48 protein-coding genes and 1 riboswitch (2 of these 49 running past the window's edge) are annotated in these 57,048 nt (G+C 65.6%); of the genes, 24 read left to right on the top strand and 24 right to left on the bottom strand.

Features of this window, described 5'->3' with window-relative positions; genetic code table 11:
* The 9 genes from lgt to AZ34_RS13005 all read left to right on the top strand — a co-directional run.
* Nucleotides 1–250, top strand: the end of a protein-coding gene (gene lgt, locus AZ34_RS13045; protein WP_035608739.1) for a prolipoprotein diacylglyceryl transferase. 599 nt of this gene lie to the left of the window's left edge; the window shows 250 of its 849 coding nt (coding positions 600–849); its start codon lies off the left edge, out of view; it ends in the stop codon at nt 248–250.
* Nucleotides 251–431: 181 nt separating this feature from the next.
* The gene (locus tag AZ34_RS13040) at nt 432–1,097 is read left to right on the top strand and encodes a GntR family transcriptional regulator (RefSeq protein ID WP_035611716.1); all 666 of its coding nucleotides are present in this window, start codon (nt 432–434) and stop codon (nt 1,095–1,097) included.
* The gene (locus AZ34_RS13035; protein ID WP_035608737.1) at nt 1,094–2,584 is read left to right on the top strand and encodes a malonyl-CoA decarboxylase; all 1,491 of its coding nucleotides are present in this window, start codon (nt 1,094–1,096) and stop codon (nt 2,582–2,584) included. Before AZ34_RS13040 ends, AZ34_RS13035 begins: the two co-directional genes overlap by 4 nt.
* Nucleotides 2,585–2,624: 40 nt before the next feature.
* Nucleotides 2,625–3,626, top strand: a complete 1,002-nt coding sequence (locus AZ34_RS13030; RefSeq protein WP_035608734.1) for a Bug family tripartite tricarboxylate transporter substrate binding protein — start codon at nt 2,625–2,627, stop codon at nt 3,624–3,626.
* Nucleotides 3,626–4,402, top strand: a complete 777-nt coding sequence (locus AZ34_RS13025) for an enoyl-CoA hydratase/isomerase family protein (protein WP_035608731.1) — start codon at nt 3,626–3,628, stop codon at nt 4,400–4,402. The genes AZ34_RS13030 and AZ34_RS13025 overlap by 1 nt, the downstream gene beginning before the upstream one ends.
* Nucleotides 4,403–4,429: 27 nt before the next feature.
* On the top strand, nt 4,430–6,010 hold the full coding sequence (locus AZ34_RS13020) for a malonate--CoA ligase (RefSeq protein WP_035608729.1): 1,581 nt from the start codon (nt 4,430–4,432) through the stop codon (nt 6,008–6,010).
* A gap of 391 nt (nt 6,011–6,401) precedes the next feature.
* Complete coding sequence (locus tag AZ34_RS13015; RefSeq protein WP_081767212.1) at nt 6,402–7,367, top strand: hypothetical protein; 966 nt, start codon at nt 6,402–6,404, stop codon at nt 7,365–7,367.
* Nucleotides 7,368–7,571: 204 nt separating this feature from the next.
* Nucleotides 7,572–8,072 carry a hemerythrin domain-containing protein gene (locus AZ34_RS13010; protein ID WP_051509809.1) on the top strand — a complete coding sequence of 167 codons (501 nt, stop codon included), beginning with the start codon at nt 7,572–7,574 and terminating at the stop codon, nt 8,070–8,072.
* Nucleotides 8,073–8,086: 14 nt separating this feature from the next.
* Entirely contained in the window at nt 8,087–10,192 is a 2,106-nt protein-coding gene (locus AZ34_RS13005) for a catalase (protein WP_081767211.1), read from the top strand.
* 113 nt (nt 10,193–10,305) lie between these two features.
* Here the strand turns inward: AZ34_RS13005 and AZ34_RS13000 are convergent, their stop codons facing one another.
* Together AZ34_RS13000 and AZ34_RS12995 are read right to left on the bottom strand one after the other, a co-directional pair.
* Nucleotides 10,306–10,749, bottom strand: a complete 444-nt coding sequence (locus AZ34_RS13000; protein ID WP_035608726.1) for a universal stress protein — start codon at nt 10,747–10,749, stop codon at nt 10,306–10,308.
* A gap of 119 nt (nt 10,750–10,868) precedes the next feature.
* The gene (locus tag AZ34_RS12995; protein ID WP_155831814.1) at nt 10,869–13,694 is read right to left on the bottom strand and encodes a DNA internalization-related competence protein ComEC/Rec2; all 2,826 of its coding nucleotides are present in this window, start codon (nt 13,692–13,694) and stop codon (nt 10,869–10,871) included.
* Nucleotides 13,695–13,792: 98 nt separating this feature from the next.
* Between AZ34_RS12995 and AZ34_RS12990 the strand changes: the two genes are divergently transcribed.
* Both AZ34_RS12990 and AZ34_RS12985 read left to right on the top strand, forming a co-directional pair.
* Nucleotides 13,793–15,151, top strand: a complete 1,359-nt coding sequence (locus AZ34_RS12990; RefSeq protein ID WP_155831813.1) for a sensor domain-containing diguanylate cyclase — start codon at nt 13,793–13,795, stop codon at nt 15,149–15,151.
* Between the two features lie 4 nt (nt 15,152–15,155).
* Nucleotides 15,156–16,373 carry a winged helix-turn-helix domain-containing protein gene (locus AZ34_RS12985; RefSeq protein WP_035608713.1) on the top strand — a complete coding sequence of 406 codons (1,218 nt, stop codon included), beginning with the start codon at nt 15,156–15,158 and terminating at the stop codon, nt 16,371–16,373.
* Nucleotides 16,374–16,455: 82 nt separating this feature from the next.
* Here AZ34_RS12985 and AZ34_RS12980 read toward each other — a convergent pair whose 3' ends face one another.
* Both AZ34_RS12980 and AZ34_RS12975 read right to left on the bottom strand, forming a co-directional pair.
* Nucleotides 16,456–17,274, bottom strand: coding sequence for a TOBE domain-containing protein (locus AZ34_RS12980; protein WP_035608710.1), 819 nt, complete (start codon nt 17,272–17,274; stop codon nt 16,456–16,458).
* Between the two features lie 42 nt (nt 17,275–17,316).
* The gene (locus AZ34_RS12975) at nt 17,317–17,934 is read right to left on the bottom strand and encodes a hypothetical protein (protein WP_035608706.1); all 618 of its coding nucleotides are present in this window, start codon (nt 17,932–17,934) and stop codon (nt 17,317–17,319) included.
* 245 nt (nt 17,935–18,179) lie between these two features.
* Here AZ34_RS12975 and modA point away from each other — a divergent pair, with 245 nt between their 5' ends.
* From modA to modC, 3 genes are read left to right on the top strand one after another with little or no spacing between them, the layout of a single operon-like run.
* Entirely contained in the window at nt 18,180–18,950 is a 771-nt protein-coding gene (modA, locus tag AZ34_RS12970; protein ID WP_051509807.1) for a molybdate ABC transporter substrate-binding protein, read from the top strand.
* Between the two features lie 9 nt (nt 18,951–18,959).
* Entirely contained in the window at nt 18,960–19,643 is a 684-nt protein-coding gene (gene modB / locus AZ34_RS12965) for a molybdate ABC transporter permease subunit (RefSeq protein ID WP_035608703.1), read from the top strand.
* Between the two features lie 41 nt (nt 19,644–19,684).
* Entirely contained in the window at nt 19,685–20,800 is a 1,116-nt protein-coding gene (gene modC / locus AZ34_RS12960; RefSeq protein WP_035611703.1) for a molybdenum ABC transporter ATP-binding protein, read from the top strand.
* 31 nt (nt 20,801–20,831) lie between these two features.
* Here the strand turns inward: modC and AZ34_RS12955 are convergent, their stop codons facing one another.
* Complete coding sequence (locus AZ34_RS12955) at nt 20,832–21,755, bottom strand: 2-dehydropantoate 2-reductase (RefSeq protein WP_035608700.1); 924 nt, start codon at nt 21,753–21,755, stop codon at nt 20,832–20,834.
* A gap of 89 nt (nt 21,756–21,844) precedes the next feature.
* Nucleotides 21,845–22,017: riboswitch (yybP-ykoY riboswitch) on the top strand.
* Between the two features lie 9 nt (nt 22,018–22,026).
* On the opposite strand from AZ34_RS12955, the gene AZ34_RS12950 reads away from it, so the two are divergent.
* Entirely contained in the window at nt 22,027–22,611 is a 585-nt protein-coding gene (locus AZ34_RS12950; protein ID WP_035608694.1) for a TMEM165/GDT1 family protein, read from the top strand.
* A 163-nt stretch (nt 22,612–22,774) separates the two neighbouring features.
* Here AZ34_RS12950 and AZ34_RS12945 read toward each other — a convergent pair whose 3' ends face one another.
* The 6 genes from AZ34_RS12945 to AZ34_RS12920 all read right to left on the bottom strand — a co-directional run bounded on the left by AZ34_RS12945 (nt 22,775) and on the right by AZ34_RS12920 (nt 30,882).
* The gene (locus AZ34_RS12945) at nt 22,775–24,295 is read right to left on the bottom strand and encodes a DNA polymerase (protein WP_197026553.1); all 1,521 of its coding nucleotides are present in this window, start codon (nt 24,293–24,295) and stop codon (nt 22,775–22,777) included.
* A 22-nt stretch (nt 24,296–24,317) separates the two neighbouring features.
* Nucleotides 24,318–25,979, bottom strand: a complete 1,662-nt coding sequence (locus tag AZ34_RS18015) for an RNA-directed DNA polymerase (RefSeq protein ID WP_197026552.1) — start codon at nt 25,977–25,979, stop codon at nt 24,318–24,320.
* A gap of 285 nt (nt 25,980–26,264) precedes the next feature.
* On the bottom strand, nt 26,265–27,389 hold the full coding sequence (locus AZ34_RS12935) for a DNA alkylation repair protein (RefSeq protein WP_035608687.1): 1,125 nt from the start codon (nt 27,387–27,389) through the stop codon (nt 26,265–26,267).
* Between the two features lie 51 nt (nt 27,390–27,440).
* On the bottom strand, nt 27,441–27,836 hold the full coding sequence (locus tag AZ34_RS12930) for a DUF1398 domain-containing protein (protein ID WP_035608685.1): 396 nt from the start codon (nt 27,834–27,836) through the stop codon (nt 27,441–27,443).
* Nucleotides 27,837–27,958: 122 nt separating this feature from the next.
* Nucleotides 27,959–28,444: a MarR family winged helix-turn-helix transcriptional regulator gene (locus tag AZ34_RS12925; RefSeq protein WP_035608682.1), complete on the bottom strand. Its 486-nt coding sequence runs from the start codon at nt 28,442–28,444 to the stop codon at nt 27,959–27,961.
* Nucleotides 28,445–28,557: 113 nt separating this feature from the next.
* The gene (locus tag AZ34_RS12920; protein ID WP_197026551.1) at nt 28,558–30,882 is read right to left on the bottom strand and encodes a putative bifunctional diguanylate cyclase/phosphodiesterase; all 2,325 of its coding nucleotides are present in this window, start codon (nt 30,880–30,882) and stop codon (nt 28,558–28,560) included.
* A gap of 171 nt (nt 30,883–31,053) precedes the next feature.
* On the opposite strand from AZ34_RS12920, the gene AZ34_RS12915 reads away from it, so the two are divergent.
* The 6 genes from AZ34_RS12915 (at nt 31,054) to AZ34_RS12890 (ending at nt 38,227) form a co-directional block, all read left to right on the top strand.
* Nucleotides 31,054–31,878 carry an EAL domain-containing protein gene (locus tag AZ34_RS12915; RefSeq protein WP_081767209.1) on the top strand — a complete coding sequence of 275 codons (825 nt, stop codon included), beginning with the start codon at nt 31,054–31,056 and terminating at the stop codon, nt 31,876–31,878.
* Nucleotides 31,879–32,114: 236 nt separating this feature from the next.
* Nucleotides 32,115–32,597 carry an NAD(P)H-dependent oxidoreductase subunit E gene (locus AZ34_RS12910; RefSeq protein WP_051509803.1) on the top strand — a complete coding sequence of 161 codons (483 nt, stop codon included), beginning with the start codon at nt 32,115–32,117 and terminating at the stop codon, nt 32,595–32,597.
* The gene (locus tag AZ34_RS12905; RefSeq protein WP_035608678.1) at nt 32,594–34,174 is read left to right on the top strand and encodes a formate dehydrogenase beta subunit; all 1,581 of its coding nucleotides are present in this window, start codon (nt 32,594–32,596) and stop codon (nt 34,172–34,174) included. The genes AZ34_RS12910 and AZ34_RS12905 overlap by 4 nt, the downstream gene beginning before the upstream one ends.
* Before the next feature lie 34 nt (nt 34,175–34,208).
* Nucleotides 34,209–37,094, top strand: coding sequence for a formate dehydrogenase subunit alpha (gene fdhF / locus AZ34_RS12900; RefSeq protein WP_035611697.1), 2,886 nt, complete (start codon nt 34,209–34,211; stop codon nt 37,092–37,094).
* 20 nt (nt 37,095–37,114) lie between these two features.
* On the top strand, nt 37,115–37,996 hold the full coding sequence (gene fdhD, locus AZ34_RS12895) for a formate dehydrogenase accessory sulfurtransferase FdhD (protein ID WP_035611695.1): 882 nt from the start codon (nt 37,115–37,117) through the stop codon (nt 37,994–37,996).
* Nucleotides 37,997–38,005: 9 nt separating this feature from the next.
* Nucleotides 38,006–38,227: a formate dehydrogenase subunit delta gene (locus AZ34_RS12890; protein WP_035608677.1), complete on the top strand. Its 222-nt coding sequence runs from the start codon at nt 38,006–38,008 to the stop codon at nt 38,225–38,227.
* A gap of 96 nt (nt 38,228–38,323) precedes the next feature.
* Here the strand turns inward: AZ34_RS12890 and AZ34_RS12885 are convergent, their stop codons facing one another.
* Nucleotides 38,324–39,583, bottom strand: coding sequence for an Hsp70 family protein (locus AZ34_RS12885; protein ID WP_035608675.1), 1,260 nt, complete (start codon nt 39,581–39,583; stop codon nt 38,324–38,326).
* 239 nt (nt 39,584–39,822) lie between these two features.
* On the opposite strand from AZ34_RS12885, the gene gstA reads away from it, so the two are divergent.
* Both gstA and AZ34_RS12875 read left to right on the top strand, forming a co-directional pair.
* Complete coding sequence (gene gstA, locus AZ34_RS12880; RefSeq protein WP_035608673.1) at nt 39,823–40,428, top strand: glutathione transferase GstA; 606 nt, start codon at nt 39,823–39,825, stop codon at nt 40,426–40,428.
* An 85-nt stretch (nt 40,429–40,513) separates the two neighbouring features.
* Entirely contained in the window at nt 40,514–41,755 is a 1,242-nt protein-coding gene (locus AZ34_RS12875; protein WP_035608671.1) for a Bcr/CflA family efflux MFS transporter, read from the top strand.
* Nucleotides 41,756–41,801: 46 nt separating this feature from the next.
* Here the strand turns inward: AZ34_RS12875 and AZ34_RS12870 are convergent, their stop codons facing one another.
* The 12 genes from AZ34_RS12870 to AZ34_RS12815 form a co-directional block, all read right to left on the bottom strand.
* Entirely contained in the window at nt 41,802–42,452 is a 651-nt protein-coding gene (locus AZ34_RS12870; RefSeq protein WP_035608669.1) for a hypothetical protein, read from the bottom strand.
* A 48-nt stretch (nt 42,453–42,500) separates the two neighbouring features.
* Entirely contained in the window at nt 42,501–43,187 is a 687-nt protein-coding gene (locus AZ34_RS12865) for a Rieske 2Fe-2S domain-containing protein (protein ID WP_035608664.1), read from the bottom strand.
* A complete protein-coding gene (cobA, locus tag AZ34_RS12860; protein WP_197026550.1) occupies nt 43,184–44,065 on the bottom strand; it encodes a uroporphyrinogen-III C-methyltransferase in 882 nt (293 codons plus the stop codon). Before cobA ends, AZ34_RS12865 begins: the two co-directional genes overlap by 4 nt.
* 11 nt (nt 44,066–44,076) lie before the next feature.
* Complete coding sequence (crcB, locus tag AZ34_RS12855; RefSeq protein ID WP_035608662.1) at nt 44,077–44,478, bottom strand: fluoride efflux transporter CrcB; 402 nt, start codon at nt 44,476–44,478, stop codon at nt 44,077–44,079.
* Between the two features lie 43 nt (nt 44,479–44,521).
* A complete protein-coding gene (locus tag AZ34_RS12850; RefSeq protein ID WP_035608661.1) occupies nt 44,522–45,289 on the bottom strand; it encodes a type IV pili methyl-accepting chemotaxis transducer N-terminal domain-containing protein in 768 nt (255 codons plus the stop codon).
* A gap of 40 nt (nt 45,290–45,329) precedes the next feature.
* On the bottom strand, nt 45,330–48,185 hold the full coding sequence (locus AZ34_RS12845) for a nitrate reductase (RefSeq protein WP_035608658.1): 2,856 nt from the start codon (nt 48,183–48,185) through the stop codon (nt 45,330–45,332).
* 125 nt (nt 48,186–48,310) lie between these two features.
* A complete protein-coding gene (gene nirD, locus AZ34_RS12840; RefSeq protein WP_051509800.1) occupies nt 48,311–48,697 on the bottom strand; it encodes a nitrite reductase small subunit NirD in 387 nt (128 codons plus the stop codon).
* A gap of 40 nt (nt 48,698–48,737) precedes the next feature.
* On the bottom strand, nt 48,738–51,209 hold the full coding sequence (gene nirB / locus AZ34_RS12835) for a nitrite reductase large subunit NirB (protein ID WP_419670215.1): 2,472 nt from the start codon (nt 51,207–51,209) through the stop codon (nt 48,738–48,740).
* 35 nt (nt 51,210–51,244) lie between these two features.
* Nucleotides 51,245–52,099, bottom strand: a complete 855-nt coding sequence (locus AZ34_RS12830) for an ABC transporter ATP-binding protein (RefSeq protein WP_035608655.1) — start codon at nt 52,097–52,099, stop codon at nt 51,245–51,247.
* A gap of 28 nt (nt 52,100–52,127) precedes the next feature.
* Nucleotides 52,128–52,991, bottom strand: a complete 864-nt coding sequence (gene ntrB, locus AZ34_RS12825) for a nitrate ABC transporter permease (protein ID WP_035608654.1) — start codon at nt 52,989–52,991, stop codon at nt 52,128–52,130.
* Nucleotides 52,992–53,020: 29 nt separating this feature from the next.
* Nucleotides 53,021–54,328, bottom strand: a complete 1,308-nt coding sequence (locus AZ34_RS12820; RefSeq protein ID WP_035608653.1) for a CmpA/NrtA family ABC transporter substrate-binding protein — start codon at nt 54,326–54,328, stop codon at nt 53,021–53,023.
* A 380-nt stretch (nt 54,329–54,708) separates the two neighbouring features.
* The gene (locus AZ34_RS12815) at nt 54,709–55,938 is read right to left on the bottom strand and encodes a nitrate regulatory protein (RefSeq protein ID WP_035608651.1); all 1,230 of its coding nucleotides are present in this window, start codon (nt 55,936–55,938) and stop codon (nt 54,709–54,711) included.
* 233 nt (nt 55,939–56,171) lie between these two features.
* Here AZ34_RS12815 and AZ34_RS12810 point away from each other — a divergent pair, with 233 nt between their 5' ends.
* Nucleotides 56,172–57,048, top strand: the 5' portion of a protein-coding gene (locus AZ34_RS12810; RefSeq protein ID WP_051509799.1) for a sensor histidine kinase. The gene runs 530 nt beyond the window's last position; only the first 877 of its 1,407 coding nucleotides appear in the window; it begins with the start codon at nt 56,172–56,174; the stop codon falls past the right edge of the window.

The raw sequence follows: 57,048 nt of genomic DNA, 5'->3' as shown, positions 1-57,048 counted from the left end.
AGGCCTGCTGCTGTTCGTGCTGCTCTGGCTCTACGCGCGCGGACCGCGCAAGACCGGGCAGGTGAGTGGGGCCTTCCTGTTCGGCTACGGCGTCTTGCGCTTTGTCGCGGAGTATTTCCGTGAGCCCGACGATTTCCTGGGTCTGCTGGCTCTGGGCATGAGCATGGGCCAGTGGCTTTGCCTGCCCATGATCATCGGTGGCTTGGCCTTGTGGGTCTGGGCTGGGCGTCAGCCAGTTCAGGGGCGTTGAACATCCCGGGATGAGCCAGTCCCGGTGCGGACCGGGCTCAGGGTTCGCACCGATTCATAATTACCCATAATTATCGGAAATTACAGCTCGGTGACTGTCAGCCACTTCCGCTTCGGGTGGGCGACCCTCACCAGCGTCTGACAACACCTTGCTCAACCTGTCCGCTCCGACCGATACCCTCATGCGCGTTGTCCACAACTCCTTGCACGTGCAGGTTGCTGACACCCTGCGCCAGGAGATCTTTGCCGGCACGCTGGCGCCGGGCAGCTTCGTGGACGAGGTGGCGTTGTGCGAGCGGCTGGAGATTTCACGCACGCCGCTGCGCGAGGCGCTGAAGGTCCTGACAGCCGAAGGGCTGGTGCGGCACGAGCCGCGCCGCGGTTGTTTCGTCAACGAAGTCACCGAACGCGACCTCGACGAAATCTTTCCCGTCATCGCCCTGCTGGAAGGCCGTTGCGCGCATGAAGCCGCGCTGCGTGCGAGCGACGCCGACCTGATGGCCCTGGAGGGCCTGCACGACAAGCTGCGCAAAGCCGCGCGCGACAAGCGCATCGTCGACTACTACGACGCCAATTACGCCATCCACGAGGCCATCATCACCCTGGCCGACAACCGCTGGCTGGCCCAGGTCATCGCTGGCCTGCGCAAGATTCTCAAGCTCGCGCGCTTGCAGCAGTTGCACGCCCCGGGCCGACTGGAGCAGAGCCTGAGCGAACACCTGGCCGTGTTCGCCGCGCTCAAGGCGCGCGATGCCGAAGGCGCCGACGCGGCCATGCGCACCCATCTGACGCGCCAGCGCGAGGCGCTGCGCGAGCTCGCCCGTCAACAGAACCGGAAACTGGCATGAACACGACCAGCTGGATCAGCCGTCAGGTGACACGCCTGCTGCCGGTGGCGCGCCAGGAGCGCTTGCCCTCGGGTCAGGCCGGGGCAGTGGCCATGCGCACCGGGGGTGGTCCGGCCCGGGCGGAGACAACGCAGACTGAACGGTCCACGCGCGAGCGCCTTGCGGCCAGCCTGCGTCACAAAACCGAGGCCATGTCGCCGCGCATGCTGCGCCTCACGCTGGAGGAGTTGCGGGCCACCATCGACCCGCAGATCAGCGAGGTCGAGGGTGGGCGCCGGGCCCAGGTGCTGATCCAGCGTTACACGCGGGCGACGGTCGAGCGCAGGCGCGACATGTGGCTGCTGATGAGCGAGATGTTCACGGCCGATCCCGAGAAGGTCAAGTCGGCGCAGGCCAAGTTCGCCGCCGCCGTGGGCACGCCCGACGAGGCCGCCGCCGAGGTTCAGTACCGGCGCGCCACGGTGTCGCCGCGCCGCCGCCTGCTGCAGCGCTTCAGCGTGCTGCCCGAAGGCATCCGGTTTCTGGTGGACCTGCGCGCCGAGATGCAGCCGCATCTGAAGCAGGACAAGCGGCTGGAAGCCCTGGACGTGGAGATGGAGTACATGTTCTCCACCTGGTTCGACGTGGGCTTTCTGGAGCTGCGCCGCATCAGTTGGGATTCCCCGGCTTCACTGGTGGAAAAGCTGATCAAGTACGAGGCCGTGCACGACATCCGCAGCTGGGACGACGTGAAGAACCGGCTCGATTCAGACCGCCGCTGCTACGGCTTCTTCCACCCGCGCCTGCCCGATGAACCGCTGATCTTCGTCGAGGTCGCGCTGATTGACCACATGGCCGAGAGCATCACGCCTCTGCTCGATGAAAAGGCCGCCGCCGCAGACCTGGACAAGGCGACCTGGGCCATCTTCTATTCCATCAGCAACACGCAAAATGGCTTGCGCGGCGTGAGCTTCGGCGACTCGCTGATCAAGCGCGTGGTCGAGACCTTGAGTTCGGAGTTCCCCCGCCTCAAGCATTTTTCAACCCTCTCGCCGATACCAGGATTGCGCAAATGGCTGGGTCAGAACGCCCAACGCCTGCTTGCACTCACGCCCGAGAAGGAGCAGGCGGAGCTGGGTCGCGCCGCCGGTTTCGAGCCACCAACTGCGGCCCATCTGCTGCGGACCCTGGACCATGTGGCGACGCTGGACGCGCGCTCGCCGCTGCGGCGCTGGCTGCTGCAGTGCGCCGCCCAGTACCTGGGGCGCGAGCTTGTCGATGGCAAGCCCGTGGACCCGGTGGCACGTTTCCATCTGGGCAATGGCGCGCGCGTCGAACGACTCAACTGGATGGGGGACCCCTCGGCCAAGGGCTTGCAGCAATCCTACGGCCTCATGGTCAACTATTTGTACGATCTCAAGCGACTCGATCGCAACCGGTCCCAACTGGCCGAGGGCAAGGTTGCCGTGGCCGGGGCCATCGACGAACTGCAGTTCCGTGTGCAGTGATCCACCGCGTGGATCTTCATTTCAACAAAAGGAGACAAGCATGAACAACAACACCCTTCGGGGTTTGAACCGACGCAGCGTGCTGCGTTACGCCGCCGTAGGCCTGGCCGCCAGTCCCTTGCTGGGTCAGGCCCAGTCCAAGAACTGGCCGAGCAAGCCGGTCACCATGGTCGTGCCCTTTCCCGCCGGCGGCGGCACCGATGCCTTCGCGCGGCCCCTGTCGGCGGCCTTCAGCAAGGTCACGAACCAACAGCTCATCATCGACAACCGGGGCGGCGCGGGTGGCACCCTGGGCGCCAGCATCGCGGCCAAGGCCGCGCCGGATGGCTACACCCTGTTCATGGGCGCGGTGCACCACGCCATCGCGCCTTCCATGTACCCCAAGCTGGACTACGACATCGAGAAGGATTTCGTGCCCCTGGTGCTGGTGGCCACCGTGCCCCAGGTGCTGGTGGTCAACCCGCAGAAGGTGCCCGAGAACGACTTCAAGTCCTTCCTGGCGACCGTGCTCAAGAGCCCTGACAAGTTCAACTACGCCTCGGCCGGCAGCGGCACCTCGCACCACCTGGCGGGCGAGCTGTTCAAGCAGCAGACCGGCGCAGCCATCACGCACATTCCTTACCGTGGCGCCGGCCCCGCCTTGCAGGACCTGATCGCGGGCAACGTGGACATGATGTTCGACGGCCTGGGCTCCTCGGCCACCCACATCCAGAGCGGGCGCGTCAAGGCCCTGATGGTGTCGGGCGCCAAGCGCAATGCGGCCTTCCCGGATGTGCCTTGCGCGGCCGAGGTGGGCTTGCCCGACTACACGGTGCAGACCTGGTACGGCATCTGGGGAAGCAAGGGCATGCCTGCGGCGGCGCAGGCGCGCGCGGTGGAGGCCATTCGCGCTGCGGGGGCCACGCCCGAGGCGCAGGCGGTCTGGGCCAAGCAAGGCGCGGAATTCAGCCCGTTCACGCAGCGGCAGTTCGGTCAGTTCGTGAACGCCGAGGTCAAGCGCTGGGCGCAGGTGGTCAAGCTGTCGGGGGCCAAGCTGGAGTAATGGGCGGTCGTGTTTCCCTGACGCGCCAGGGCGCCATCGCCCTGGTCACGCTGGACCATCCCGGCAAGTTCAACGCCATGTCGCGCGCGATGTGGCGTGAACTGCGCGCGGTTTTCACGGGCTTGCAGGCCGAGGCCGTGGAAACCGCACCGCGCTGCGTGATTCTGCGGGGCGAGGGCGGCCATTTCTGCGCAGGAGGCGACATCTCCGAGTACCCGGGATTCCGCTTCGACGAAACCAGCCTGTCGGCCTTCCACGAAGACGAGGTCTGGGGCGGTCTGCGGGCCGTGCTTGACTGCGACTTGCCGGTGGTCGCCCAGATCGAGGGCAACTGCATGGGCGCCGGCGTGGAAATCGCCAGCGCCTGCGACATCCGCGTGGCGGGGGTGTCGGCCCGTTTCGGCGCGCCGATTGCCAAGCTGGGTTTTCCGATGGCGCCGCGCGAGGCGGCCCTGGTGGCCCGCGCTGCGGGCGAGGCCACGGCGCGCGAAATGCTGCTCGAGGCCGCCGTGCTCGACGCCGTAGAGATGAAAGCACGCGGTTTCCTGCAGCGTGTGTTGGCGGACGAATTCCTGGCGGACCACGCCCTGCAGAGCGCCTTGCGCATCGCCAATCTGGCACCCCAGGCCGCGCGCTTGAACAAGCAGACCTTGCGTGCGCTAGGTCAGGGGCAAGCTGCCGCCACCCTGGTGGCGGGTGCCTATGCTTATGCCGCCAGCGCGGAGCACCGCGAGGGCATCGCCGCCTTCACCGAGAAACGTAAGCCGGATTTCTGATTCCCGACCCACCGACCCCTTCCGACCATGAGCCTCGACACCAACCTCTACAGCGCGCTGCGCGCCGCCTTTCCCGCCGACCTGGATCTCCCCGCCATCGAGACCGATGGCGGCCTGGTCTATTCCTGGCGTGACCTGGACCGCGCCAGCGCCATGCTGGCCAATCTGCTGGCCTCGCTGACATTGCCGCCTGGCTCGCGCATCGCCGTGCAGGTGGAGAAATCCGTCGAAGCCCTGGCGCTGTACCTCGCCACCCTGCGCGCGGGCCATGTCTACCTGCCGCTCAACACCGCCTACCAGAGCGGCGAGATGGCCTACTTCATCGGCAACGCCGAACCTGCCGTGGTGGTTTGCACGCCGGGCAATTTCGGCTGGGTCAGCAAGCTGGCCTTCCAGGCCGGCGTGTCCCATGTCTACACCCTGGGCGAGGACCGCACGGGTTCCCTGCTGGAACGCGCCGTGCACCACAGCGACCAGCATCGGCCGGTGGCGCGTACCCAGGACGACTTGGCCGCCATCCTCTACACCAGCGGCACCACCGGCCGCAGCAAGGGCGCCATGCTCACGCACGGCAACCTGCTGTCCAACGCCCGCGTGCTGAAGGACTACTGGGGCTGGCGGACTCCCGCAGGGCCGCAAGGCCAGGGCGACGTGCTCGTCCACGCCTTGCCCATCTTCCATGTGCATGGCCTGTTCGTCGCCGTGCATGGCGCGCTGTTCAGCGGCAGCAAGATGCTGTGGTACAGCCGCTTCGACCCGAAGAAGATCATCGCCCGTCTGCCCGAGGCCACGGTGTTCATGGGCGTGCCCACGCTGTACGTGCGCATGCTGGCAGAACCCACCTTGACTCGGGAGGCGGTGCGCAACATGCGCCTCTTCGTCAGCGGTTCCGCGCCCCTGTTGATCGAGACCTTCAAGGACTGGCAGGAGCGCACGGGCCACACCATCCTGGAGCGCTACGGCATGAGCGAGACCGTGATGCTGACTTCCAACCCCTACTCCCCCGACGCGCGCTATCAAAATCAGAGCGAACGGCGCGGCGGCACCGTGGGCTTTCCCCTGCCGGGCGTCGAGCTGCGCGTGTGCGGCGACGACGGCGTGGCGCTGCCCGCCGGGGAGATCGGTGGCATCCAGGTGCGTGGCCCGGGTGTGTTCAAGGGCTACTGGCGCATGCCCGAGAAGACGGCGGAAGAGTTCACGCGGGATGCCCAGGGCAAGTCGTGGTTCAAGACCGGCGACGTGGGCAAGGTGGATGAGCGGGGCTACGTCACCATCGTCGGCCGTGCCAAGGACCTGATCATCAGCGGCGGCTACAACGTCTACCCGGCCGAGGTCGAGAGTTATCTGAACGACCTGCCCGGCGTGATGGAAAGCGCTGTGGTTGGCGTGCCGCATCCGGATTTCGGGGAGGTCGGCGTTGCCGTGGTGACGGCAAAGCCAGGTGCGACGCTGTCTGCCGAGGACCTGATCGTCACCCTCAAGACCAAACTGGCCGGCTACAAGATACCCAAGCGTTGTTTCGTCGTGCCCGAGTTGCCGCGCAACGCCATGGGCAAGGTGCAGAAGAACGTGCTGCGGGAGCAGCACAAAGGCCTGTTCATCGCCTAGTCCTGGCGCGAAGCGAGCGCCGTCTTGCACTGCGCTTGATGAACTGATCGCGCGCACGCACTGTTCCAAAGTGCGTGGCCTCTTTCAAGATCCCATAGCCTCGCTTTCCGCCCCGCCGGCAGGCCTGCCGTGGACATGAGCTCCGATGCGGCCAAACCCATCCGCTCGCCGTCGATTTTTTCGAGGCGTCAGGCCTGGGTGCATCGCGGGCCATGGAGGCGCGGCAGCGCGGCAACGCGCTCGCATGCAGTCCACCTTATTTGCAGCCACATGCCGCGGAACGTGCGTTTTCCCACATACAGATGCGTGCCGTGGCACTAAGGTCCGGTTTCGTCGTCGTGCGGACCACCGTTCTCATGTCGCTTTCTGCAATTCAAGGATCGGACTTTCCATGGCCACTTCCACAGCGCTTCCGGGCGAAAAATATCCCTACGTCCGCGACAAAAGCGGCGACGACCCGGTTGATCGCCTGCAGGCCTGCAGCGCCATTTCCTGGGGCGCCATCGTGGCCGGGGGGGCTGCGGCAGCGGCGTTGTCGCTCATTCTTCTGATCCTCGGCGTGGGCCTGGGTCTGTCCTCCGTTTCGCCCTGGTCCGGAGCGGGCATTCAAGCCGACACTTTTGGTGTGTCGACCATTGTCTGGCTGACCTTGACGCAGTTGCTGGCATCTGCACTCGGCGGCTACCTGGCTGGTCGCCTGCGTGTCCGCTGGACCGGCGTGCACCGGGACGAGGTCTATTTCCGTGACACCGCGCACGGATTCCTGTCCTGGGCCGTGGCATCGCTGGCGACCGCCGCATTGCTCACGTCCACCATTGCTTCGATTCTGGGCAGTGGTGCGCAAACGGCCGCGTCCGCCGTCGGTGGTGCCAGCGCCATGGCGGTGGAGGCGACCGTGGGCGCACGGGGTCCAGCCGATGCGGGTGAGGCCTCGCTGCGCTATTTCATCGACACCCTGTTCCGGCGTGATCTGGCCGCATCCACGGCAAGCACCGCCGAATCACCCGCACCGGACGCTGGTGCGCGTGCCAGCAATTCCGAACTGGGGGAGGCGGCGCGCATCTTCATGAACGCGAGCCGCACACAGCCCCTGCCACCGGAAGATCTGCGCTACCTGGCCCAGATGGTCGCCCAACGCACGGGGCTGTCGCAAGCGGAAGCGGAAAAACGCGTGAGCACCAGCTACGCCCAGGCCCAGTCACGCCTGAACGAGGTCGAGATTGCAGCCCGAGAGGCGACGGACCAGGCGCGCAAGGTGTCCGCCTATGCCGCGTTGTGGTTGTTCGGGACCTTGCTGATCGGTGCATTTGCCGCCAGCTGGGCCGCGACCCTGGGCGGCTGGCAGCGCGACAACTGACGCCCCCGGAACACTTCTTCAACCAGGAGATCCCATGCGCTCGCTGCTCTTGTTCTTCCTCGGGATTCCGATCCCCATCATCATTTTGATTGCCCTGTTCGTGCGCTGAACCTGCGCTGAACCGATCGTCTGACAGAGCGGGTCCCTGTACCCACAGGCCCGCTCTTCCACCCCAACACCGATTCATTGTTCCAAGGATCTCCCATGATTGCTTCCAAGAAAACGACCGCACCCTCACGCACGCCAGCCCAGGCCGGGACCGGCTCTCAGGACGCCATCGCCCTGCTGAGGGCGGACCACGCGGAGGTCAGCGCCTTGTTCGCGGACTATGAAAAGCCGCACACCAATTTGCAGAAGAAGGCCCTGGTGTCCCGCATCTGCGCTGCCCTCAACGTGCACACGCAGATCGAAGAGGAACTCTTCTACCCCGCCATCAAGAATGCCTTGAAGGACAAGCTGCTCGTGCCGGAGGCCGTGGTCGAGCACACCGGGATCAAGCGCCTGATCGGCGAAATAGAAGGCGCGGAACCCGATGGCGAGATGTTCGATGCCAAGGTCAAGGTGCTGTCGGAGTACGTGAAGCACCATGTCAAGGAAGAGCAGGGCGACATGTTTCCAAAGGTGCGCGGCATGGACATCGACATGCAGAAGCTGGGAGCCCAGATGCACACGCGCAAGGCTCAACTGCTGGCTGCGGCGGGCTGAGCCAGGGCACTGCCATGACCAACACCACCAAGTCCTCTGCATCTCCTTCCCGCAAGCCGGAGGCCACGGCGGACCCCGCAGCGCACACCGTCCTCGTGACCAACCAGGGGGTGCCGATCGGCGACAACCAGAACTCGCTCAAGGCGGGGCTGCGCGGGCCGGTCCTGCTGGAAGACTTCATCCTGCGCGAAAAAATCACGCACTTTGACCATGAGCGCATTCCTGAGCGCATCGTCCATGCGCGGGGCTCCGCCGCCCACGGCTATTTCGAGGCGTACAAGGCCTTGCCCGATCTCACGCGAGCCGCCCCGTTCCGGGAGGCCGGAAAGATCACGCCGGTGTTCGCGCGCTTTTCCACCGTGGCCGGGGAGCGAGGCTCCGCGGACACGGCCCGCGATGTGCGGGGCTTCGCGGTCAAGTTCTACACCGACGAAGGCAACTGGGACCTGGTGGGCAACAACATCCCGGTGTTCTTCATCCAGGACGCCATGAAGTTCCCTGACCTGATTCATGCCGTCAAGCCCGAGCCCCACCATGGCATGCCCCAGGCGGCGTCGGCGCACGATACCTTCTGGGACTTTGCCTCCCTGAGCCCGGAGACCACGCACACCCTGATGTGGGTCATGTCCGACCGCGGCATTCCGCGCAGCCTGCGCATGATGCAGGGCTTTGGCGTGCACACCTTCAGGCTGGTGAACGCGCTGGGGAAGTCGCATTTCGTCAAGTTCCACTGGAAGCCTCTGCTGGGTACCCATGCCCTGGTGTGGGACGAGGCGGTCGTCCTCGCTGGCGCCGACTCGGACTTCCATCGCCGCGACCTGTGGGAAGCGATCGAGGCCGGAGAATTTCCGGAATGGGAGCTGGGCCTGCAGGTGTTCACCGAGGCCCAGGCGGAAGCTTTCAGCTTTGATGTGCTCGACGCGACCAAATTGATCCCCGAAGAGTTGGTGCCGGTCACGCCGGTGGGGCGCATGGTGCTCAATCGCAACCCCGACAACTTTTTCGCGGAGACGGAGCAAGTGGCGTTCTGCGCCGCGCACGTCATTCCCGGCATCGATTTCAGCAACGATCCGCTGCTCGCGGGGCGCATTCACTCCTACATCGACACGCAGATCTCGCGCCTGGGTGGTGTGAACTTCCATGAGCTGCCCATCAACGCGCCCAAGGTGCCCATCCACAACAACCAGCGCGACGGCCTGCACCGCATGGCGGTACCCACGGGCCGGGTTGCTTACGAGCCCAACTCGCTGGGTGGAGGCTGTCCGTTCCAGGCGGGTGCCGCCGGCTTTGCATCGTTTCCGCAAGCCGTGCAGGACGACAAGGTGCGCGGCAAGCCCGAGAAGTTCTCCGATCACTACAGTCAGGCCACCTTGTTCTGGGACAGCCAGACACCACTGGAGCAGGCCCACATCGCCGCCGGCTTCCGTTTCGAACTGAGCAAGCTCACGGTTCCGGCCATCCAGGAGCGCATGGTGGCGTCGCTGGTGAACGTGTCACGCGATCTGGCTGGCACGGTGGCCCAGGGGCTGGGCATGAAACTGCCTGCCGCGCTGGCGCGCGCGCTCCCTCGCGCGCCCAAGCCGGAGGTGGCCCATTCCCCGGCGCTGTCGCTCACGGCATTGCCGGGGGACGGCGGCATACGCACGCGCAAGGTGGCGATCCTGGTGGCCGATGGTGTGCTCGGTACTTCTGTCGCCACGGTGGTGCAGGCCCTGAAAGCCGCCGATGCCGTGCCCTGCATCATCGCCAAGCGCTTGGGCGAGGTCGCCACATCCGACGACACCGCATTGCAGGCCACGGGGACCTACGAAAACAGCTCGCCCGCGTTGTTCGATGCCCTGGTCCTGGCCGATGGTGAAACCGGGGTGGCGGCAATGAGCCAGACTCAGGCGGTTCAGGACTTCATCCACTCCCACCACAACCATGGAAAGACATTGCTGGTGCTGGGGCTGGCCGAAGTCCTGCTGGAACAGGCGGGCATCCGCATGTTTCTGCCGGGTGGTGCTCCCGATCCGGGCGTGATCCTGTCCGCCCCTCACAGCGTGGCGCAGGAGACGGCGAACTTCATCCACGCGATGGGGAAACACCGGCACACCGAACGCCTGCTGGCGCTGCTCTAGCCCTGGCCACCATCAGCTCGGTCTTGCCCTGTCATTCACTGCGGGGCAAGACCGTATCTGCGCGAGCAGGAAGGCGGGAATGTTCTGGGGGCCGCCGCGGCCCCCCATCGCGCTCAGCGCAAGACCAGTACCGGCACCGCCGAGTGCGTCAGCACCTGCTGCGTCTCGCTGCCCAGCAGCAGGCGCTTGAGGCCCTTGCGGCCGTGCGAGGCCATCACGATCAGGCTGACCTTGTGCTTCTTCGCGGAGGCGATGATGGCTTCGCTGACCAGTTCGGCCTTGACGACTTGGCCCTTGGCCGTCACCCCCTTGGCGCTGGCGGATTTCACCACCGCGTCCACCACGCCCTGCGCCTGCGCCGCCCATTGCTTCTCGATCTTGGCAATGTCGGTGGCCGGCAGCATCAACCCACCTTCGTAATACGACTGGGGATAACGCGGCACGACCTTGAGCGCGACCAGTTCCGCGCCGCTGAGCTTGGCCAGGCCGATCGCGTGCGTCACGGCTTTTTTCGACAGGGTGCTGCCGTCGGTGGCAACGAGGATGCGCTGGTACATGAGAGCTCCTTTCGAGGGTGTGTCGGACAACGACCCGGCCATTGTGGGTCGTATTGGCCGGTTTGGGGGCATCGTCGGCCATTTTCCAGCTCGTCGATTTGATCTGCCGCAAACTTTTTTCAGAAGCGGTGCTGCCAGTAGCGCGGATCGGCCACCCGTTCGCAACGCAGCTGTCTGGGTTGGTCGGAGCGCCAGTGGGCCGCGCCGCAGCGTGGGCTGTCGTAAACGGTGATGCCGCGCGCGCCATAACGCGTCAGCACCTCCGGCGCCGGATGGCCGTAGCGGTTGCGGTAGCCCGCCTGGACCAGGGCGATGCGCGGGGCCACGGCGTCGAGGAAGACCTCGGAACTGGAAGTCTTGCTGCCATGGTGCGGCACGAGCAGCAGGTCCGCCGCCAGCCAGTCCGGCTCTTGAGCCGCTTGGGCCGCGAGCCGCAGCTCCTGCATGCGTTCGATGTCACCGACCAGCAAGGCCGTCTGCGGTCTCGCGCCTGATCCGGTCGTGGCGGCGCGCACGCGCAGCACGCAGGACAGGGTGTTGGCGCGGGGCGTGCGTCCGGCGATCAAGCCATAGTCCACTGCGCGCGGATGCAGGATGTCGAAACGCACGCCATCCCATTCCCAGGATTGACCCGCCTCGCAGCGCAGCGCCTGGCGTCCGGCGCGCAGCTCGTGCCCGGGGTCGAGGGAACTGAGCAGCACCGCCCGTGGATGCGCCGCCATCACGGCGGGCGCGCCGCCAGCGTGGTCCGCGTCGCGGTGGCTCAGCAGCAGCGCGTCCAGGTGCACGCCCAGGCCGCGCAGCAAGGGCACGAGCACGCGCTCGCCTGCGTCGCTTTCGCTGGTGTAGCGCGGCCCCGCGTCATAGAGCAGGGCGTGGCGCGCGGTGCGCACCAGCACGGCCTGGCCTTGGCCCACGTCTGCGGCCAGCAGCTCGAACTGGCCGGGCGCGGGCGTGGGCGGCTGCCACAGCAGCACCGGCAGCAACAGCGGCACCCCCGCGAGGCGCAGGCTCCAGGGCAAGCGCAGCACCAGCAAGAGGCCGCCCGCCGCCGCAGCCAGCGCGCCCCAGATCGGCGCCCGGGGTGCGCTGTAGGTCGCCAGCGGCCATAGCGCCAAGCTGGCCAGCCAGCTGTTGAGCCCTTGCACCGCCCAGGCTGCGGCGTCCCACAGCAGCGCAGTGTGGACGGCCAGTGCTTCGGCCGCCACGCCCAGACTGCCCAGCAGCGCCAGCGGCGTCACGACCAGCGTCACCCAGGGAATGGCGACCAGGTTGGCCAGCAGGCTCACCAGCGACATCTGGCCGAAGAACAGCAGGGTCAGTGGCGCCAGCGCCAGCGTGACCACGCCTTGCTCGCGCACCAGGCGCCACAAGGATCGCAAGACGCGTGCGCCCAGCGCCATCAACTTGTGGCCGCCCGATGCGCCAGCGTCCCGCGTGGACCGTGCAAGCGCGTCGTCCGGGCGACCGTTGGCGAACAACACGCCCACGGCCACGAAGCTCAGCCAGAAGCCCGCTTGCAGCCAGGCCCAGGGGCTGACGGCCAGCACGATGGCCGCCGCCGCCAGCCAGAGCTGAGGCCAGGGCCAGCGCCTGCCGCTCAGGCGCAGCAGCGTGACCACGGCCAGCATCAGCACGGTGCGCTGCGCCGGCACGCCCCAGCCGCTGAAGAGCGCGTAGGCGGTCGCCAGCAGCAGGCCCCCCAGCAGACCGGCTTGCGAGGCGGGCCAGCGCAGGCACAACTGCGTGCCCAGCAGGGGCGTATGACGCCACAGCGCACCCACCACGCCGGCGGCCAGCCAGGCGAACAGGGTGATGTGCAGGCCGGAAATGCTCATCAGGTGCGCCACGCCGGTCGCGCGGAACACGTCCCAGTCGGCACGGGTGATGGCCTGCTGGTCGCCGGTGACCAGCGCAGCCACGACGCCGTAGGCATTGCGTCGGTTCATGGCCTCGGCGCGGTCCTGCGTTGGTTCCGATGCGAAGTCCGTGGCCGGGAGCAGGGCAGTCATTTCGCTGGGCCGTGTCGCCGGGGGCTCGAACTCGGCCGGGGTTCGGGCGGCGGCGGTGGCCGGGCGACTCAGCGGCAGCACCGGTGTGTAGGCCGGCGCGCGCCGCACGATGGCGTCACGCACCTGCTGGCGCGCCTGTTCGATGCCCTGGGGACTGCTCCACCAGGCCGGGCTGGGGGTCAGCAGGGCCGGTACCGGGTCGCGGCGCGTCGTGCGCACGTAGCCGCTGGCTTGCAGGCCTTGTTCCCACATCCACAGCTCGTAGTCGAAACCGTGCGGATTGCGCGCGCCGTGCACCGCGCGCAGTCGCGTGTTGAAGCGCCAACGTTCGCCCGCCTGCAGATCGGGGGCCTGGATGAAGGGTTCCAGCAGGGCGCCGTTGTCGTCGCGCCAGGCGCCGTACCAGCTCAGCATCAGCCGCTCGGGCACGCGCAGGGTTGGAGGCAGGGGGACGGCGCGGCCTGCTTCAAACAGCTGGGCCGATTCGACCTCGAACAGAAAGCGCGTGCCGTTGTCCGTGCGTTGCGGCATTGCGGCGATGCGGCCCGTGAGCGTCAGGTCGCGGCCTTCCAGCGCCGGGCTCAACGCCTGCTCCTGCAAGCGCAGGGCACGCAGCCCAGTGCTGGCGTAGGCCAGCAAGGCGGCGGCGAGCAGGGCCAGCAGGGGCGCGGCGAAGGGCGGGACGGTCCCGGCCCGGGGCGGGGCTGGCGTGGCGACGGCGGGGAGCGTTCTCAGGCTGCGCAGGCTGGCCGTCAGTAAGGCCAGGCCAGAGACCGCCAGCAGGACGTAGCTGACCCAGGGCCACAGCGTGCCTTGCTGCAGTTGCGCGGCGATGCCCGCCAGCCAGCCCAGCAGCGAGGGCGTGAGCAGGCGGGCCGGGTGGGCTGCAGCGGTGCGTGGGGTGTTCGTGGGCGTGGCTGCGGACATGGACATGGGCCGATGCTAAGGCAGGCCGGCCCCGGGTCCGCGCAGTCGTACTTCTTGATGCACCTTGACATCTGCCCCGCATGGTGTCGCTGTACCATCTTGGGATGAAAGAGCTAGGAACGGGTGGCGAGCCCGGCGAGGGTGCCGGCAAAGTGGCCGGCGCGTCGGGCTCGCCGCTGGACCTGCTGCGCGGCGAGAACATGCGCCTGCGCGAGCAACTCGACAGCGCGCAGGAGCAGCTGTCCGGCCTGCGCACGCAGTTCGACCGCCTGCTGAGTGAAGCCCGCCTCAACCAGGCCAAGTTGCGCCGTTTTGACCAGATCGAGCGCCAGTTGATCGCCGCGCCGTCCTTGACCGCGCTGGTGCAGGCCCTGCTGGTGGATTTTGGCGCGCTGTTCGAACTCGACGCCGTTACCCTGGCCCTGGTGGACCCCGAATACGAAGCAGCACGCGTGCTCAGCGAAGGGTGGAGCGAGGCCACGCAGGCCGCGCTCGACGAGGACGAGGCCGGCGCCGACGCGGACCCAACTACCGACACGCGCTCCACCGCCCCGGCGCAGGGCTCGGAGCCTGCCACGCATACCACCACCCGCACCGACTGGTTCGCCCGCCTGCTGCTCCTGGGCAGTGGACAACTGCTCAAGCAAATCTACGCGCGGGGCTGGCGCCCCCTGCTGGGTTCCCCCGAGCCCGCCCAGGCCGCCTTGTTCCAGGGGGTGGCGGTGCGGGGCTTGGGCAGCACGGCCTTGCTGCCCTTGCTGCACCGCGGCGAATGCATCGGCAGCCTGAACCTGGGCAGCCGTGACGCGGCCCGTTTCTCGGCGGGCAACAGCACCGACTTCCTGGAGCGCCTGGCCGCCCTGGCGGCCATTTGCCTGGACAACGCCCTGGTGGCCGAACGCCTGAAGCTGGTGGGCCTGACGGACGCGCTGACCGGCGTGCACAACCGGCGCTACTTCGAATCGCGTTGCCTGGAGGAAGTCAAGGCCGCCCAACGCAGCGGTCAGCCCCTGGTCTGCCTGCTGCTCGACGTGGACCACTTCAAGCGCATCAACGACAACCACGGGCACCCGGCGGGCGACGCCGTGCTGCGCCAGGTCGGGCAGATCATCCGTGGCCAGTTGCGCGGCAACGATGTGGTCGCGCGTTACGGCGGCGAAGAGTTCGTGCTGCTGCTGCCCGACACCCCGCTCGACGGCGGGGTGGAGACGGCGGACCGCATCCGCCTGGCGATCGCCGCCGCCCCCATGCAGGTTCAAACGGACGACGCCCAGCCCCTGCACATCACGGTCTCGCTGGGCGTGGCCCAGTTGCAGACCGAGGCGCGCGACCTAAGCTCGCAGGGGGCCGCGCCCGCTCGCTCCAGCGCCGTGGACAGCATGAAGCTGCTCGTGCGCGACGCCGACCAGGCCTTGTACGCCGCCAAGCAGGCCGGTCGTAACCGCGTGCAGGCGGCGCGGTGATGCCGTGACGCTGCATCTCTCGCTGGCCGCTGCCCGCGCGCTCCACCTGGCCGCCCAGGGCCTGCTGACGCCGCCCCGCAAGAAGGCGGTGAAGGCGGATGTGCTGGCCGCCATCGAGCGCATGGCCTTGCTGCAGATCGACACCATCCAGGTGGTGGCGCGCAGTCCCTACCTGGTGCTGTTCAGCCGCCTGGGGCCCTACGATCCGGCTTGGCTGGAGCAGACCCTGGCCGAGGGCGCCATTTACGAGTACTGGGCGCACGAAGCCTGCTTCGTGCCGACCCGCGACTACGGCCTGCTGCGCCACCGCATGCTCGATCCTTCCGGCATGGGCTGGAAGTTCTCCGTGCGCTGGATGGAGACGCACCACAAGGACATCGAAGCCCTGCTGGCGCACATTCGCGCGCAGGGGCCGGTGCGCTCGGCCGACTTCGAACGCAAGGGCGCGGCCAAGGGCACGGGCTGGTGGGATTGGAAGCCCGAGAAACGGCACCTGGAAGTGTTGTTCACGACCGGCCGCCTGATGGTGGCCGAGCGCCGCAACTTCCAGCGCGTGTACGACCTGGCTGAGCGCGTGCTGCCCGATTGGGACGATCGCCGTGACCTGCCCACGCCCGAGGCGGCGCAAGCGGCCATGGTGCGACGCTCCTGCCAGGCCTTGGGCCTGGTCAAGGCGGGCTGGGTGGCTGACTATTACCGGCTCAAGCGGGGTAAGTACGACGCGGCCTTGCACGCCCTGGCCGACGAGGGGGAATTGACGCCGGTGCGCATCGAAGGCTGGAAGCACGATGCCTTTGTGCACGCCGATCTGGTGCCCCTGCTGGCGCAGGCCGAGGCCGGTGACTTGGTCTCGACCGTGTCCACCTTGCTGTCACCCTTCGATCCCGTGGTGTGGGACCGCAAACGGGCAGTGGAGCTGTTCGACTTTGATTACCGCCTGGAGTGCTACACCCCGGCCGAGAAACGCAAGTACGGCTACTTCGTGCTGCCCATCCTGAGCCGAGGCAAGCTGGTGGGGCGTCTGGACGCCAAGGCGCATCGCAAGCAAGGCGTGTTCGAGGTCAAGGCCTTGTACCTGGAGCCAGGCATGCGGACCAGCCAGCGGCTGATCGGCGACATCGGTGTGGCGCTGCGGCGCTGCGCCCAGTGGCACGGCACGCCGACGATCACCGTGGGTGATGCACCGGTGGGCATCGCGGCGGCCTTGAGCGGGGCGGCGTGAGCAGGGTAAGCGCTGATCGCCAACCGCGTTAGCGCCTTTCGGTCGCCTCTGCGTGACAACTCAGCCAGCGCTCGGCAAGCGTCTAGTCAGTGGCGGCGATCACCACGGCTGACTCGTCCAGGCCGATGGTCGCCGTTTGGCCCGCCCGCAGGCCGTGGCCGGCCGCCGCGAAGCCCACGATGTGCGGGCCGGAAGCCCCAGACTTGGCGGACAGGCGCAGGCTGACTTCACCCCCCGCTGCAGCCCGCGAGGCGCGTGTCACCACGCCGGCCCACACATTGGTGGCGTCCAACGCGTCGGCTCGTGCGCGCGCGGGCTGGCCCGTCACACGCACCGCCGTGGCCTTGCACAGCGCCAGCACCGGCAGCCCCGGGCGCAGGCCCAGCAACTGGGCGCTTTCACGGGTGATGCGCGCGTGCAGGGCCAGCGGCGCCTCGCCCTCGCGCGCCAGCAGCAGTTGCACCCGCACCTGGCCTTGCACGGGGCGCAGGGTGCCGACCGTGCAGGCGAACTGGTTGCGCATGCTGGTGCGCAACGCGGAAGCCGCGCGGCTGGACGCCGCACCCGTGGCGGCGCCGTCACCCGCCTTGCTGTCCAGACTCGCCAGGGCCTGCTGGCGCGCGCGCGCCAGCGCATCGGCGGCCTGCAGCACGCGCTGGCCCGCGGCGGTCAGCGCAGCGCCGCCGCCGCCGCTGCCCCCCACGACTTTCTCGACCAGGGGCAGACCCGCGAGGTTGCCCAGCGTTTCCAGCGCCTGCCAGGCGGCCTTGTAGCTCACGCCCGCGCCGCGTGCGGCCTCCGAAATCGATCCGACCTGGCCGATGCGGCGCAGGATGTCGATGCGCTTGTCGCTGGCCTCGAAGCCCAGCACCTCGGCCAGCGGCAGTGCGTTTTTTTTCATGCTCGAATCGAGGTCAACCGGGTCCGTGGTGATGTGGCCTGATTAGCGCTTCTTTCGTGGATCCGTCTTGCTCCAGTTCAGAACACCTTTTTCAAGCGTCAAACCACTCGTTTGCTCGAATGCAGCCTTGGCTACTGGCGTCATTTCCGCGAAATCGTCCTTGACCGTGCTTTCATATTCCAGGTCGCCAACATTGATCTTGAAGTTCATGGCCCTCTTGAAGGCATTCGTCTTGTTCTTGGTGACGATGGTTTCCACCTTGCCAAGATAAATGGCTTTGCCGGCAGGGGCGGTGAATGAGGCCTCGGTGTAGCGTGAGAAATTCAGTTCAACGCCCACGGTCACATTGCCTGTGGTTTTGGAGCCCGCCAGCCAATATTCTTTGAGCCGGTAATTGCCCGCTGGAACCATGACACCCTGTGTTCCGGTGACGTACAGCTCGAATTTTTTACCGTTCTCGTTTTCAAAAAGGAAGATGTTGCTGACGGGAATGTTGGAGGTGGAGACGTTGTTTGAAGCGGAAATGACGACGTAGCTCTGCTCGCCTTTTGCAAATTTTTCCTTGTCAAACTCTGGGTTGACGGGGGGCCGGAAGAGACCACAACCGGAAAGAATGAAGGAGATGGTCGCGAGCAAGACGATTGAAGCTTTGTTTTTCACTGGTGTTTCCCTTGGGTGTTTGCTTTCGCGAGATTCAGGATCCATTCTGAATTCACGCCTGTGGATGCTAACTCACGCGATCTATGTTTTTCGCCGCATGTAGCGCGACTTCAGAGTCTTGGTGCGAAACCAGCCGTGGTTCATTGAGTTTCTGGGCTCTTCCTATTCGTTGTTCATGTCATGAATAGCGGTTCACTTGCTTGTGCTAGATTTGCGTTATTCACGGTTTGAATAGCGATCAATCCATGCTCAAGCATTTCACGATTTCTGTTGTCGGTTTGCTAAGTCTTTTAGGAGTGGCGCAGGCTGGCGAAGTTCAAGTGGCCGTGGCCGCCAACTTCACCGCGCCCATGCAGAAGATCGCCGCCATGTTCGAGGCGGACACGGGGCACAAGGCCGTGCTGTCTTTCGGCTCCACGGGCAAGTTCTACGCGCAGATCCGCAATGGCGCGCCCTTCGACGTGCTGCTGTCCGCCGACGACACAACACCGGCCAAGCTGGAACAGGAAGGGCGGGGCGGTGGCGGCAAGGACCATCGTTACACCTACGCCATCGGCACCCTGGTGCTGTGGAGCAGGCAGCCCGGGCTGGTGGACGCGAAGGGCGAGGTGCTCAGGAGCGGCCAATTCGACAAGATCGCGCTGGCCGATCCCCGGCTCGCGCCCTATGGCGCGGCGGCGGTGGAGGTCTTGACCGCGCTCGGACTGCTTGATGCGCTGAAACCAAAGTTTGTGCAGGGTCAGAGCATCGGCCAGACCCACCAGTTCGTGGCCACGGGCAACGCGGCGCTGGGCTTCGTCGCGCTGTCGCAGGTTTGGGCGCCGGACGAGCAGGGTGGCAAGCTGAAGGAGGGCTCGGTCTGGCGTGTGCCGGCGCGCCTGCACCGGCCGATCCGACAGGACGTCATCCTGCTCAAGACGGGGCGAGACAATCTCGCCGCGGTCGCCTTCATGCAATACCTGCGCGGCGAGAAGGCCCGAGCCGTGATTCGGTCTTTTGCTTACGGTCTCGACTGATCTGGGGCGATGGTGTTTTCCGATGACGACTGGCAGGCCATCCGGCTCACGCTGGAACTGGCCGCGCTCACAACCTTGCTGTTGCTGATCCTCGCCACGCCCCTGGCCTGGTGGCTGGCGCGCAGTGCCTCACGCTGGCGCGCGCCGGTCAGCGCGCTCGTGACCTTGCCCCTGGTTCTGCCGCCCACGGTGCTGGGCTTCTACTTGCTGCTGCTGATGGGTCCCAGCGGCTGGCTGGGGCAGATCACCCAGGCGCTGGGCTGGGGCTCGTTGTCGTTCACCTTCACGGGGCTATTGATCGGCTCGATCGTCTTCTCCCTGCCCTTCGCGGTGCAGCCGCTGCAGCACGCCTTCGAGTCTCTGGGCGCGCGTCCCTTGGAGGTGGCGGCCACGTTGCGGGCGCGTCCGCTCGACGCCTTCTTCACCGTGGCCCTGCCGCAGGCCAAGGGCGGGGTGCTGACGGCGGCCATCCTGAGCTTCGCGCACACCGTGGGCGAGTTCGGCGTGGTGCTGATGATCGGCGGCAACGTTCCCGGGCAGACCCGCGTGGTCTCGACCCAGATCTACGGTCATGTGGAAGCGATGGAGTACACGCAGGCCCACTGGCTGGCGGGGGGCATGGTGTTGTTCAGCTTCGTGGTGTTGCTGGTGCTGGCCGGTCTGCGGCGCGGGCGCGATCGGGTCATGCCATGAACGAACTGGCCGTGAATGACAAGGTGAGGGGCGAGCAGGCCATGCCAGACGTGCCCTTCCAGGTGCGCCTGAGCCTGGCGCGCGCTGATTTCGAATTGAATGTGGACCTCGCGCTGCCTGCGCGCGGCATCACCGTGCTCTACGGGCCTTCGGGTTCGGGCAAGACCAGCCTGCTGCGTTGCGTGGCCGGGCTGGAGCGCGCGGTATCACCCGCTGGGCGCGCACCCGCCCGCGTGGTCGTGGGCCGCGAGGTCTGGCAGGACGAGGCGGCGGGGGTCTTCTTGCCCACGCACCAACGGCCGCTGGGTTATGTGTTCCAGGAGGCCAGCCTGTTCGAACACCTCGACGTGCGCGGCAATTTGCAATACGGGCTGAAGCGTAGCTGGCGTGGTGCGTTCTTGGCCCAAGGTCAGCGAACGCTGGACGAGGCCGTGGCCTTGCTGGGGATCGACCACCTGCTCGCGCGGCGCGTGCAGCAGCTGTCTGGTGGCGAGCGCCAACGCGTGGCCATCGCGCGAGCCCTGGCCACCGGGCCGCGTCTGCTGCTGCTGGACGAACCGCTGGCTGCGCTGGATGCCGCGCGCCGCCAGGAGATCCTGCCCTGGTTGGAGCGCCTGCGCGACGAGTTGCGCCTGCCCATGCTCTACGTCACCCATTCGGCCGATGAGCTGGCGCGGTTGGCCCAACACCTGGTGGTGCTGGACCGTGGACAGGTGAGCACGGCTGGTCCCGTGGAAGAGGTGCTGGCTGCCCTCGACAGCGCGGTGGTCGTTGGTGAAGACGCGGGCGCCTTGTTGCATGGCACCGTGGTCGAGCGCAATGCATCTTGGCTGTTGGCGCGCGTGACATTCCCCGGGGGCGAACTCTGGTTGCGTGACGATGCTGTCGAGCTTGGGCACGCGGTGCGCCTGCGCGTGCTGGCCCGCGACGTCAGCCTGGCCTTGGTCGAACCGCGCCAGACCAGCATCCAGAACCTGCTGCCGGCCGTGGTGGACACCATCGCGCCCGATGCCCATGCCTCGCAGGTGCTGGTGCGCCTGCGCTGCGGCGATTCCCTGCTGCTGGCCCGCGTCACCCGCCGCGCTTGCGATTCGCTCGGCCTGCGCGCGGGGTTGCCGGTCTGGGCCCAGGTGAAGTCGGCTGCGCTGGTGCGCTGACGGCACCGGGCTGCGCGCCGACGGATCGGGATCAGGTCTGCGGTTTGGATTGCGCGGCACGCACGGCCATGTGCGTGTAGGCCAGGCGCAGCAAGTCCACGCCCACGCCGAGCTGGCGGCCACGGCGCGCCAGCGCGCCCAGGATGTGCTCGTGCTCGGTCGGCTGTCCGCCTTGCAGGTCCCGCAGCATCGAGGCCGTGAAGGCCGAACCCGGCTGCGTCAGCATGGCCATGGCCTGGGTTTTGGCCGCGTCGCCCACGGCGTGGCCGTCGGCCTCGGCCACCGCGCAGGCCTGTGCGTACATGGCGCGCGTCAGGGCTTCGCCCTCGCTGGTGGCCACGATCTCGCCGACCGAGCCTTGGCAGACCGTGGTCATGCCCGCCAGCGTGGCGAGGAACACCCATTTGTCCCACAGCACCTGTTCGATGTCCTCGCTGAGCAGGCTGTCGTAACCGGCGCCCGTGCCCAGGGCCGCGAAATCGCGCGCCAGGGGCCCGTGGGCCGGGTCGCGCGCACCGACGGTCAGGCGGTGCAGGTCGCTGAGCTGTTTCACCACGCCCGCGGGTGTGAGTGCGGCCGCGATGTGGGCCACGCCGCCCATGACGCGCGCGCGGCCATAGCGCGCATCCAGCGCCTGCAGGTGGTCGATGCCGTTGAGGAAGGGCAGCAGCACGCCGCGCCCATCGGCGCGGGCCAGCGAGGCCAGCGCGCTGTCCAGGTCATAGGCCTTGGGCGTGAGCAGGATCAGGTCGTAATCCGGCCCCACGGTCTGCGCCGTCACCGTGCGCGGCTGCACGCTGAAGGGGCCGCGCGGCGTTTCGATCTTCAAGCCCTCGCTGTCCACCTGCTGCTTGCGCCGCTCGCGCAGCAGAAAGGTGACGTCCGCGCCGGCCTGGATCAGGCGCGCGCCGAAATAACCGCCGATGCCACCGGCGCCAAGGATCAGGATCTTCATGTTGTGGTGCTCCGTTCAAGCGTGGAAAGCCACGCCAGGCGGCATCGTAGGCGATGGTCCGAGCCGCACGCGGACCCTTTGCTAGAATCCGCCTCGTCATTGGGGAGTAGCCGCTCTTCACCGCGAAGAGGTTTGCGTCAACACACTTGGCCCACCGGGTCATGGCGCAAGCAGCTCCTGGCCTGGCAAGACCTTTGACCACGAAGCCTCCGATCTGGCCGGGGATGCGTCGTGGTCAATCGTCTCTCTGTTCCGGCCTTGGACATTTCTCATGGAAGCACTCCTCGTCTCGACTGGTGTGGTGGCCCTCGCCGAAATCGGCGACAAGACCCAACTGCTGGCCTTCATCCTCGCCGCCCGCTTCAAGCGCCCCTGGCCCATCATCGGGGGCATCCTGGCCGCGACCCTGCTCAACCACGCCCTGGCCGGCGCGCTCGGCGCCTGGCTCACCAGCCTGACCAGCCCGCAGGTGCTGCGCTGGGTGCTGGGCCTGTCCTTCATCGCCATGGCCGCCTGGACCCTGGTGCCCGACAAGATGGACGACGACGAGGGCGAGTCCCAGTCCGCGCGCCGGCTTGGTGTCTTCGGCGCGACCTTCGTCGCCTTCTTTCTGGCCGAGATGGGCGACAAGACCCAGATCGCGACCGTGGCCATGGCCGCGCGCTATGCCGACGCCTTCCTGGTCGTGATCGGCACCACCCTGGGCATGATGCTGGCCAATGTGCCTGCCGTGCTGATCGGCGACAAGCTCGCGCACAAACTGCCCATCCGCCTGGTGCACGGCGTCGCCGCGCTGATCTTTGCTGTGCTGGGTGTGGCGACCTTGCTGGGTGCGGGCGCCAGTCTCGGGTTCTGAGAGGTCCCCGTGTTGATGAGCCCAGGGGCGCGCGCTTGGCACGAGGGCTGTGCTGGGAAATCAGAGTCGAGAATGACCCTTGCAGGATGTTCGACGAGTACGGTGACAGGTAGGCAGTCGGCGCTCGCGAGGACAAGGATGGGAATGAATTTGAATATGCCCGTCAATCGTGCATGAAGTTTGCGACTGACGCTTTTCCGGCGATTTTCCCGTCGAAATGCTCAGTAACTACTGCGGCAAACATATTGGCCACTTCGACGGGATCGAAGTTCTCAGGGTGCTGAAATAGCACGGCGTCGTGCATCGGTACCTTTAACTCGACGTTCGTCAAAAGGCTCAATTTCAGCAGCGCCTTCTTAAAAATTAGTGAAGCTGTCCCTTGAACGACTTGGCTCACTGCTGATCGTTTTTCCTTTTCGCTCAATTCATCGGAGCCGCTTCTGGAGAGGTAGTTTCCAAACGCCGTCCCAATTCGTCCGCTAGACTGGAATTCTGTCCATACGCCTGATTTCCAGTTCTCGAATGTGGAGAACTGATTGAAGAAGGCTTTTGCCGCATCTCGTTGAGCCCCGAACTCGACGGCCGCATCAATCAGCCTCTTCCTCTTCATCCCGTAGGCGTAGGATAGAAATAGCCTTTTTGCCGGTTTTCTTTTTGAGGTGTTGGAGAATATTTCCTCTGCGACGAGCGAATAGAGGTCGCCAGACGCGAAAAGATCCAGCATGCATTGGTCGCCTGAAAGTGCGCCCATAATTCCAGCTTCAAATTGACCAAAGTCGACGTATGAAAGTTTCATTCCTTCATCTGCCGAAATGATGTTGCGGTGGCGCTTTGCAAGGTTTTGAAGCGACGGGTCTTTGTAATAAATTCGCGATGTGATCGAGCCAAAATGATCTACGATGGGAAATATCCGCTTCTCGCTAAATGGAATCGCGTTCAGAACTGTTCGGCTGGTGGCAATCTTTCTTAGTTCTAGAAGCCGATCTGAAAATCCATCGGTTGTCGGGACAAAGTTGAGAACATAGTCGACCCCGACGCCGGAAAAGTCAAACCCCTTGGGTGACAAATATTCGATGACCTCATCGTCTGATGGTATTTCGAGCGGTAAAGAATATTCCGCCGAAAACTCCTTTAATGCCATGTAGTAGTCGAACTCGATTCTGTCCTTGTGCTTTCGGAGTGCGGTGCTATTGATTGCTATGCCACGTGCCGCAGAACGAAGCAGATACTCGCTGACGGGTCTTTCGATAGTCGAGTAACGCTCCCATTCATTTGCCGATTTTGCTTTCGCCTCAACATCCTCAGACAGGCGTAGGAGTGCTTCGCCTACGAAGCATAGCGTGGCAGTGTCAAGCAATGCATTCTTGAATACTATATTTCTGTATCTTCTGATCACGTCCTCTTTGAGAAAATCCTGCTCTAGCAGGACGGAACAAACGTCTCGCGAGTCCCGATTTTCTCGATCTTCCCGAAGGCCTGACGTTGAAATTCGCAACTCTTCAACATCTATTACTCTCCTTGGGAGTAATTTAGTTTTTTTGTAGAGAGCGGGCGCAATTAGCCAATAGTCATGGCAAATCATTTCTGATTCTTGTTTGACTACCTCGTCAGCATCGACCTCTTGAACGGAGTCACCTGAAGCGAAGAAGAATCTCTCCTCACCGCGACCGGTGAAATCATTCACGAAAAGTAATGCAATTTTCCCCTCAGTCATATGGATTCAGTTCGTCATACATTTTCGGCATCGGCGTCCGTTCACGTTCCACCAAAGGAGTATTAGCAACGAAATGGCTCCTAGCGCGGTTGACTGTGCCTTTTAGTTTGGGGCCGAGATGTTCGATCACAGGCTTGAGTAGGTCTCGACTTGAATCGCTTGTCGCAAGTAGGTAGTTCCGCTGGTGATAATAGGGCCAGTTGGATCGAAAATCAGCGGCCATGCCTTCCAAGATGCCGACTTCATCTACGCAGCGGAGATATATGAAAGTGGCCGCTACTTCGGATCGCAGGACATCAGATTGAATTCGCTGCGTTGCCAGAGCTACAAGCTTTTGAGTCTTGTATTTGAGGCGTGCCAGAATCAACCACAGATGATAGTTTTGCCAGGAATGAATGGCTCGTTCATGGTCGCAGAGGAATTGCTCTATTCGTTCCAGTTCAGCCGGCAACAGTTCGAGAATACTAAGTAAGCGGCAGTATTGGTCAGTCGATACAGCATGATCTTCTAGGGAGTCAATCAGGAGAGATTTGAGCTGTTCTGCCAAATCGCCTCGTACATCGAAAATCCCGGCATCTACCAGTCTGATCAGTCTGTTTACGGCAAACCTAAACTGCCGTGATTGCGTTTGCCTGGAGTCGATGCATTCTTGGAGTAGTTGGAATATGTATTTGGTCGATCTTATGATCACTCGTCGACTTCTTGAACGCCACATGCTGTCGATGGTGACGCTGCGGTCATCGGAACTTGGAAAGAATTCATTGACGTCGGAAGCCGGGCTCTCCGCCGTAAGAATTTTCGTCTTGGACGAATTTATGTTCATGCCTACCGTGCGCAATTGACCAATTAGCAGCATGGCAGCCTGCCTGGCCGCGCGCGGGCTGTCACATATTATGCGAATGTCGTCGACGTACCGGTAATAGTCGAATCCCAGTCTAACCATCTCGTGGTCGACGGCGTTTAAAACCACGTTGGCGATGAATGATGAGGCATCTCTATTTTGTGGAAGTCCATGCCTTTCGCTATAACCCCAATGGGTCATCAGTTCGCAAAGTGTATTAATCGAATTCCGAATTAGTACCTTCTCTGGGCCTGATGCACTGATTTTGGGAAGCATTTCTTCGAATGCCACGCGAATGCTTTCAATGGTGATGTTTTCAAAATAATTTATTAGATCTGTTGCAAACAGTGCTTTATCGTTTTGAAGTGCCGTCCGCGTTACGCCCTCAAACGTCTGCCATAGCTCGATTCTTCCCTTAAAAAGATCTTTGCCCGATAGTTGCCTTTTGTTGTAGCGATGGCCTAGGACACGATGGGAAAGCAGAGGGTCATAAAACGGTATGAGGTGAGAGCAGATGGCCTGGTAAATAAACCTGTCATAAAAATCCGTCTCAAGAGCGTACCGAACGCCCAGTCCCTTTTTGGGGATGTCGCAGACATTCCTTTTTGATGCTCCGTAGCGACCATTTCCTTCTAGAAGAACTTCGTGCAGAACGTCGCGTAAGGCTTTTTTGCTTGCGAATAGATCGCGATGCTGTAGGACATCCTCGAACCAGTCGTCGCGCATATCTCGATGCAAATGCTGAAGAACAGCGTCTACGTCGATAGGAAATGCAAGTATTTCGATGCGGTCGTAGTCGCTACGTGGTGGCATGGACCCTCCCGATGGTTCTTTATGCTGCAGGCGGGGACTGCAAATACTAAAGGTGACATCGTACTGAATGTAGCCCCAACTGCGTAGGGTGAACCCAGGGCACCACTGAGGTCCCGCGCAGACGTTACTTCCGAGTCCGATACCGCTCCCACTGATCACAATTGTTGAGTGTCTGCTCCGCTGGTCCAGCCTGACCACCTTGGGTTAGAAGCCGCCGCCGCTCGGTCGTTTGGCGGCGAAAGACGGTAACTAGCCTGACGCGGCCAACCTTCCCTAGACCTCGGTTTATTCCGCCACCAGACGGAACCTTCCAGCGCCCACATTCATCCCATTCACCAGTACCTCCACCGCATGCACGCCCGCATAGTGCTTGCGCGTGGTGTAGTCCTGCACGGTCTGCTGCTTGTCCAGCGTCAGCGTGGCGCCGGCTTCCAGCGGTAGCGTGCGCCACTTGAAGACCTTGCGGCTGGTCTCGCCGTTTTTCTTGACGTAGTGGATGGCGTAGTCCACCACCAGTTGCTGCGTCGTGCGCGCGGTGGAGCGCAGCACCAGGCTCAGTCGCAGGCGCTCACCCAGGCGCAAGGTGGCCGGGCGCACGCTGAAATCATCCACCGTGACCTGCGCGTCCGCGCTCGCGCCGATGAGGCCCAGCGCGCGGGGGTGGCCGGCCTTGATGAGGTTGCGCAGCGCGTGCTTGGCGATCCAGGCCGTTTCAGCTTGGTCCGTGGGCCAGCCTTCCAGCAGGTCCAGCATCCACTCGGGGTGGTCCTTGGCGATGTCGTTGAGGTGGTTGGCCACCGAGCGGCGCACATAGTCGCTGGGGTCGGCTTGCAGCCGTTCCAGGATGGGCAGGGCGTGCCGGGGCTCGGCGATGAAGAGCGGCAGCCGCCGCGCCCAGGGCAGACGCGGGCGCGTGCCTTCGCTGGCCAGGCGGCGCACATGGTCGTTGTCGTCCTCGGCCCAGCGCAGCGCGTGGGCCAGGGCGGTGGCCGGGTCCTGCGCGAGGAAGGGTCGCACGGCGAATTCCGAACTGCTGTAGGGCGTGAGCTCGCGCAGCGCGTCCAGCGACAGATCGAAGTGACCGAGGCCATGCCGGCCCACGAACTCCGGCAGCACCAGGCCGGGCAGGCCGCGCGGTGCGTGCGGCGCCATACGGCGCAGCAGGGCCAGGGCGCGCGGGTAGTCCTCGGGCAGGTGCGCGCGCAGGCCGTCGGCCGCGTGGGCGATGCGCGCCATGATGGAGAGATCGTCCAGCCCGCGCCGCGTGCGGGCCAGGAAAGTCTTGCGGTCGAAGGCCGGGTGCACCTGCACCGCAGCATCGGCGATCTGCGCCAGCACCTGGGCGTCGAGCAGGTTCTTGAGCAGGGGGGCGGATTCTTGCGCATCGGGCGCTTTTTTGGAGGGACTCATGCGCGCATTGTGCCGGGCCGGTCCTCACGAAGGCTTGCGCAGGTTTGCATCTCAGTCAGGGAAACGCTCCACATGCATTTCGCCCTTGCGGCCGTAGTAGGTGACATGACGGCTCGCGATCCAGACCGTGTAGCTGGCGCAGCCCGCAGCCTGCGAAAGGGGCTTGAATTCCGGATATTTCACGGTGCCGGCCTGCGCGCCTCGGATGGCGGCCACCATGGCCTCGGCATTGAAATCCGGGGCCACGGGCGTGATCGGCAGTTCAAAGCCGAGTGTGTGCGTTTCGCCGTTGGGCAGGTAATAGGTAGCGCGGGCGGCGCGGTAGTCCATGTGGTAGGCCTCCACCCCGGCGGCCGCCAATTGTCCGATGACCTGGCCGAAAGAGAGTTTGCCGGCATTGGACGCGGCGAAGGTGGATTCGATGCTTGCAAGGGTGCTGGGGGACATGGGGGCACCTGGGTTAGTGTGTTAGGTTTCCTTGGAAACTTATTATGGTTTCCATGGAAACGTTACGCAACAACTGACCGTGGCAACGATGGGTTTAATGGGAAGACGGGGTGGCCTGGGGCTCAGCTCACAGGCAAGGACTTGAGCCCGTGATGCGCCACCAGGGCCTGCATCTGGGCCTGCAGGGCCTGGCGCTCGGCCGCCTTGAGGTGGCCGAAGAAATGTGCCTCGTTGGCGTCGGCCAGCGCGGCCAGGACCGGAACCAGGCGCTTGCCCTTGGGCGTCAGCGCCAGCCACTGATCACGCGCGCTGTCTTCGGCCAGGCGGCGTTCTGCCAGGCCCTTGGCTTCCAGCCGCGTGACGATCTTGGACGCCGCGCCCTTGGTCATGCCCAGGGCGTCGATCAATGCCGCGTGACGCGTTTCCGATTGCTCGTCCAGCGTGCGCAGCGCCGTCCATTCGCTGACCGTGACGTCATGCGTGGCCAGCAGTTCCGCGAAGCGCGCGGACACATGGTTGGAGACGAAGCGTAGCCAGAAGCCGAGGTGGGATTCGAGCGGGCTGGCGACCGCCGGCTTGGCGTTGGAGGGGGTGCTTGTTCTGGCCATCGGGTTTCCCTGGAAACATGCCCAGTATAGAACCGTGGCACGGCCTGTATCTGCTCCATCCGTTCAGCTGGCACCGCCGGCGGCCTGCGAAAGTTGCGGGAACTCGGGGTTCTTCAACGCGTCGGTCTGAGCGCCTCAGCCCGGTGCCCGTGCGGTTGGAATGCCGCCAGAGGCAGGGGGCGCGACACCAGATACCCCTGAACCTCGTCGCAACCCGCCGCGCGCACCGCCTGCATCTGTTCCACCGTTTCAACCCCCTCGGCCACCGTGCGCATGCCCAAGGTGGTGGCCAGTTCGGCGATCATGCGCACGATGGCGCGGGACTCTTCCCTGGACAGCATCTCCGTCACGAACGACCGGTCGATCTTGAGCGTGTCGAAGGGAAAGCTGCGCAGATACGACAAGGAGGAGTACCCCGTGCCGAAATCGTCCAGCGCCAGGCGCACCCCGGTCTGACGGATGGCGCGCAGCAGGCGCAGCGCTTGTTCAGCGTCTTCCATGAAGACAGACTCGGTGATTTCAAGTTCCAGTCGGCTCGGCTCCATGCCCGATGCATCGAGTGCGCCGCGCAGTTGGCTCAGGAAATTCCCGTTCTGCAACTGGGCGGGGGACACATTGACCGCCACGGTGAGGCCCACCAGCTCCTGGGTGCCCGCGCGGCAGGCCTCGCGCAGCGCCCACCGGCCCATGGCGTCGATCAGGCCACACTGTTCCGCCACGGCGATGAACTCGAAAGGGCTGATGGGGCCGAGGGTGGGATGGGTCCAGCGCATCAGTGCTTCCGCGCCAGTGATGCGGCCGGACGCCAGATTCAGCTTCGCCTGCCAGTGCAGCGCCAGTTCGCCCCGCTCCAACGCGTTGCGCAGCCCTTGTTCAATCGCGAGCTGACGCCGGCTGTGCTCACCCAGCACAGGCGTGTAGCGCGCCCATTGTCCGCGGCCCGCCTCCTTGGCCGCGTACATGGCCATGTCGGCCTGCACCAAGAGCCCGTCCAGCGACACCGGCTCGTTGTGGCGCGTGGTCAGGCCCACGCTGGCGCCGACGCGCAGGATGCGCGAACCGACTTCCACTGGCTCGGCCAGGCTGTCCACCACGCGCTGGGCCAGCACCTCCGCCTTGGCCATGTCCTGCGGAGCCGACAGCACGACCGCGAATTCGTCCCCGCCCAGGCGCGCCAGCAACGCGTCCGGTGGCAGGTGCATCCGCAACCGCTCGGTCACCGCCTGCAGCACCGCGTCACCCGCGCTGTGGCCGTGGTTGTCGTTCACCGTCTTGAAGCGATCCAGGTCGATCGCCAGCAGGGCCAAGGGGCGTTTCTGCCCGATCAGCTGGTTCAAGGTGTCGCGCAGCATGAAGCGGTTGGCCAGGCCGGTCAGTGAGTCCGTGTGCGCCAACCGCCGCAATGTTTCCTCGTGCCGCACTTTCTCGGTCACGTCACTCACCACGCCGCGCCAGCCTAGGAACGCACCTTTTTCGTCCACCAGCGGTTTGCCGTTCATGCGCAGATGCACCGTGCCGCGCCCGTCCTGCAATGCCAGGCGCAGATCGCGAAAGGCTTGCTTGGAGGCCAGCTGCTGGCCCAGTTCCTCGGCGCCGCCGATGCAGCGTTGAGACAACTGGTCCAGCAGCAGGCCGACCTCCCGCGCGTCGGGGGGCAGGCCCAGCAGTTCGCGCAGCCGTTGCGAGGCTTGCCGCAGCCGCCCGGTGGCGTCGGTTTCCCAGAGGGCGTCGCCCGCGTTCTGCTCGAAGTCCTGCAAGAGCAGGGAGAGCATTTGCTCCTGCCGCGCCGATTGCGCTTGCGCGCGCAGCAGCGCGGTGGACTTGTACCAATTCACCAGCGATCCCAGCACCACAATGGGCGCGTACAGGCCCACGAGCAGGCCCACCTTGGCGGCTGGCGCGGTGCCGACGTTGATCAGCGCCAAGATGGACCCCAGCGTAATGGCCGACGCCCAGGCAAGGCTGGCATAAGGCAGGGGACTGAGCACGAAGCTGCCGGCACCGAGCATGCCGCTGATCAGCGCGACGAAGGTCAGTTGCTGGCCGACGGTCGCGCCTTCGAACCACAGCAGCGGCAATACCCCCCAGGCGCAGGCCAGCAGCAGGGCGTGCAGGGTCGCGCGGCGCACGCTGCGTGGGGAGGCAGAGAGCACGGGCCGGCCCCGGCGTTGCGCCCAGTTCAGCATGGCCATGCCGCAGACCGCGCAGAGCGCGGCCATCCAGGCCCACAGGCCGGCGGGGATGGCCGGCGCGAACGACCACAGCGTCAGCGTGCCACTGCCGACGTTGGCGAACATCAAGGGGGGGGTCAGCCGGATCACCGAGCTCAGGTGCGCGCCGCGCAAGCGCGCGGCTTCGGGCCCGTCACCGTCGTACATGGCGGCAATGTCCGCACGTAGTTCGTGCAGGGTCTGGGAGCCGAATCTGAACATGGGCATGTGCGCGATCGTTGACTTTTTATAGCACGCGACCGCTGCGTCGGCCTTGACGTTGGTCATGAATTGGGGAGGTGCGTACAAGGGTATACGCAAATCGACAATCTGTCACACCTGTGCGGGCAGTCCCTGGGGTGGCGTGCCGATCGTCCTGCCTCCTGTCACAATGGCCGCATGCGTGAAGACCGAGTCCATGACTTCAATCCGACTTTCCCCCTGGACTTCGTGCCGCTGGCGGGCACCGCGCGGGATTGCGAGGACTGCGGCAAGGCCGAACGGGTGGGTTTCCAGTTCGACTATGCCTTTCAGCCCATCGTGGATGTCCATGCAGGGACTGTTTTTGCACACGAGGCGCTGGTGCGCGGCCCGGAGGGGCAAGGCGCGGCCAGCGTGCTGGCCCAGGTCAACGAGCACAACCGCTACCGTTTTGACCAGGCCTGCCGGGTCAAGGCCATCAAGGCGGCCAGCGAGCTGGGCATCGCCGAGTCCATCTCGGTCAACTTCCTGCCCAACGCCATCTACAAGCCCGAGCTCTGCATCCGCACGACCGTGGAGGCCGCTCGAGTCCATGGTTTCCCCGTGCAACGCATCATCTTCGAGGTGACCGAGGGCGAGCGCATCGAGGATGGACCGTGGTTCGCCGACATCCTGCGTGAGTACAAGCGCTGCGGCTTCATGACCGCCATCGACGATTTCGGCGCCGGTTACGCGGGCTTGAAGTTGCTGTCCGATTTCCAGCCCGACCTGATCAAGCTGGACATGGACCTGATCCGGGGCGTGCAGGTCGACAAGCCGCGCCAGGCGATCGTGCGCAGCATGGTGGCCTTGTGCGCGGACATGGGCATAGCACTGATCGCGGAAGGCATCGAGACCCCGGCCGAACGAGATTTCCTGCGCGACGCTGGCATACGCCTGATGCAGGGTTATCTGTTCGCGCGCCCGGCCTTCCGTTCAGTCGCGCACGTCGACCCCGTGGCGTTCGGCCTCACGGCATCCTGACGAAGCCTAGGGGCGCACCTGCAACGGGTGCGTTCTGATGATCTGCCGGCACCCGCCCTGGGTCGCCAAGACGATTGAAATGGATTCTCATTCGCAAGGGTCGCAGAAAACCAAATCGATACATTCACCGAATGAATCAAAGCATGTCCTAAACAAATTTGCCATTGATCGGTTCCGCGATGAAACTCATCGCACCGACCCGTCCATTCCTGAGGGTCAGACCGAGCGAGGCAAGCATGAACAAGACCACGGGCGCAGCCCGGACCGTACCTTCCACCCCTCAGCAGAGAGCGACGGTGCGCGCGGTGCTCGACGCGCGCAGCCAACAACCCGGCGCTTTGCTTCCGATCCTGCATGACATCCAGGACCAGCTGGGCTACATCCCCGCCGATGTCGTGGCCGACATTGCCGAGGCCTTGAACCTCTCCCGTGCCGAGGTGCATGGGGTCATCACTTATTACCACCACTTCCGCAGCGAGCCCGCCCAGGGCGCCGTGGTCCAAGTCTGCCGGGCCGAGGCCTGCCAGTCCTGCGGTTCCGAGGCGCTGTGGGAACACGCCAGCAAGAAGGCCGCCGGCCAGAACGTGACGCTGGAGCCGGTGTATTGCCTGGGCCTGTGCGCCACCGCCCCCGCCGTGCAGATTCAGGACAAGTTCCACGCGCGCGTGACACCCACCAAGTTTGACCGACTGCTGGCGCAACTGAAGGAGGCCGCATGAGCACCGCCGTGAAGATTTACGTGCCGCGCGATTCGGCCGCCCTCGCGCTGGGCGCTGATGAAACCGCCGCCGCCCTGCTGGCCGAGGCGAAGAAACGCAACATCGCCATCGAGCTGGTGCGCAACAGCTCGCGTGGCCTGTTCTGGCTGGAGCCGCTGGTCGAGGTGACGACCAAGAAAGGCCGCGTGGCCTACGGCCCGGTGCAGGCCGAGGACGTGCCCGGCCTGTTCGACGCGGGTTTCCACAACGGCGGCGAACACAAGCTGGGCCTGGGGCTGACCGAGGAAATCGCTTACCTCAAGAACCAGGAGCGCCTGACCTTCGCCCGCATGGGCATCACCGATCCCGTTTCGCTCGAGGATTACCAGGCGCACGAAGGCTACGCGGGACTGCGCAAGGCGCTCGAGATCAAGCCGACCGACGTGGTGCAACAGGTGCTGGATTCGGGCCTGCGCGGCCGTGGCGGCGCGGCCTTCCCGGCTGGCATCAAGTGGAAGACCGTGGCCGCGGCCCAGGCTGATCAGAAATACGTGGTCTGCAACGCGGACGAGGGCGATTCGGGCACCTTCTCCGACCGCATGACCATGGAGGGCGACCCCTACATGCTCATCGAGGGCATGACCATCGCCGCGATGGCGACGGGGGCGACGCGCGGCTACATCTATGTGCGCAGCGAGTATCCGCACGCGATCGCCAACCTGAACGAGGCGATCGCGCGCGCCACCAAGGCGGGTTTCCTGGGCGACAGCGTGCTGGGCTCGGGCCGGGCCTTCCACCTGGAAGTGCGCAAGGGCGCGGGCAGCTATGTCTGCGGCGAGGAAACGGCCATGCTGGAGAGCATCGAGGGCAAGCGCGGCATCGTGCGCGCCAAGCCGCCGATTCCCGCGCTGCAAGGCCTGTTCGGCAAGCCGACCGTCATCAACAACGTGATCACCTACGCCTCCGTGCCCATCATCCTGGCGCGGGGCGCGGCCTTCTACGCCAACTACGGCATGGGCCGCTCCAAGGGTACGCTGCCCATCCAGCTCGCGGGCAACATCAAGCATGGCGGCCTGGTGGAGAAGGCCTTTGGCGTGACCTTGCGTCAACTGGTGTTCGATTACGGCGGCGGCACGGCCAGCGGCCGGCCGGTCAAGGCCATCCAGGTCGGTGGCCCGCTGGGCGCCTACGTGCCCGAGCAGCACTGGGACCTGCCCATGGACTACGAAGGCTGGACGGCTGTGGGCGCCACGGTCGGCCATGGCGGCATCGTGGTGCACGACGACACCTCCGACATGCGCAAGCTGGCGCGCTACGCCATGGAGTTCTGCGCCATCGAATCGTGCGGCAAGTGCACGCCCTGCCGCATCGGCTCCACGCGCGGCGTGGAAGTCATCGACCGCCTCGCCGAGGCCGATCGCCAGGGCAAGACCGAGGTCAAGGCACAGCAGGTCAAGCTGCTGCGCGACCTGTGCGACACCATGGTCAACGGATCGCTCTGCGCCATGGGCGGCATGACGCCGTTCCCGGTGCTGTCCGCCCTCAACCACTACCCGCAGGATTTCGGCTTGTCCAACCCGGACAAGAAAGCCGCCTGAGTCCCGGACCACCGAACCTTTGAAGGAGCGCACCATGCTCGACCATCTGAAGCTCGAAATCGATTACGGCACGCCCCTGCGTGAGTCCGAGAAAAAGGTCACGCTGGAGATTGACGGCCAGTCCGTCACCGTGCCCGAGGGCACGTCGCTGATGCGCGCCGCGGTGGACGCGGGTGTGAAAGTGCCCAAGCTTTGCGCCACCGACAGTCTGGAGCCCTTCGGTTCCTGCCGCCTCTGCCTGGTGGAGGTGGAAGGCCGCCGCGGTTTCCCCGCCAGCTGCACCACGCCCGCCGAGAACGGCATGAAGGTGCACACGCAGACCAGCAAGCTGCAGGAGCTGCGCAAGAACGTGATGGAGCTGTACATCAGCGACCACCCGCTGGACTGCCTGACCTGCTCGGCCAACGGCAATTGCGAGTTGCAGGACATGGCCGGCGTGACCGGCCTGCGCGAGGTGCGCTACGGCCAGGGCGCCGACGCGGGTGCGAACCACTTCAAGGGCGAGAGCAAGCCCTTGATTGACTTTTCCAACCCCTATTTCAATTACGACGCGAGCAAGTGCATCGTCTGCAACCGCTGCGTGCGTGCTTGCGAGGAAACGCAGGGCACTTTCGCGCTGACGATTTCCGGCCGCGGTTTCGACAGCCGCGTCTCGCCCGGCCAGGACGAGCCTTTCATGGCCTCCGAGTGCGTGAGCTGTGGCGCCTGCGTCGAAGCCTGTCCCACGGCCACCCTGCAGGAAAAGAGCGTGGTCGAGCTGGGCCAGCCCGAGCACAGTGCCATCACCACCTGCGCCTACTGCGGCGTGGGTTGCGGCTTCAAGGCCGAGATGAAGGGCAACGAGGTCGTGCGCATGGTGCCTTGGAAGGACGGCAAGGCCAACGAAGGACATGCCTGCGTCAAGGGCCGTTTCGCCTGGGGTTATGCGACGCACCAGGACCGCATCACGAGCCCGATGATTCGCAAGAGCATCCACGATCCCTGGCAGGAGGTCAGCTGGGAAGAGGCCATCAACTACACGGCCAGCGAGTTCAAACGCATCCAGGCCAAGTACGGCCGTGATTCGGTGGGCGCGCTGGTGTCCTCGCGTTGCACCAACGAGGAAGGTTATCTGGTTCAAAAGCTGGTGCGTGCGGCCTTTGGCAACAACAACGTGGACACCTGCGCCCGTGTCTGCCACTCACCCACCGGCTACGGCCTGAAGCAGACGCTGGGGGAATCCGCCGGCACGCAGACCTTCAAGTCGGTGGAGAAGAGCGACGTCATCATGGTGATCGGTGCCAACCCGACCGATGGCCACCCGGTGTTCGGTTCGCGCATGAAGAAGCGCCTGCGCGCTGGCGCCAAGCTGATCGTGGTGGACCCGCGCCAGATCGACCTGGTCAAGAGCCCGCACATCCGATCGGACTACCACCTCAAGCTCAAGCCGGGCACCAACGTCGCCATCATCAGCGCGCTGGCGCACGTGGTTGTGACCGAGGGCCTGGTGGACGAGGAGTTCGTCAAGGCGCGCTGCGAGATGAAGTCCTTCAATGAGTGGCGTGACTTCGTGGCCAAGCCCGAGAACTCGCCCGAGGCGATGGAGGCTGTCACCGGCGTGCCAGCCGAGCAGATCCGCGGCGCGGCGCGACTCTTCGCCACCAAGGGCAAGAACGCGGCCATCTACTACGGCCTGGGCGTGACCGAGCACAGCCAGGGTTCGACCATGGTCATGGGCATCGCCAACCTGGCCATGGCCACCGGCAATGTGGGTCGCGAGGGTGTGGGCGTGAACCCGCTGCGCGGCCAGAACAATGTGCAGGGCTCCTGCGACATGGGCTCCTTCCCGCACGAACTGCCGGGTTACCGCCATGTGTCGGACAGCACCGCGCGCAGCCTGTTCGAAAGCGCCTGGAACGTGGAACTGCGCGCCGAGCCCGGCCTGCGCATCCCCAACATGCTGGGCGCCGCCGTGGACGGCAGCTTCAAGGCCCTGTACTGCGAGGGCGAGGACCCGGTGCAATCCGATCCGGACACCCAACACGTGGCCCATGCCTTGGAGTCCATGGAATGCGTGGTGGTGCAGGACCTGTTCCTGAACGAAACCGCCAAGTACGCCCACGTGTTCCTGCCCGGCGCATCGTTCCTGGAAAAGGACGGCACCTTCACCAACGCCGAGCGCCGCATCTCGCGCGTGCGCAAGGTGATGCCGCCCAAGGCCAAGTACGCGGACTGGGAAGTGACGCAGATGCTGTCCAACGCCCTGGGCTACCCGATGAACTACAAGCACCCGAGCGAGATCATGGACGAGATCGCCGCGCTGACGCCGACCTTCAAGGGCGTGAGTTTCGACAAGCTGGACAAGCTGGGCAGCGTGCAGTGGCCGTGCAACGACGAGGCGCCCGAAGGCACTCCGACCATGCACATCGGCAGCTTCGTACGCGGCAAGGGCAAGTTCATCATCACCCAGTACGTGCCGACCGACGAGAAGGTCACGCCCAAGTACCCGCTCATCCTCACGACCGGGCGCATCCTGTCCCAGTACAACGTGGGCGCGCAGACCCGCCGCACGGAGAACGTGCACTGGCACAGCGAGGATCGGTTGGAGATTCACCCGCAAGACGCCGAGGACCGTGGCATCAAGGACGGCGACTGGGTCGGCATCCAGAGCCGTTCGGGTTCAACCGTGCTGCGCGCCATCGTCACCGACAAGGTGCAGCCGGGCGTGGTCTACACCACTTTCCACTTCCCCGAGTCGGGTGCCAACGTGATCACCACGGACAACTCCGACTGGGCGACCAATTGCCCCGAGTACAAGGTGACGGCGGTGCAGGTTCTGCCTGTGACGCAGCCTTCCGAGTGGCAAAAAGGCTACGAGCGCTTTAACCGCGAGCAGTTGCAGCACTTGCAGGCCGCGCAGGCTGAGGTGGTGGGCAAGTAAGTTTGCCGGACAATGCAGGCATGAAGCTGCACGACCTGCCCCCGCAAACCCTGCCGCGCGCCGAGGCGCTGCCGAAGGATGCCCGCAAGGTTCCGGTCTCGGGCCTGCACGATGGGCAGGTCTTCCATGGCGAGGACTGGGTGGCCGAGGAATGCCCCGTGGCCCTGGTCTACAACGGCATTTCCCACGCGGTCATGCTGGCCACGCCGGCGGACCTGGAAGATTTCGCCCTCGGCTTTTCCCTGAGCGAAGGCATCGTCGACAGTCCGGCGCAGGTCTACGGCATCGAAACCCAGTCTGACGTGTCCTGCGCAGGGCAGACGGGCATCACGGTGAACCTGGACATTGCCTCGGCCAGCTTCGCCCGTCTGAAGGAGCGCCGTCGCACCCTCGCCGGGCGCACGGGTTGTGGTCTGTGCGGCACGGACAGCCTGGAACAGGCCGTGCGTGCGCCTACGGCGTTGCCGGCCGATGCGCAGAACGTGTTCCAGGCTGCGGCGGTGTCCGCCGCCCTGGGTCAGATGCGTGAACGCCAGCGTCTGCTGGGCATCACGGGGGCGACGCACGCGGCGGCCTGGTGCGCGGCGGATGGTGAAATCATGTTGCTGCGCGAGGACGTGGGCCGCCACAACGCGCTGGACAAGCTGATCGGTGCCTTGTCCCGACCGGGTGCGCCTGCGAGGGCGGCGCAGCCTGGCGCGGGCTTCATCATCGTCAGCAGCCGAGCCAGCTACGAGATGGTGCAAAAGACCGCCAGCGCAGGCGTGGCCTTGCTGGCGGCCGTGTCCGGTGTGACGGGCCTGGCCATTGACATGGCTCAGGGTTGTGGGCTCAGCCTGCTGGGTTTCGCCCGTGGCCAGGACCTGTCCGTGTACAGCCATCCCCAAAGAATCATTTTGTGAGACCTCATCATGAACCTCGACCACCTCATCCGCATGGCCAACCAGATCGGCACCTTCTTCGCGGCCATGCCCGACCGGGCCGAGGCGCTGGAGGGCATCGCCAATCACATCCAGAAGTTCTGGGAAGCGCGCATGCGCCGTGAACTGGCGGCCGCCATCGAATCCGGCCGGGCCGAGGCCTTGCTTCCCATCGTGCGCGAGGCCTTGAGCAAACATCCCTCGCCGGTGTAAATAGCAACCGTCCCAGTCCAGTGGGCGCGCGGCCGATGCGCCGCTCAGGTCGCGTCGGTCCTTGGTCTCAAGGCAGCCGCGCGAGTGCTGCGTGTCTCAGACCCCGCCGCCGTAGGCCAGTCCCGAGGCCACCCCGCCGAACAAATCCCCTTCCACCAGCGGCACGTCCGCGAACTCCGCTTGCAAGGCCTGCTGGAAGGGCCGCAGGGCGGAGGACCCGCCGGTGAGGTAGATGGCCGCGAGCGCGCCGTCGCCCACGCCCGCCTGGCGCACGCAGTCGCGGGCGCAGGCCACGGTGCGCGCCAGCAAGGCCCTGAGCTGATCCCGCATCGCACCCACCGTCATCGGTGCGGTGAGCTCCGGCTCCAGTTCTGAGAGGTCCATGTCCGTGTCGCGGTCCTCCAGCGAGCAGCGGATCTTGGCCTGCTCCACCGCATGGGCGATGCGGTGGCCGTGGCGCTCCCGCAGTGTGCGCATCAGGCGCTGGTGCAGGCGCGCGTCGGCGTAATTGGTCCAGAGTGCCTGGGCCTCGGCGATGGCGCGGGGCTGGTAGAGCCAGTGGATCAGGTGCCAGGTCGCGAGGTCAAAAAAGATGCGGCTGGGCACCTCTCGCCCCTGGGGTCCGATGTGGCGATAGCCCAGCAGGGGCATCACTTGTTCCAGACTGAGTTTGTGGTCGAAGTCCGTGCCACCGATGTGCACGCCGGTGGTGGCCAACACGTCGCTTGCGCGATCGGACGCTTGAATGCGCTGAGGCCCCAGGCGCACGACGGTGAAGTCCGAAGTGCCACCGCCCAGGTCCACCACCAGCACGGTGCTTTCCCGGTCCAGGCGCCGTTCGTAGTCCAGCGCGGCGGCGATCGGCTCCAACTGGAAGCTTACGTTCTCGAAGCCCACTTTATGCGCGGCCTGCAGCAGCGACTGCTGGGCCAGGGCGTCACGCGCCGGGTCGTCGTCCACGAAATGCACGGGCCGGCCCAGCACCACGCGAGTGGGGGCTGCACCCAAGGCCTGCGCGGCGCGCTCGCGCAACGTGGACAGAAAGGTGGCGATGATGTCCTGGTAACTCAGCGCGCGGTTGTGCACCGTCGTGGTCTCTTGCAGCAAGGGGCTGCCCAGCAGGCTCTTGAGCGAGCGCATCAGCCGTCCCTCCGTGCCCTCCAGGTACTGTGTCAGCGCGTCACGCCCGAAGTGCGTGCTCAGATCCTCGTTGTTGTAGAACACGGCCGTCGGCATGGCCGTCGCGCCTTGTTCCAAGGGGATCAGCCGCGCCTGGGTTGCGGGTTCGGCCCAGGCGATGGCGGAGTTGGAGGTGCCGAAGTCGATGCCGAGGGTGCCGGTGAGCGTGCGGGTCATGCGCGGTGAGGGTGAAGTATGCGAAGGAAACAGCGGGGCGGCAGGCATGATCGGTTTTGAGCGCAGGCATGAGGAGGTACCGATAGAGGCTGGGCCGCGCCGCGAAGGTCGCGGATTGTGCCACTCGCGCATGCGCGGGGCGGGCGGATTTGCCTACACTTGGCGCTTTCCGCCGCGCGCCCAAGCCGCCAGAGGCTGGGGCCGTTCTTTTCTCTCCCTACACCCACACACTACGACTCATGAAACTCTACTTCAAGCCCGGCGCCTGCTCCCTCTCCCCCCACATCGTGCTCGAGGAACTGGGCCTGCCCTACGAGGCCGTGGCCGTGGACACCAAGGCGAAGAAGCTGCCCGATGGCTCGGACTATCTGGCCATCAATCCCAAGGGGTACGTGCCTGCCCTGCAGCTCGACAGCGGCGAGGTTCTGACCGAGGGGCCTGCCGTCGTCCAGTACTTGGCTGACCAGAAGCCCGAGAAGAAGTTGGTTCCGGCCAACGGCACGATGGAGCGCTACCGCCTGCAGAGCTGGCTGACCTTCATCGGCACCGAGGTCCACAAGTCTTTCAGCCCGCTCTTCAATCCGGCCATGCCCGAGGAGGCCAAGGCGATTGCGCGCGCCAACCTGGAGCGTCGCCTGGGCTGGGTCAACCAGCAGCTCGCGGGCAAGGACTACCTGATGGGCGCTGACTTCACCGTGGCCGACGCCTACCTGTACACCGTTGCAAACTGGGCGCGCCTGGTCAAGTTCGACATCAGCGCCTTGACCAACCTCACCGCCTACATGGCCCGCGTGGCAGCGCGTCCGGCGGTGCAGGCGGCGCTGAAGGCCGAAGGCCTGATTTGATGCCCTTGGGCCGCTTGTCCAGCCCCGGCATGGCCGGTGGGCCAACGTCGCCGCGCCGGCTGTTTCATTCGGTGATCGGCTGAGCATGGTGACTTCTGCTGCCCCGCCCCGGGGGCGCACCGCCAATCTGGTGCTGCAGGTTGCTTTCGGCCTGGTGGCCATGACCTTGTGCCTGCCGGCTCTGCCGGACTGGGCGCATGAGTTTGGTGCCAGCCAAGCCACCGTGCAGCTGAGCTTCAGCGCCTACGTGGCTGCTTACGGCAGCCTGCAGCTGGTCTACGGCCCCTGGTCGGACCGCCTGGGTCGCAAGCCTGTGCTGCTCTTTGGCTTGGCGCTGGCGGTGCTGGGTTCCTTGCTCGCGGCCCTGGCGCCCAACCTGGCCACCCTCATCGCGGCGCGTGCCCTGCAGGGCGCGGGCACGGCCGCCGGCATGGTGGTGGGCCGAGCCTTGGTGCAGGATTGGTTCGCCGGTCACGAGCGTCCGCGTGTGATGGCCTACATAGGCATGGTCATGGGCCTGTGCCCGCCCCTGGCCACGCTGCTGGGGGGCTACATCCATGTGCAGGCTGGCTGGCGCTGGGGTTTCGTGCTGCTGGCCGCGTTGGCGCTGCTGGCCTGGATCATGGCCTGGCGGGACATTCCGCCCGGTCGGCCGGTGCGCGCCGCGTCAGCCGGTGTACCTGCGCAGGACGCGCCCCGGCATTGGCTACGGACCTTGGCCAATTCGTATGCGCGCTTGGCGCGTGAACCGGCCTTCCTGCTCTACGTGGTGGTGCTGGCGTCCACCACGGCGGCGTTCTATTGCTTTCTTTCCGGCGCGCCCATCGTGCTTGCAGGGTATGGCGTGGCACCACAGCAGGTGGGCTGGTACATCATGGCCATCCCCTTTCCCTATGTGCTGGGCAATCTGCTGACCACCCGCCTGGTGGACGGCTGGGGCGAGCGGCGCCTGATGGCCGTGGGCCAGTGTGCCGTGCTGCTCGGTTTGTCACTTCTGCTGGGGCTGGCCTGGGCAGGCTGGCGTAGCCCGCTGGCCTTTGCCTTGCCCCTGGTTTTCATCGGGGTGGGCCATGGCCTGTTGACGCCACCCGCGCTGGCGGGCACGGTCAGTCTGGTGCCCGCGCTGGCCGGCTCGGCCGCCGCCGTGGCAGGCATGACCCAACAACTGCTGGGCGCGCTGGCCGCTTATGGCGTGGGTCTGGTGTCGCATGAGGGCCCGGTCAACCTCGGGCTGCTGATGCTAGGCGCCTCGCTGGCGGGCCTGCTCGCGCAGCTGCTGCTGTTCGGCGTGGTGCTGCGCCGATTCCCAGCAAACCAGAAGGCGTGACGTCTAGGCAGCCCGGGCCCATAGCGAGCCCAGGCTTTGACGGGTATCAGCGTTGGCGTGCACCAGGCCGCAGGCGCCACAGCCAGGTCAGCAAGGCCACCAGCACCGCGGCGGCCATGGCGTAGCCGATGGCGCGCGACAGCGGCAGTTCACCTTCCCGCGCGGCACCCATGAAGAAGAGGATGAAGGCGAGCAGGTGCACCAGCAGGCGCTGGGTGCGCACCCACAGTGCGTCGCTGCGGTGGAACCAGGCCAGCAGCACGTCGGCCACCCACCAGACCGCGAACACCGTGTCCAGGCGGGGGGCGCTCACGCGCGGGGTGTCGAGGATGCGCGACCAGTCGTTGCCGAAGACCAGCACCACGGCCCAATAGAAGTGGATGGCGAAGGCCAACAGTGAGACGGTCCAGAAGGCCAGCCAGTAACGCCAAGCCACGGCCGAGCCGCGGATGAAGGGGAACAGGCACAGGGCCGGCGTGACCAGGGCGATGGTCGCCCAGATCGTGAAGAAGGTGACATGCAGGTCGAAGCGCTGCTCGGGCCGCATGTCGGGCGCGGCGCCGCCGGGCGGCAGCAGCGAGAAAATGGCCTGGTCACGCGTCAGCCAGGCGGCCAGCAGGGCGGCAAGCGAGAGCAAGACACCGAGCACCAGGGCTTGCAGCAGGGCCTGGCGGTCGGTTTCGGCACGTTGGAACATGATGGGGCGGGGAGTTGCGGGGCCGTGATGGTGCCACAGCCTGGCGGCTTACCAGCGTGCCTGGATGTGGCCGGCCTCCACCTGGCTCTCCAGACGGGTGAGTGGCGTGTCGCCCTTCCTGATGCAGTCACCGCTGACCACGTCGAATTCCCATTCATGCTTGGGGCAGGTCAGCGTGATGCCTTTCTTGCTCGCCCGGTTCAGTGCGAGTTCCGGAATGTTGGTCGCGTTGTGGGGGCAGAGGCTGTCATAGACCTTCACGACCTCACCCTCGCGGTAAAGAAAGAGGCCTCGGCCCTCGCAATCCACGCGTCGGATTTGACCGTCGGGCAACTCGTCCAGCGCCATCACCGAGCGCCAGCGCGGCTCCTCCTTCGTTGCCACCTCCCCGCCTTGGGGCGCGCCTGCCGGGCTGCCTTGCAGAGCCTCAAGCGTGAACTCGGGCAGGTTCATGGACAGGATCACGTCCGTGGCCCAGACAATCTTCGTCAGGCCCAGGGCGGGAAAGGCCATCAGCAGCGCGTCGATCACTTCGGCGGCGCTGCAGCCCTCGCGCAACGCGCGCCTGAGGTACTGCTTCAGGCCGCGCTCGGTCTGCGCATGCACCTTGGTGATGACGGAAATCAGGTTGCGTGTCTTGGGGTCGAGGTGCTTGCCCGCGTCCTTGAGGAAGCTGAAGTAGTGCGTCATGGCCTCGGGGCGGGCCTGGACGAGGTAGTCGAGCGCGGCGCTCATGAGAAGGCTCCTGGATGGGACAAGGACGGCGGCAGTTGCAGGTCGTCGTGGGTCAGGCGCATGGCCGCGCCGCTGCGGGGGTCGAACCAGTCGAGCGCGCCATGCAGGGTCACCACGTCGCCCACGATCAACAGGCTGGGCGAACGGAGGTCCTGCACACCAGGCTGCGTCGGCAGGTCGGCCAGGGTGCCGGTGATGACGCGCTGCGTCGCCAGCGTCGCGTGCTGCACGGCGGCGATGGGGCGCGTGGGCGGCGCGCCGTGTTCGATCAGCGTGCGGCAGATGGCGGGCAGGGCCGACAGGCCCATGTAGATCACCACGGTCTGCTGGGGGCGTGCCAGCGCGGCCCAGTCCAGGTCGAGCTGGCTCAGGCCGCGCGCGCCGTCCGATGCGGCGTCAGCGGCGCCCTGGACGTTCTTCAGGTGGCCGGTCACGAAGAGGCAGCTCTGGGCGTGGTCGCGGTGCGTGAGCGGGATGCCCGCGTAACAGGCCACGCCGCTGGCCGCCGTGATGCCGGGCACGACCTCGAAAGGCACGCCGGACTCGGCCAGCTTCTGCATCTCTTCGCCGCCGCGCCCGAAGATGAAGGGGTCGCCGCCCTTGAGGCGCACGACTTGGCGGCCTTCGCGGGCCAGTTGCACCAGCAGGGTGTTGATCTGCTCCTGGCGCAGCGTGTGTTCGTTGCGGCGCTTGCCGGCGTAGATGCGCTGCGCTGCCGGGTTGGCCAGGGCCAGCACGCCGTCGGACACCAGGTTGTCGTAGACCAGGGCGTCGGCCTGCGCGAGGATGCGCGCGGCGCGCAGGGTCAGCAGTTCCGGGTCGCCGGGGCCGGCGCCGACCAGATAGACACGGCCTTCGATGCGGTCGGGGTGTGACATCGGTGGCGGGTTCATGCGGCGCGGGCCACGGTGAGGGCCAGGGCCCATTTCGCGCTCTGGATGCCGACGACGGTCAGTAGCAGCGAACCGGCGAGGTGCAGCACCGCCGTGCCCAGGGCCAGGGCATACCGTTGCTGCAGCAGCATGTCCACCACCTCGGCGGAGAAGCTGGAAAACGTGGTCAGCGCGCCCAGGAAACCTGTGACGAGCAGCAGGCGCCAGGCCGGGTCCAGCTGCGGCAGGGCCTGGAAAACAGCCACGCAGACCCCGACCAGATAACCGCCGATCAGGTTCGCGGCCAGTGTGCCCCAGGGCAGGAGTGAGCCGGAGCTGTTGAGCCAGAGACCGAGTTGCCAACGCGCCAACGCGCCGAGGCAGGCACCGAGGCAAATTGCGAGTAGGGGAGCCAGCATGGCCGGAAGTTTAGCCCTGGACCGATCCGAACCCCGATCGGGCTCAGGCCGCGAAAGTGTGGCGCTGCTCGGCGAGCACCGCGGCCTTGCGTGTGAGACCGTCGATGACGTCGGTGATGTTGGACAACACATTGGCGACGACCGCGAATTCACGCCCATGCTGGCCCGCGCGGGCGGCCATCACCTGGGCGTTGAAGCTCACGATCTTGGCCTCCTTGGCGACGCCCTGGATATCGCCCACGATGCTGACCAGCTCCTTGAGCATGGCCCCAGAGCGGCTGCGGGTGATGTCGTCGAAGGTCGTCGTCGCCGTGTCCAGCGCGGCCAGGATGCGGTCGGTCTGTTCGACCAACTGAGCGATGGCCTCGGGCGCTGCTGTACTGCCTTGCGCGATGCCATCGATGGCATCGCGCACCAGGCGCATGAACGCATCAATGACGGGTCCCACGCCCGCCGGGCCTTGGTAGGTCTCGTGGATGCGGCGGGCTTCGGCGGCGGCCAGCCCGGTGGCCGCACCGCTCAGCCGCTGGTGGCTCTCGCTGAAAAGCTGCAAGGTGCGGCGTGCGTCGTCCAGCCGCTTCCCATCGCCGCGCGCGGCCAGCAGGATTTGCAGGATCAGGCGTTGCGACAGCATGCGCTGACGCGCCGCGAGGTTGACGATGGAGATGTCCTGCGGGCGTGGTGATGTGGCCGTGGTTGTCAGAGCTGCGGGTGTTGTCGCTGCCACGCCGTGTGTTGGGGTCCCGGGCATCAGCAGGGGGACGGCGGCCCTCGGGGTGGCGGTGGGGGTGGAGAAGCGCGGTGTGGACATGGGGCGAAGCAGACGGCGGCTGTGGCAGGGGGACGACGACTTATGTGATCTTTTCAAGCGCTTGCAAGGCGGATGGCACCACAGGCGTGCGGCGCACCAGGCGCTGCAACTCGGGCACGCAGGAGCCGCAGTTGCTGCCGCATTTCAATTGCTGCTGCAGGGCAGTCAGGCGTTCGCGCTCGTCGCCGCTGCATTGCATCAAAGTCTGTGTGATCACGTCCTCGCTCACGTTGAAGCAGGTGCAGACCTGGCGCGTGGCCGGGCGCGTGGCGTCGAGCGCGGCCGGTGCCTGGGCGCCGGGCATGAGCAGCAGACGGCCGTAGGCCTGCACCGGCATGTCCTGCTGCAACAAGGCGCGCAACCAGCTTTCGGCGCGGGTGTCGCCGCCCAGCAGCAGAGCCTGCAGCGTGGTCGGTCCAGCCGCTTGCTCCGCGTCCCGGCGCAGCAGCAGGGCGCGGTGCTGGCCGCGCCTGCGGTCCGCGTATCGCAGCACGCCCTGGACGTCCAAGCCCAGCAGGGCCTCGATCTCGACCAGCAGCTCATCCGGCGCCGGCGCGTCTGCGGCCGCGCGCAGCAGCAGGCCGGTCTTGTCATGGCCGAAGGGCACACAGCTGGCGTAGGCAAAGCGGCTCATCAGGCGGCGCAGCGCCGCCTGAGTCACTCCCACGCGTTCGGGCGGCAACCAGGCCAGGCCAAGCAGTGTCCAGGGCAGATCGGCCTTGAGCACCTTGACCGCCGCGTGCTTGAGTTCGGGCTGCTTGGAGACGGGATCGAAGGCCGAGGTCGTGAGTGCGTTGACCCCGGCCAGGGGCAGGCCGGCGCTGCCTTGCCCACTGAGGAATTCCGAGCCCCAGTGCATGGCCATGTAAGCCTGGCCGCTGGCCACGTCCTCGCTGGCGTGCAGAGGCAGGACGATGCTGCCGCGTTTGCTGGTGAGGTGCACAAGCTCTCCTTCCTTCAAGCCGCGCCGTGCCATGTCGCTCGCGTTCAGCTGCACCGCCGGTTCGGGCGCGTGGCCGAAGAGTCGGCCCAGGGTGCCGGTGCGGCTCATGCCGTGCCATTGGTCGCGCAAGCGGCCCGTGGTCAGTGCGAAGGGAAAACGAGCATCGCGCGCCTCGGCCACCGGCTGGAAATCTACCGCGGCAAAACGCGCGCGGCCATCGGTGGTGGGGAAACGACCGTCCTCGTAGAGTCGCGCCTGGCCTGTCGCGGCGCCGTCCGGGAACGGCCACTGGCGCGGCGCCTCTTCAAGTTGTTGGTAGCTCACGCCCGTGATGTCCAGGTCGCGCCCGCGTGTGCTCTCGCGGTGCTCGTTCCAAATGGATTGCGGGTCGTTGTAGGGAAAGAGGTCGTGGTTCGGGCCGAAGCCCAAACGCTGCATCTTGGTTTGCAGACGACGCGCGAAGTCCACGGCGATGCGCCAGTCGTGCCGGGCCTGGCCGGGCGCTGACACGGCGGGGCGCACGCGGCTGATGCGGCGCTCGCTGTTGGTGACGGTGCCGTCCTTCTCGCCCCAGGTGGTGGCGGGCAGCAGCAGATCGGCAAAGTCGCAGGTGGCCGTGGTGGCAAAGGCTTCCTGCACGACCACGTACTCGGCGCGTTGCAGGGCGCGGCGCACGGTGGCCTGGTCGGGCATGCTCTGCGCGGGGTTGGTGCAAGCGATCCAGAGTGCCTTGATCTCACCGTCGGCGGCGGCCTGGAACATCTCCACCGCGGTCTTGCCGGGCTGGTCGGGCACCGATGGCAGGCCCCAGAGCGCGGCGACCTCGGCGCGGTGCGCGGGGTTGGCCAGGTCGCGGTGGGCAGACAGCAGATTGGCCATACCGCCCACTTCGCGCCCACCCATGGCATTGGGCTGGCCCGTGAGCGAGAAGGGGCCAGCGCCAGGTTTGCCGATCTGGCCCGTGGCCAGGTGCAGATTGATCAAGGCCGCGTTCTTGGCCGTGCCGCTGCTGCTCTGGTTCAAGCCCTGGCAGTAGAGGCTGAGGGTGGGCTGCCGGTGCTGCGGTTCGCCGTTGCCCCCACCACCCGTGGCGAACAGGCGCGCGGCTTGCGCCAGTGCTTCCTTGCTGATGCCGCAGACCTGCGCGGTCCGGTCCGCCGTCCATTCGCGCACCCGTGCCTTGAGTTCCTCGAAACCGTTCGTGTGCGCGGCGATGTAGGCGGCATCCGTCCAGCCTTCCCACAGCATGAGGTGCAGCATGCCGTGGAACAGCGCCACGTCGGTACCGGGCTGGATCTGCAGAAAGAGGTCTGCACTGCTCGCGGTGTCGGTGCGGCGCGGATCGACCACGACGATTTTCAGCGCGGGATTGCGACGCTTCGCGTCCTCAATCCTGCGGAACAACACGGGGTGGGCCCAGGCGGTATTGCTGCCCGCGATGAACAGGCAGCCGGCGTGGTCGATGTCCTCGTAACAGGCAGGCGGTGCGTCCGCGCCCAGCGTCAGCTTGTAGCCCGACACGGCGCTGCTCATGCACAGGCGCGAGTTCGTGTCGATGTTGTTGCTGCCGATCAGGCCCTTGGCCAGCTTGTTGAAGACGTAATAGTCCTCGGTCAGCAATTGGCCGCTGATGTAGAAACCCACGGCGTCCGGGCCATGCGCCTCGATGACCCCAGCGAAGCGCGTGGCGGCCTGGTCCAGCGCATCGTCCCAGCCGATCGCTTCGGGGGCATCGCCGCGTTGTGCGCGCCGCAGGGGTTGTAACAGGCGCTGTTGGCGCGTGATCTCGGGCGTGGCCGTCAGGTGCAGGGTCGAGCCTTTGGAGCACAGGCGCCCGAAATTGGCCGGATGCTCCGGATCACCGCGCACGCCGGTGATCAGATCACCCTCGCTCTCGATGATCACACCGCAGCCCACGCCGCAGTAGGGGCAGGTGGAGCGAGTTGCTTTCACGATGACTCTGCCCCGACGTAGGCGTTTCCAATGCTCGCCCGGCGGGCGCGCCGCGAAGCGGCGAGACCGCAGTAGGGGCAGGTGGAGCGAGTCTCTCTGGGCATGCTGCGTCCCCAGGGTGGCGTTCAGGCGCAGGCCGACTTGCGCAGGCAAGGACCGGCCACAGGTGGCGCGATGTCCAGCGCCAGGGTGGCGAGTTCGTTCGCGTCCAGGTGCACGAGGCCGTTGTCCACCATGACGGCGAAACGCTGTGTGCTGCCTTCATCGGGCGCGCGGGCACATCCGCTGGCGAATTCGATGGTCCAGTTGTGCAGCGGGCAGGCCACGCTGGCGCCGAAAACGATGCCTTGCGACAGCGGCCCGCCCTTGTGCGGGCAGCGGTCCAGCAGGGCGTGCACCTCGTCCTGCGCCGTGCGAAACAGCGCCACGGCCATGCCCTGGGGGCGTTCGACGCGGCGCGCGCCCAGCCGAGGGATGTCCTCGACCTGGCAGATGGGGGTCCATTGGTTCATGTTCATGGCAGATGGGTGGGCTACGCGAGTTGGGCCTGCGTCAGGCCGTGGCCTTTTCGACCTGGATGGGGATGAACTGGCGCTGGTCCACGCGGGCCTTGTCGGCTTCGAACCACGGGTCGGGTTCTCCGTCCAACGCGAACTGCAGGCGTTCCCACAAGGCCTTGCGGCCCTCGTGGTCGTCGAGGATCTTTTTCTTGACGTAGTCCATGCCAACGCGGCCCACGTAGTGCACGGTGCGCTCCAGGTACCAGCCTTCCTCACGGTAGAGCTGCAGGAAGGCGCCGCTGTACTCCAGCACCTCGGCGGCGGTCTTGACCTTGCAGAGGAACTGGGCCACCTCGGTCTTGATGCCACCGTTGCCGGCGATGTGCAATTCCCAGCCGCTGTCCACGCCGATCACGCCCACGTCCTTGATGCCGGACTCGGCGCAGTTGCGCGGGCAGCCGCTGACCGCAAGCTTGACCTTGTGCGGCGCGTACATGCGCCAGAGCGCACGTTCCAGGTCCTTGCCCATCTGGGTGCTGTCCTGCGTGCCCATGCGGCACCACTCGCTGCCCACGCAGGTCTTGACCGTGCGCAGGGCCTTGGCGTAGGCGTGGCCGCTGGGCATGCCGATGTCGTTCCAGACGTTTTGCAGGTCTTCCTTCTTCACGCCCAGCAGGTCGATGCGCTGGCCGCCGGTGACCTTGACGGTGGGGATCTTGTACTTGTCCACCGCGTTGGCGATGCGGCGCAGTTCGTCGGCCGTGGTTTCGCCACCCCACATGCGCGGGATCACGCTGTAGGTGCCGTCCTTCTGGATGTTGGCGTGGCTGCGTTCGTTGATGTAGCGGCTCTGTGGGTCGTCCACGGCTTCCTTGGGCCAGGTGCTCAGCAAGTAGTAATTGACCGCAGGCCGGCAGGTGGCGCAGCCGTCGGGTGTCTTCCAGTTCAGGTGCCGATAGACCTCGGGAATGGTCAGCAACTTGTGTTGCCGAATGGCATCGCGCACCGCCTGGTGCCCGTGCTCGGTGCAGCCGCACAGGGCCTTGGTCTTGGGCGTGGCCGAATAATCGCCGCCGGCCGTGAACATCAGGATCTGTTCCACCAGGCCGGTGCAGGAGCCGCAGCTGGCACTGGCCTTGGTGTGCTTGCGCACCTCGTCCAGGGTGAACAGGCCCTTTTCCTTGATGGCCTTGCAGATCGTGCCCTTGCTCACGCCGTTGCAGCCGCAGACTTCGTCGCCATCGGCCATGGCCATGGCGCGCGACTGCCCCTGATGGCCGGCGTCACCGATGTTCGATTCACCGAACATCAGCTTGTCGCGCAGGTCGGCCACGTTGCGACCGTCGCGCAGCAGTTTGAAGTACCAGCTGCCGTCCACCGTATCGCCATAGAGGCAGGCACCGACCAACTTGTCGTCTTTGAGCACCAATTTTTTATAAACGCCCCCTGCGGGATCGCTCAAGACGATCTCTTCGGTGTTGTCGCCTCCCATGAAGTCACCGGCGGAGAACAGATCAATGCCGGTGACCTTGAGCTTGGTCGAGGTGAGTGAACCCGTGTACCGCCCGATGCCGTATTGCGCCAGGTGGTTGGCCAGCACCTTGCCCTGTTCGAACAGCGGCGCCACCAGGCCGTAGGCGATACCGCGGTGCGCCGCGCACTCGCCCACGGCGTAGATGCGGGGGTCGGTGGTGGTCTGCAGGGTGTCGTTGACCACGATGCCCCGGTTCACGTGCAGGCCAGTTTGCTCGGCCAGCGCCGTGTTGGGGCGGATGCCCACGGCCATCACGACGAGGTCGGCGGGATGCTCATCACCGCCTTTGAACTTCACCCGCGTGACACGCCCGACCGAGTTGCCAATGAGTTCCTGGGTCTGCGCGCCGATCAGGAACTTCATGCCCCGGTCTTCGAGTGATTTCTGCAGCATCTTGCCCGCCACGTCGTCGAGCTGGCGTTCCATGAGCCAGGGCGCGACGTGCACGACGGTCACTTCCATGCCCCGTTTCATCAGGCCGTTGGCGGCTTCCAGGCCCAGCAGGCCGCCGCCGATCACGACGGCGTGCTTGTATTGCGCGGCGGCGGCGATCATGGCCTCGGTGTCGGCGATGTCGCGGTAGGCCAGCACGCCTTGCAGGTCCTTGCCCGGTACGGGCAGGATGAAGGGGTTCGAGCCGGTCGCGAGGATCAGCCGGTCATAAGGGGCGCTGCGCGTTTCGCCCTGGGCGTTACGGGCGTGCACGAGACGCTGGCGTCGGTCGATCTCCGTGACCGTCCAGCCTGCGTGCAGGGTGATGCCGTTTGTCTCGTACCAGGCCCAGTCGTTGAGCACGATGTCTTCCAACTGCTGTTCACCCGCGAGCACGGGCGAGAGCAGGATGCGGTTGTAGTTGGGGTGGGGCTCGGCGCCGAAGACGGTGATGTCGTAGAGATCGGGCGCCAGCTTCAGCAGTTCCTCGAGGCTGCGCACGCCGGCCATGCCGTTGCCGACCATCACCAGCTTCAGCCTGCTCGCTCGCATGTCCATGTAAGTCTCCTGGGGTGTCGTGTCGGTCGTCGGTTTCAGGCCCGCAGGGCAACGGCCTGTTTGTCGTTGGCGCCGTCGGCGCGGGGTGTGGCGATGGATTCCACCTTGCGTTGCTTCTCGTGCAGGAAGCTCAGGATCTCCTGCCGGCAGTGGTTGTAGGTGGCGTCGCCCGCCAGCGCGATGCGGTCGCGCGGCCGCGCCAGAGGTACGTCCAAAATCTGACCGATGGTGGCGGCCGGGCCGTTGGTCATCATCACCACGCGGTCCGACAGCAGCACGGCCTCGTCCACGTCGTGGGTGATCATCAGCACGGTGTTGCCCAGCTCCCCCTGGATGCGGATGACTTCGTCCTGCAGGTGGGCGCGGGTCAGGGCGTCCAGCGCGCCAAAGGGTTCGTCGAGCAGCAGTACCTTGGGTTCCATGGACAGCGCGCGTGCGATGCCCACGCGCTGCTTCATGCCGCCCGAGATTTCGGAGGGCAGGCGGTGCAGCGCGTGCGTCATGTTCACCATTTCCAGGTTGTGCAGCACCCAGGCCTTGCGCTCGGCCGCCGTTTTGCTGTCGCGGAAGATCTTCTCGACCGCGAGCGCCACGTTCTGGTGCACGGTGAGCCAGGGCAGCAGAGAGTGGTTCTGGAAGACCACCGCGCGGTCCGGTCCGGGCGAGTTGACTTCGCGGCCGTCCAGGATCACGCCGCCTTGCGTGGCCCGCAACAGGCCGGCGACGATGTTGAGGACAGTCGACTTGCCGCAGCCCGAGTGGCCGATCAGGGTGATGAACTCGCCCCGCCGCACGTCGAGGTTGATGTTGCGCAGGACGGGGTTGCTGGCGCCGTTGCGGCTTTGGAAGGTCATGTCCACCTGGGACAGGCTGAGGTAGGCGTTGTTCATGGTGTCGTTCTCCGTGCGGGGTTCGGGTTCAGCTGGCGGCGGTGCCGCGTGTCACGACGCGGCCGATCCAGGCGACGAGGCGATCGAGCAGGAAGCCGATCAGCCCGACGTAGATGAGGGCGAGGATGATGTCGCTGATGCGCGAGGAGTTCCAGGCGTCCCAGATGAAGAAGCCGATGCCCACGCCGCCGATCAGCATCTCGGCCGCGACGATGGCCAGCCAAGACAGGCCCACGCCGATGCGCAGCCCCGAGAAGATGAAGGGTGCCGCCGCGGGCAACATGATCTTGCCGAAGTACTCGAACCCGTTGAGCCGGATCACCCGGGCCACGTTGCGGTAGTCCTCCGGGATGTTGCGGATGCCGATGGAGGTGTTGATGATGATGGGCCAGATGGCGGTGATGAAGATCACGAAGATGGCCGAGGGGTGGCCATCTCGAAAGCCCGCGAGCGAGATCGGCAGCCAGGCCAGCGGCGGCACCGTGCGCAGCACCTGGAACAAGGGGTCCAGGCCGCGCAGCGCCCAACTGGACTGGCCCACCAGCACGCCCAGGCCCACGCCGACCACCACCGCCAGCGCGTAGCCATACGCCACGCGCTTGAGACTGGCCAGCAGCTGCCAGGCCAGGCCCACGTCGTTGCCGCCGTTGTCGTAGAAGGGGCTCACGATCAGCTCCCAGGTTTCCTGCACCACCCGGCTGGGCGGCGGCAGGGTGGCGCCGGGCCGCGCGCCCAGCAGCTCCCAGATCAGCACCAGCAGGCCGATGAGGATCAGGGGCGGCAGCACGGTCAGGGCCAGACTGCGTGTCTTGGCGGCCAGCCAGGCGCCGGCCCGTGAAGCCTTGGCCGCGGGTGCGAGCCGGATGGGTTCCAGGGTGTCGGGGGTGCTCATGGGACTTCCTTCTGCGAACAGGGGCGGGATCAGGCGCTCTTGAGGTACTTGATGGACAGGCTGTCCAGGTACTTCTTGGGGTTGGCTGGGTCGAAGACCTTGCCGTCGAAGAACTTTTCCACACCGCGCGAGGTGCTGGTGGGAATGTCCTTTGCCGCCACGCCCAGTTCCTTGGCGGCCGCGCGCCAGAGGTCTTCGCGGTTCACCTTGGCGATCAGGGCCTTGGTGTCCAGGTTGGGCGGCAGATAACCCCAGCGGATGTCCTCGGTCAGGAACCACAGGTCGTGGCTCTGGAATGGGTAGCTGGCATGGTCCTTCCAGAAGCGCATCTGGAACTTGCTGTTCATCTCCACGCGGCCGGTGCCGTAGTCGAAGTCGCCTTTGACGCGGTCGATCACATCCTCGACCGGCGCGCTGATCCAGCGCCGACGCGAACAGATCTCGGCTACCTCGGCGCGGTTGGCCGGGTCCTCGCACCACATCTGGGCTTCCATGACGGCCTTGATCAGGGCCTTGGTGGCGTTGGGGTTGGCGTCGACATAGTCCTTGCGCAGACCCAGGGCCTTTTCCGGGTGGTCCATCCAGAGTTCGCTGGTGGTCAGCGCCGTGTAGCCGATCTTCTGGTTGATGAGCTGGCGGTTCCAGGGCTCGCAGACGCAGAAGGTGTCCATGCTTCCAACCTTCATGTTCGCGACCATCTGAGGTGGCGGCACGACGATGGTGTTGATGTCTTTGTTGGGGTCGATGCCGCTCGCGGCCAGCCAGTAGCGCATCCAGAGATCGTGCGTGCCTCCGGGGAAGGTCACGGCCGCGTTGACCGGCTTGCCAGTCTTGGCGCGCTTGGCTTGCATGGCCTTGCCGAAGGCCTTGGCGTCAAGACCGACTTTGAGGTCCTGGTATTCGCTGCCCACCGAAATGCCCTGGCCGCCGACATTGAGCCGTGCCACGATGGTCATGGGGGTCGGCACGTTGTTGGCGGTGATCGCCCCCGTGGTCATCAAGTAGGGCATGGGGGTGAGGATGTGCGCGCCGTCGATGCCGTTGTTCTTGGAGCCCAGCACCAGGTTGTCGCGTGTCGTGCCCCAGGAGGATTGCTTGAGCACTTCCACTTCCGTCATGCCGTGCTTCTTGAAGAAGCCTTTTTCATCGGCCACGAACAGGGGCGCGGCATCGGTCAGCGCGATGAAGCCCAGCTTGGCGGCCTTGGTCTCCAGTTGGGTGGATGCCGCGACGCGGCTGGACCACAAGCTACCGGCGACGGCGGCACCGCCCACGGCGGCGGCCTGGCGCAAGAGCGTGCGGCGGGAGGATGAGGCGGGCAGCGGGCGGTTCTTCATGGGTGGACTCCTGATGACAAGGCGAATACAAGACAGAACGCAAAAACAAAAACGGCGCCCATTCCGCCGCGAACGTGAGCTCGCGGGAAATGGACGCCGTTGTCCAAGCGCAATCCTGAGGAGAGCGGCGCCTAACCTTCATTGGTCAGGCACGACAACACCTAAGCAGAATCCGTGCCAGAATTTTTTTGCTCGATCTGAGGAAAAATTTCCTTATGAATCAGTAATTTAGTGAGTGTGCCGGCTGCGGAAGGCCGTGCGCCAGCGGGCGCGGGCCGGGCACATTTTTTGTGCGTTGCACCAAGAACGACGGAGTCGCGATGTCGGTCGCGCCAATCGCACTTCCATTTCCTTTGGGGCGTGGCGTGGTTGAACCCTGTCTAAAGCAGGTCCGCCATGCTGAGCACCGTGTTGGCGACATCCACCAGCTTGCGGCCCTGGTTCATCGCTGTCTGCCGCAACATCGCGTGCGCTTCGTCTTCGCTCAGCTTGCGCGAGGCCATCAGCAGGCCCTTGGCGCGCTCAATCACCTTGCGCTCGTTGAGCGCGGCGCGCGTGGTCGCCAGTTCGTCGCTGATGGCCTGCAGGCGGCGGTTCTGCTCCTGCACCATGCCGAGCACCGAACGTTCCAGGTGCGGGCTCAAGCTGGGGGACAGCAGGGTGGTCGCCGGCTCGGCGTCCGAGGCCGCAGCCTGGCGCTGCAGGGCTTGCAGGCTGGCCTGCTGGTCGCGCAGTTCGGCGCGCGCCTGGGCGATGCGGCGCTCGCACAGACTGCGCAGGTGGATGGCCAGCGCGTCCTCGACCTTGCGCATGGCGTCGATGCGTCGGGTGCAGCTGTCGTACCAGGGCAGGCTGGCGTTGGGGTCGAGCGCGCTGCTGAGCCGCGCGTCCAACGCCGCACGGCGCAGTTTCTCCTGCGCGGCCAGGGCTTCCGCGTCGTGCTGGTCCGCCCAGGCCCCGCGTGCCTTGGCGTCGGAAAAATCCTGGAACACCTGGAAGCACGCGTCCTGGGCGTCCACGAGGTGACGCCACTGCTGCTGGCGTTCCGGGTCAATGCGTCCGGAGGCGTAGGCTGCCGAGCCCAGCGCGCGCTCTTGCCCGGCGTATTCCTTGCCCTGCATGAAATGGAACAGGGCCACCAGCGCGCGCGAGATCTCGGGGTCTGTCGCGCTGTCGGCGGCTTCCAGCACCACGCCCAGCAGGCCCGCGATCAGGCGTACGAAGGCTGCGGTGGTCTCTTCGGCCGTGAGCGCCAGGGCAGCGACACGCGCGCGCAGCGCGGGCAGACCGTCCAGCGCCTGCAACACGTAGGCGATGCGGTTGAACAGGCGCGCGCCGTTGCGCGCACGGCTCGCGTCGGTGTCCAGCGCGTCGAAACGCGCCATCACTTCGGCCTGCAGGCGCTCGCATTCCTCCACCTGCGGCGCGCGTTGCGAGCCGAAGCGTTCGCCGCGCGAGGCCAGGAACAGATTGGAAATGCCGCGCTCCCTTTGCAGCGCATGCACCAGCCGGCCGATCACGCTCACGAGCTCGCTGGTCAGGGCCAGTTGTTCCAGCTCACTGATCTCGCACTGGCGGGCGGCGACGAGGAAATTCAATCCGGAGTTCATGGGCAGGGGGCGGTTCATGCGGCCCAAAGGGCGCGGGGTACGAACGACAGATCATAGGGCGTGCGTTTTTCACGCTTTTGCCGTTTGCTTGAGCCCGGAGTGTTTGGCCGCGCAGGGCCGAGGTGCCACGGTGTTGGAGTGGCCGCAGGGGATTGGAAGCCCCCGGGGTCTGTGCTACCTTGAGTCCCACAAAAAAGCAGCGCGCAGGTTCGCGCGCCTCATCAGGGAGATGTATGGAAGCTGATGCCATCGAAGACAGTGCCGTTCTGGATGCGCTGTTTTCCAGCGATCTGGGCCTCGGACTGGCGGTGCTGGACCGCGATTTGCGTTACCGACGCATGAACAGCACACTGGCCGCTTTCAACGGCGTGGACCTGGACGCCGCGATCGGCCGCAAGGTGTCCGAGGTGCTGCCTGCGGCATATGCAGAGCTGGGTCCGTTGTTGGACAAGGTGTTGGCGGGTGAGGCGCAAGAAGGTTTCCGGGTGATGGTCGAGGTGCCCAGCCTGCCCGGCCAGTCCTCTGAATGGCGCGCCAGTTACTTGCCCATTCGCGCCCGGGACGGCACGGTCGGCGGCGTCCTGGTCAAGGCCTTGAACATGACCTTGCAGCAGGCCCATCAGCGGGCGCTCGCAGCCAGCGAGGCCCGCCTGCGCAGCCTTTTCGAGCAGGCGCCCGAGGGCATGACATTGGTCGACGCCGAGGGCAGGATGCTATTGGTCAATCGCAATATGGGTGAGCTGTTCGCCTGCGAGCCGGAACAGCTGCTGGGCCAGCATGTGAACATGCTGCTGCCCGAGGCGCGGCGCAGCACCCACCGCATGGAGATGGGGCGTTACCTGCAGGCGCCGACCAAGCGGGTGATGGCCGAGCGACGCAAGCTCACAGCGCTGCGCCTGGACGGCAGCGAGTTTCCGGTGGAGGTGGCGCTCAGCCCGATTCCAGGGCGTGATCCGCCCGAGATACTCGCCACCGTGGTCGACATCACGGAACGGCTCGCGGCCCAGGCCGCGATGGAGGCATCCCTGCGCGAGAAGACCTTGCTGCTCAACGAGGTGCACCACAGGGTCAAGAACAATCTGCAGATCGTGGCGAGCCTGCTGGACATCC

The sequence above is a fragment of the Hylemonella gracilis str. Niagara R genome (assembly GCF_000600295.1).
Lineage (GTDB): Bacteria > Pseudomonadota > Gammaproteobacteria > Burkholderiales > Burkholderiaceae_C > Hylemonella > Hylemonella gracilis_A.
Note: the sequence above shows the minus strand (reverse complement) of the source record. Positions and strands in the feature narration are given on the sequence as shown.

What these genes read in the sequence shown, in the direction of transcription:
- AZ34_RS13040 (WP_035611716.1), top strand. Translation starts at nt 432, where the DNA reads ATGCGCGTTGTCCACAACTCCTTGCACGTGCAGGTTGCTGACACCCTG.
- AZ34_RS13035 (WP_035608737.1), top strand. Translation starts at nt 1,094, where the DNA reads ATGAACACGACCAGCTGGATCAGCCGTCAGGTGACACGCCTGCTGCCG.
- AZ34_RS13030 (WP_035608734.1), top strand. Translation starts at nt 2,625, where the DNA reads ATGAACAACAACACCCTTCGGGGTTTGAACCGACGCAGCGTGCTGCGT.
- AZ34_RS13025 (WP_035608731.1), top strand. Translation starts at nt 3,626, where the DNA reads ATGGGCGGTCGTGTTTCCCTGACGCGCCAGGGCGCCATCGCCCTGGTC.
- AZ34_RS13020 (WP_035608729.1), top strand. Translation starts at nt 4,430, where the DNA reads ATGAGCCTCGACACCAACCTCTACAGCGCGCTGCGCGCCGCCTTTCCC.
- AZ34_RS13015 (WP_081767212.1), top strand. Translation starts at nt 6,402, where the DNA reads ATGGCCACTTCCACAGCGCTTCCGGGCGAAAAATATCCCTACGTCCGC.
- AZ34_RS13010 (WP_051509809.1), top strand. Translation starts at nt 7,572, where the DNA reads ATGATTGCTTCCAAGAAAACGACCGCACCCTCACGCACGCCAGCCCAG.
- AZ34_RS13005 (WP_081767211.1), top strand. Translation starts at nt 8,087, where the DNA reads ATGACCAACACCACCAAGTCCTCTGCATCTCCTTCCCGCAAGCCGGAG.
- AZ34_RS13000 (WP_035608726.1), bottom strand. Translation starts at nt 10,749, where the DNA reads ATGTACCAGCGCATCCTCGTTGCCACCGACGGCAGCACCCTGTCGAAA.
- AZ34_RS12995 (WP_155831814.1), bottom strand. Translation starts at nt 13,694, where the DNA reads ATGTCCATGTCCGCAGCCACGCCCACGAACACCCCACGCACCGCTGCA.
- AZ34_RS12990 (WP_155831813.1), top strand. Translation starts at nt 13,793, where the DNA reads ATGAAAGAGCTAGGAACGGGTGGCGAGCCCGGCGAGGGTGCCGGCAAA.
- AZ34_RS12980 (WP_035608710.1), bottom strand. Translation starts at nt 17,274, where the DNA reads ATGAAAAAAAACGCACTGCCGCTGGCCGAGGTGCTGGGCTTCGAGGCC.
- modA (WP_051509807.1), top strand. Translation starts at nt 18,180, where the DNA reads ATGCTCAAGCATTTCACGATTTCTGTTGTCGGTTTGCTAAGTCTTTTA.
- modB (WP_035608703.1), top strand. Translation starts at nt 18,960, where the DNA reads ATGGTGTTTTCCGATGACGACTGGCAGGCCATCCGGCTCACGCTGGAA.
- modC (WP_035611703.1), top strand. Translation starts at nt 19,685, where the DNA reads ATGCCAGACGTGCCCTTCCAGGTGCGCCTGAGCCTGGCGCGCGCTGAT.
- AZ34_RS12955 (WP_035608700.1), bottom strand. Translation starts at nt 21,755, where the DNA reads ATGAAGATCCTGATCCTTGGCGCCGGTGGCATCGGCGGTTATTTCGGC.
- AZ34_RS12950 (WP_035608694.1), top strand. Translation starts at nt 22,027, where the DNA reads ATGGAAGCACTCCTCGTCTCGACTGGTGTGGTGGCCCTCGCCGAAATC.
- AZ34_RS18015 (WP_197026552.1), bottom strand. Translation starts at nt 25,979, where the DNA reads ATGCCACCACGTAGCGACTACGACCGCATCGAAATACTTGCATTTCCT.
- AZ34_RS12935 (WP_035608687.1), bottom strand. Translation starts at nt 27,389, where the DNA reads ATGAGTCCCTCCAAAAAAGCGCCCGATGCGCAAGAATCCGCCCCCCTG.
- AZ34_RS12930 (WP_035608685.1), bottom strand. Translation starts at nt 27,836, where the DNA reads ATGTCCCCCAGCACCCTTGCAAGCATCGAATCCACCTTCGCCGCGTCC.
- AZ34_RS12925 (WP_035608682.1), bottom strand. Translation starts at nt 28,444, where the DNA reads ATGGCCAGAACAAGCACCCCCTCCAACGCCAAGCCGGCGGTCGCCAGC.
- AZ34_RS12920 (WP_197026551.1), bottom strand. Translation starts at nt 30,882, where the DNA reads ATGCCCATGTTCAGATTCGGCTCCCAGACCCTGCACGAACTACGTGCG.
- AZ34_RS12915 (WP_081767209.1), top strand. Translation starts at nt 31,054, where the DNA reads ATGCGTGAAGACCGAGTCCATGACTTCAATCCGACTTTCCCCCTGGAC.
- AZ34_RS12910 (WP_051509803.1), top strand. Translation starts at nt 32,115, where the DNA reads ATGAACAAGACCACGGGCGCAGCCCGGACCGTACCTTCCACCCCTCAG.
- AZ34_RS12905 (WP_035608678.1), top strand. Translation starts at nt 32,594, where the DNA reads ATGAGCACCGCCGTGAAGATTTACGTGCCGCGCGATTCGGCCGCCCTC.
- fdhF (WP_035611697.1), top strand. Translation starts at nt 34,209, where the DNA reads ATGCTCGACCATCTGAAGCTCGAAATCGATTACGGCACGCCCCTGCGT.
- fdhD (WP_035611695.1), top strand. Translation starts at nt 37,115, where the DNA reads ATGAAGCTGCACGACCTGCCCCCGCAAACCCTGCCGCGCGCCGAGGCG.
- AZ34_RS12890 (WP_035608677.1), top strand. Translation starts at nt 38,006, where the DNA reads ATGAACCTCGACCACCTCATCCGCATGGCCAACCAGATCGGCACCTTC.
- AZ34_RS12885 (WP_035608675.1), bottom strand. Translation starts at nt 39,583, where the DNA reads ATGACCCGCACGCTCACCGGCACCCTCGGCATCGACTTCGGCACCTCC.
- gstA (WP_035608673.1), top strand. Translation starts at nt 39,823, where the DNA reads ATGAAACTCTACTTCAAGCCCGGCGCCTGCTCCCTCTCCCCCCACATC.
- AZ34_RS12875 (WP_035608671.1), top strand. Translation starts at nt 40,514, where the DNA reads ATGGTGACTTCTGCTGCCCCGCCCCGGGGGCGCACCGCCAATCTGGTG.
- AZ34_RS12870 (WP_035608669.1), bottom strand. Translation starts at nt 42,452, where the DNA reads ATGTTCCAACGTGCCGAAACCGACCGCCAGGCCCTGCTGCAAGCCCTG.
- AZ34_RS12865 (WP_035608664.1), bottom strand. Translation starts at nt 43,187, where the DNA reads ATGAGCGCCGCGCTCGACTACCTCGTCCAGGCCCGCCCCGAGGCCATG.
- cobA (WP_197026550.1), bottom strand. Translation starts at nt 44,065, where the DNA reads ATGTCACACCCCGACCGCATCGAAGGCCGTGTCTATCTGGTCGGCGCC.
- crcB (WP_035608662.1), bottom strand. Translation starts at nt 44,478, where the DNA reads ATGCTGGCTCCCCTACTCGCAATTTGCCTCGGTGCCTGCCTCGGCGCG.
- AZ34_RS12850 (WP_035608661.1), bottom strand. Translation starts at nt 45,289, where the DNA reads ATGTCCACACCGCGCTTCTCCACCCCCACCGCCACCCCGAGGGCCGCC.
- nirD (WP_051509800.1), bottom strand. Translation starts at nt 48,697, where the DNA reads ATGAACCAATGGACCCCCATCTGCCAGGTCGAGGACATCCCTCGGCTG.
- nirB (WP_419670215.1), bottom strand. Translation starts at nt 51,209, where the DNA reads ATGGACATGCGAGCGAGCAGGCTGAAGCTGGTGATGGTCGGCAACGGC.
- AZ34_RS12830 (WP_035608655.1), bottom strand. Translation starts at nt 52,099, where the DNA reads ATGAACAACGCCTACCTCAGCCTGTCCCAGGTGGACATGACCTTCCAA.
- ntrB (WP_035608654.1), bottom strand. Translation starts at nt 52,991, where the DNA reads ATGAGCACCCCCGACACCCTGGAACCCATCCGGCTCGCACCCGCGGCC.
- AZ34_RS12820 (WP_035608653.1), bottom strand. Translation starts at nt 54,328, where the DNA reads ATGAAGAACCGCCCGCTGCCCGCCTCATCCTCCCGCCGCACGCTCTTG.
- AZ34_RS12815 (WP_035608651.1), bottom strand. Translation starts at nt 55,938, where the DNA reads ATGAACTCCGGATTGAATTTCCTCGTCGCCGCCCGCCAGTGCGAGATC.